Here is a 57,671-nt window from a genome sequence, read left to right on the forward strand (position 1 = left end):
TACTCTCAAGCGTCTTATCAAGGATAAGGAATTGCCGATGATGGAGGCGACTGCCTGAGCAAGCAGACAAGCTGAATCCGGTTTGACAGTCCACAGATTCGCGCGTTGTTTTTCCACAGAAAAAATTAGATGTTTTGACCCGATAAAACTTTGTTTTCCATAACTTTATTTAGTTACGTCGGGTCCACCACCAATCTCAGAAATTATTAGTTTTTGGCAGGTTTGAGAGTGGTCTAACCATTTCCTGTCTCACACTGACGCTCAAAGCGTTTGTCTTTAGCAGAAACATAAAGCGATCTCTGTTATTCAGATCACTTCATGCCTGCCGGGATTACACCCTCACTGTTTCTTCAAAAGAACCTGAGCGGCCTCCAGTAACTCACGCCCCAGTTCGGCCGCAGTTTGAGGAGAAAGTGAAAACTGCTCAAGCTTGTCTCCTGCAGGCAAGTGTTCGGGAGACGTTGCAGACTTGATCTGCAACACGATAGCACCATCCTGTACAACAACTGTACGATAGGCTGTTACACTCGAAATATCGAGGTTCCCGTCCTTTTTCAGCTTCCATTCTGACATTGTGTATCCTTTGATTTGCATTCCATCCGCTTAAAGCGCTTTGGCGTTCTGAATAAACCTATCAAGGAATTTCTGTTCATCCACGCCTTCAACGATTGTCATGGATTTCACTCCCGTTCGAAGTGGAGCTTGATCGCGTTTCCAAAGATGCACACGGCCGTAGTTAATCCCCGGAATGGGATCGACATCCATATATAATTCCTGAGATTTCGTAATAAGGGACGGGTCCACAACAATCGCCGCAGCCATCTCGTCCCAGAGCGGCATGGTTTTCATGTATTTTACAACATACTGCGCAACCGGACGCCGGGATTGAGCAATATTGGCAAGATGCTCTTTGGACAGGACCAGGTCAGATGAAATATTCCCAACAACTGTGATTTTGGCCCACGGAGCCGTTAGGGTGATATGCGCAGCTTCGGGATCAAACACCATGTTGAAATCATCTGTAAACGCGGCATTCCCATTAATTGCGGACATATTGGTATCCACAAGGCCGCCCATAAAAATCAATTGTCGGGCAAGTTTGGGAAACTCCGGGTCAAGCCTGATTGCAAGCGCCAGATTGGTCATTGCGCCTGCTTCAAATATCGTTACTTGATGGGGATGAGCGTGCACGGCCCGGATCATAAACTGGGCTGCTTGTTCATGGCTCGCTTGCAGAACAGGTTTGCCTTCAGGAAGCGGGGTCAAGACGGGTTCCTCTGCGAGTGCGTCCTTAATGGACCCACTACCACCCCAAGCCCTTTCCGCGGAAGAACACCATATTGCTCTTCATGCAGACGCATACGATCAACCGTATTCAGAAGCAGATATATCGCCCCATCAAAAACCGGAATATCCGTCCTTCCTGCCAGTTCCAGAAACCTGCGAAGATGTTCTGATTAGGCATTTTCCCATCCATCTCCTGTTGCCACAGTCAGACCCAGCAATTGAATTTTTTTGGACGCCAGAAGCGGGATGAGAGACTGGATGTCCGAGCCTCTTGGTCCGTTGTAATCGTTATCCGCAATAATGAGCTGGCGCTTCCCCTCTGCTGAGAGATCAGGCGCAGCATGAACCGTCGCACAAACGGAAAAACATGACACAGCCAAGACGGCACGCAGGATATGGTATGCTTTGCCGGACATCGCATCCTCCTATCAGAATACCATTGATGACGACCTGCCCAGATTACAGTCGCCTCACCCTGATAGCCTCATCATACGGATCAATAGAAAATGTCTGTGACCTGCTGGGAAACACTTCTCCAACAGGCCAGCTCTACTCAGGCCGCAGTACGAGCAGTAACACCCAGACGAAAGCCTTCTTTCTTCAGAATCTGAATGGAGGCTTCAGAATACTTGGCAACCAGCGGTGTCACATTACCCGGCGCACACCAGAAGCCCAGTGTTACGGCAATATTGGCTGGCTTAGGCAGGAACGATACGGACGGAGCCGGTGCTTTGAGAACAAGAGCATCGTTCTGAAACAGGGCCAGAAGCAGCGCGCGAGCCTTGTCGATATCGTCATTGTAATCAATCAGCAGACTCACCGATGCGAGCAGCCGCTCAGACTGGGAGCTGTTAATGACCACATTGTTCGAGAGCGTACCGTTCGGAACATACACAATGTCGTTCGTGGAATCCTGCAACACGGTTCGGAACATCTCGATTGAGACAACCGTTCCTGTATTGCCTGCAGCCGTGATGGAATCCCCGACCTTGAACGGACGGAACAGCAGGATCAGCACACCGCCCGCAAAATTCGCGAGACTGCCCTGAAGAGCCATGCCGACAGCAAGACCAGCCGCCCCCAGGACAGCGACGAAGGAGGTCGTGGCAATACCCACCATCGACGCAACGCTAATGAGCAGAAGGGCCTTCAGCAGCAAGCCGACAACACTCAGCAGAAAGCCGCGAAGCGTCGGCTCAATATTGCTGGCGGCCATCATGCGCCCCATGCCGCGGGTCACCATATTGATGATGGACCAGCCAACCAGTAGCACCACAATCGCCAGAACAAGCTGTCCAGCGTAACTCAGAAGTGTTGGTAGCCAGCCGTAAAACTGGCCCCACAACGTATTGACGTGATTTTCCATGAACCCCTCTGCTGTTCGTTAAGTTGGCACCATGATGCCGACAGATGAACCGCAGGGTAACGGGCTTGCAAGGTTGCCTTCAAGTCTGTCCCGGAAAACCTCTGACAGTCTCCGGGACTGACATGATTGTCAGAAAGACGCGGTCAGGCTCAGGTTGAAAGAACGCCCGAGCCCCAGCAACGGACCAAGATAGCCGGTCGCCTGATAGTCCCCGAGAGACATCCCCCCAAGCGGCAGGTAATATTTCTGATCCAGAACGTTATCGATACTGCCATCCAGCGTAAAATACCGCCAGTGATAGCTGCCCCCTAACCCGAGCAACGCATAACCGGGCGTCCGTGGTTCCTGACGCAGTCGATCCACGCTCTCCTTGGATTTGACGAGCGTGACATCCACATGCCCGCTCCAGTTCTGGAATGTTTCCCGCAGCGTTATCACGCCGTTCGTTGGCATCTGATGATAGAGCCCGGCGTGAGACACAAGATCCTGCCCGCGCACCCAGTTCAGATTGGCCTGAACCTCACCCTGACCATACACCGTGCTATTCCAAAGCCGGGCAAACATCGAACTGTTGATGCCGTAGCTCTGCGCATTGTGGTTGGCGAACTGAAGCATGGACCGCCCACTGGAAAGCGTCCCGATATTCACGACGTTTATGTAGTGATGCGTGTAGGTATAATAAGGCTGAACCTTGATTTCCCAGCCATGCCCATGCGGATCGTGCAGCGTAACTGTCGTACTGACCGTATTGGCAATTTCAGGCGTCAGATTGAGATTGCCAACATACCCATTCCCATCGCCGAACCAGCCGATCATTGTTGACGCCATGGCACCTCGCCCCCAGGCATACCGCTCATAAAGGTTGGGGGAACGGGTCTTGCGTGCATAACCACCCTCAATGGTCAGACTATCAAGCGCCTGCCACCGCCCCGTCGCCGTGACATCGAAATTGGTATCCGTTCGCCCCCGTGATGCCGCGTTGAAAGCCTTTGCAGCGGCAGCATCCGCCATACTCATCATGCTGGTCCAGGAATAAGGCGCTACCTTTCCCGTATTCATCATGACCAGATCGTTGCGCAGACCGAGTTCTGTGGAGAAACGAGACGTCCACTGGGCTTTCCATTCAATATAATGCCCCAGCCGGTCCCGATGGCCGTTATTCACATTATGGAAGGTGTCCGGCCCCATCATCATGCTGTTCAAAAGCGGCGGCCACCAGTCATTCAGGCCGTTATGATCGAATGAACTGCCAATTCCCAGCGTATGTCTCGGGCCAAGCGGGATCGTGGCCTTGATGGAATAACCCGCAGTCCGGGTGTCCGTATTCATCGGCATCCCGGTCGAGGCCGTATGCCCTCCTTTGTCGGAGAGCATGTTCATCGCGTGATCAACACGCTGCCAGAACCCGCGCGCTTCGAGCGTTCCCCAGTTGAAATCGCCCGTATATTTTCCGTTCACAAACGTGGACCGATTGTTGGTCATGTCCATGTACTGGTTCGGAAACCCTTCATACGGAATATCCTGCTGCCCGACCGTCAGGGCCAGCAAATGGTTTTCCTTGCGAACCCCCAGCGTGACAGCATGATTAAAACTCAGATAGTTCGTAGACAAAACACGTCGGCCGCCACCTCCAGCATGGTAGTCGCTCGCATGACTGTAAGATCCCGTGTACCGCAAACTGAGCCAGTCATTAGCAACTGTCACTGACCCGGAAGCGCCGGAACCACCGCCATTACTGCGGTATTCTCCCTTCGCATGACCGGTCACGAGGATCTTCGAGCTTTTTGAAAAGATTGGGTCCTTGCGATTGACCTCAATCGTCCCGCCCGTGCTGTCCCCGCCCTGACTGACCGACGTAATCCCCGCAATGGCCACAGCGGACGACACCATATCCGGATCAATATAAGACATGGCCGGGTTCATGTGATTGGGGCACGCGGCCTGCATGCGCATCCCATCCACAAATGTCGCCACCCTGTCATCGGCCATCCCGTTGAGCACCGGAAGCGCCGACACACCGCCCGCGGAATAGGCGCTAAACCCCAGACTGCGCTTGAACAGGCTTGTCACATCCGGGTCCGTTGTTGCGGTGTGCCGCACCCCATTGACGGTAATGAATTCTGTGGAAGGAGACTTCCGGGTCTGCGCGTTATCCGTATCGTCCGCAAAAGCCGGGTTCAGGGAAAAGACAAGCGCGCAGCCACACAGCAACAGTCCCGGACGTGACACACGCCGGACATTCGGAAAAAACATGATCCATAACCTTCGATGAAACACAGATAGCCGGCCATCTTTCCCCCAGGCCTGGAGAAAGATGCGGTCGACAGTGACGTGATTTCAGACGAAGTGCGGAGGCCCGGTGGCTGGTGGCAGATGCGTAACCCGCCCGACCGGAGGCGCACGAACAGCATGGCTCCGATAGCACCAGCGGGACCAGCGGATAAGCGTAAGCAGAACAAGAACCGTTGCCAGCAGAACAACGGCTGGAAGATGCAGCAACGGACATAGCGGGCAAGCTGCATCATGATGATGGTGATGCCCGGAATGATGCGCCATTCCCAACATCCCCGTATGCCCCATTGACATCATCATCACTTCTGAGGGAGCTGGAGGCGTATCCGGTCCGATGCTCAGTCCCGTCAGGCGCTCAAATGTGGCACGCGGAGTTTCATCGGGCATGGACTGGCTCTGAAGAGCAAGCTGTCCAAACAGCCCCAACAGAACGCAGATCACCAGCAGCCAACGACCTGTCGTGGCAGAGAAATCCCGACCGTTCCTGAGCTGCCCTGAAACCAGCGTCCGCAACCTTGTTCAAATCTTCTGACGCAGAAAAGATCACTCACTTTGCATTGTAAATACCCAGAGAGACATCAAAATCGCAAATAAACCCCCATCAGGTATAAAGTAATGACTCACCCTATACCCTATGGGGTATCCTGATTTTATTTTAAAAATGAAACAATTCCAAAATCTGTTTGCCTGCAAAAGCATGCGTTCCAGAGAACGTGCCTGACATTTTCATACAAAGCCGTCCAGATTTCGCCACATAAGGCGAGCAGCTTTCGATAAGATCGAGCTACGCCCGTTCAACGGACATCGTGAGAGTGCCATGCGATTTGTCAGTGCGATCAACAGATTCGGCTGGGGCCAGCGGGACAGTAAAGCCTCTGATATGCCTCTCCGGGAATGGCTTTCGCAGCAGCTCAATGAGCCTGATGCAGCCATTTTCTGGAACGTCGGATCATCCCCGGATGGCCTGATCGCCCTGCGGGAACAGCGCAAAACCAAAATGCAGGGTGATCCTCTGGTCAAGCCGATTTTTCAGGCAGAAGTCACAACCCAGCTCGACAATCTGCTTGTGACGGACCAGCCATTCCGAGAGCGGCTTGCCTGGTTCTGGTTCAATCACTTCACGGTCAGCCTGCGTCAGGGCGGCACAAGAGCGGTCATCGGCGCCTATATGCGTGAGGCCATTCGCCCGCATGTAACAGGACGCTTCTCGGACATGCTCCTGGCCGTGATGCGTCATCCGGCCATGCTGATGTATCTGGACAACACATCGTCCATCGGCCCCACCAGCCCGGCAGGACGAAAAAGCCATCACGGGCTAAACGAAAATCTGGCCCGTGAATGTCTGGAACTGCACACGGTCTCGCCAGCCTCTGGCTACACCCAAACAGACGTCACGTCCTTCGCAGCCGTCCTGACAGGCTGGAGCATCGACATGAAGGCCGAACAGCCCGGCTTTGTGTTTCGAGAAAAAGCTCATGAACCGGGCGAAAAAACCGTCATGGGTCAGACCTTCCCCGAAGGTGAAGACGGCGGCATACAGGCCCTGCACTTCCTCGGCACGCACCCTGCAACGTACCGCCACATCGCAACCCAGATGGTCGGGCATTTCATTTCTGACACACCTTCACCGCAGGATATCACCCATATTGCGTCTGTCCTTCGGGACAGTGATGGAGACCTGCGGGAAGCTTCTCTCGCCTTGGCAGACCTTCACGATACGAACCGCTCTGGCAGCAAGTTCCGCTCCCCCATGGACTATGCCACCGCCGTCATGCGAGCCCTGTCTTTAGGGGGCGAACCCAGCCAGCCAGACGATCCACATTCCCCCCCTCATCAGCTTTACGCAGCCTTCGCTTCACTGGGACAACCGTTATGGACGGCCCCGTTGCCAAACGGCTGGAGTGACACTGCGGCAGACTGGAGCGCACCTGCGGATATGCTGGCCCGCACGGACTGGGCATGGCGAATGGCAGCTCATGTGCGGGCCGGAGATCCGATGGAGATCGCCCATATCGCCCTCGGCCCGGCACTCCGACCCCAGACACAACTCGCCATGCATCATGCCGGCTCGCGTCAGGATGCGCTGGCCCTGCTCTTCTCTTCACCCGAATTCCAGAGGCGTTGACCCATGATGATCCATCGTCGCACTGCCCTGCTGGGTCTGGCTGCAAGCTGGACACTCGGGCGTTCCTCTCTCGCGTTTGCCGGTTCACCCGGCGGTCCGGATGATCCACGCTTTGTGGTCATTATCCTTCGCGGCGCACTGGATGGCCTGTCGGCTGTCACCCCATACGGAGATGCCGATCTCAGAACACATCGCCGGGATCTTGTTCTTCCTGAACCCGGACAGGAGGGCGGCCTCCTTGATCTGGGCGGCTTCTACGGGCTGCACCCCTCCCTTCAGACGCTTCACCGCCTTTATGGCGAAGGCCAGATGCTGCCTATTCATGCCGTGGCAGGCCACTACCGCAGCCGCTCCCACTTTGAAGCGCAGGATTATCTGGAAAGTGGCGCGGACGACCGTCTGAGCAGCGGCTGGCTGAACCGGGCTGTGTCCGTCCTTCAAGGGAAAACCAACAGACCGGATGGGTACGGGCTGGCCATGGGGCTGACAGTTCCCCTTCTGCTCCGCGGATCTGCCAAGGTCGGAAGCTATGCGCCCGCTGGAAGCCAGCACCCGGACGAAGATCTTTACAACCAGATCGTTGCCCTGAACGCATCCGATCCCATCACAGGCCCGGCTTTCCGAAACGGCCTGAAAGCCAGAGGCTTCTCGGACGCGGACATGACGGACATGAAGACACCAGCCGCCACAGGAAAACCTCACAAAATCGACGCTTTCACACAGCTTTCCACCGCCGCAGGGCAAATGCTGGCCACATCCCATGGTCCCCGGATCGCCGCACTGGAAATCGGAGGGTGGGACACCCATGCCGCTCAGCTTGGGCGACTGGGAAGCCCTCTCGCCCAGCTTGATCGCGGGATTGGAGCCTTGCGTGAAAGTCTGGGCGAAAGCTGGAAGCGCACGGTCGTCCTTGCCCTGACGGAGTTTGGCAGAACCGTCCGCATGAACGGCACCGGCGGAACGGACCACGGCACCGGCACTGTCACGTTCCTTGCCGGAGGTGCCGTTGCGGGAGGAAAAGTCGGCGGCACATGGCCCGGCCTTCGCCCCAGCCAGCTCTTTGAAAACCGGGATCTCGCCCCCACAACAGATCTGCGTGCCGTAGCCGCAGGTGTCCTGTGTGATCATCTTCATCTGCCACCACAGGCGCTTCCAACGGTCTTTCCCGGCCCAAAAACAAATCCACTCAAAGGCCTGATTGTTTCAGCCTGACAGGAAGGGGAATTTTTGGACGTCCAGCGGGACCGTTTTCAGGACGTACCCATCACAATTGAGCGATCATATGGCTGTATTTCTATGTCACGGTTGCCGTTGAACGCGACGGACGTTGAGGTCAGTGTACGACAACATTTCGTCGTGCCGGGCGACCCCGGCCGCAAGGGATGGCCGCTGCCCGAACCTGGAGAGAAGCCATGTCTGACGAAAACAGGGGGGTCGTTTATCTCGGCCCCAATCATGTTGAAGTCCAGCGGATCGACGACCCCAGAATGGAAACACCCGATGGCCGGAAGATTGACCACGGCGTCATTCTTAAAGTCGTCTCCACCAATATCTGCGGCTCCGACCAGCATATGGTCCGAGGCCGTACAACAGCGCCATCCGGGCTGGTTCTCGGCCATGAAATTACCGGCGAAGTCATCGAAACAGGTTCTGATGTCGAGATGGTCCGCAAGGGTGATCTGGTCTCCGTGCCCTTCAACGTCGCCTGTGGGCGCTGCCGATGCTGCCGCGAACAACATACGGGCGTGTGCCTGACAGTGAATGCCAGTCGCGCGGGCGGCGCCTATGGCTATGTGGATATGGGCGGCTGGATCGGCGGACAGGCCCGCTACGTCATGGTCCCTTATGCAGATTTCAATCTGCTGCGCTTCCCTGACAAAGCTCAGGCACTTGAGCGCATCAGAGACCTCACCATGCTGACCGATATTCTCCCCACCGGCTTTCATGGTGCCATCAATGCCAAGGTGGGTGTGGGCTCAACGGTCTATATCGCGGGCGCAGGACCCGTCGGGATGGCAGCAGCCGCATCGGCGCGCATCCTCGGGGCCGCCGTCGTCATGATCGGCGATTTCAATCCTGAACGCCTCGCCCATGCCAAGTCCGTCGGATTTGAACCCATAAACCTCCAGAACCACGATCGGCTCGGTGACCTCATCGAACAGGTCATCGGAACACCAGAGGTCGACAGCTTCATTGATGCCGTCGGTTTCGAAGCCAGGGGATATGACGGAAAGGAACAGCCAGCCGTCATTCTCAATCAGGCCATGGAAGTTACCCGCCCCGCCGGAGCCATCGGTATTCCCGGCCTGTATGTGACGGAAGATCCAGGCGCTCATGAAGCTGCGGCGCAGAAAGGCAACCTTACACTCCGGCTGGGTCAGGGCTGGGCCAAAAGCCAGTCGTTCCATACCGGCCAAACCCCCGTTCTGCGGTATAACCGCCAACTGATGCAGGCCATTCTGCATGGACGCCTGCCCATTGCTGATATCGTCAACGCAACCGTGATTTCACTCGAAGACGCGCCACGCGGCTACCACGACTTCGACAACGGCGCGCCACGCAAATTCGTTCTCGATCCTCACGGGATACTGAAAAACGCAGCCTGATGCCTGCTTTGTGTCATGATCCGCTTCCCTTCGGGTCATGACAACAAAAAACCCGGCTCTTCGACGGAGACCAATCCATGCCCAACGACACGCCTCTGCATTTCGTCACCCTGCTCGGAAGTCTCCGCAAGGCCTCTTTTAACGCGTCGGTTGCGCGGGCTTTGCCAGAACTTGCACCGGAAGGGGTTTCCATTACCCCGCTCGGATCAATCGGGGACTTTCCCCACTACAACGCAGATGTTCAGGACGCAGGCTTTCCGCCCCCCGTTCTGGCCATGGCGGAACAGATCCGGGCCGCAGACGGCGTCATCATCGTGACCCCGGAATATAATTACTCCATTCCCGGCGTCCTGAAGAATGCCGTCGACTGGCTCTCCCGCGTCTCGCCCCAACCTTTCAGCGGCAAACCTGTCGCCATCCAGACGGCGTCCCCCGGGATGATCGGGGGTGCCAGAGCGCAATACAACCTCCGACAGAATATGGTGTTTCTGGACGCCTTTGTTCTTAATCGTCCCGAAGTCATGATTGGCATGGTCGCAGGGAAAGTAGACCCCGAAACGCTGAAATTCATAGACGAACCCACCTGCAAGTTCATTGCCGGTCAGATCGTTGCGCTCGCCACTCTGGCTAAAAAACTCCAGTCCTAAGCCAAAGAAAAAAAGCCCCGCACCTGAAACCTGATGCGGGGCTTTTCAGACTTTACTCGATCAAATCAATCAGGCTGAAAGCTTGGACAGATCTTCCTGCACATAGCCAATGACCTTGGCATATTCGCGGGGAACGATGTGCCAGAACTGCTCCAGCGTGTGCTCCCAGCAATGCAGCAGGTCAGCAGCGTAAGTGCTGCCCGTTTCTTCCACATGCTGCTCGACAAGCGCCCGTAGCTCAACATCCCAGCGGCTGCCCGGCTGCACGCGGTTCCACATCACCGTGTCCGGATTGATACGGGATTCAAAGCGGTTCTTCGGATCAAGCACATAGGCCATACCGCCCGTGAAGCCTGCGCCAAAGTTGTCGCCCGTCTCGCCGAGGATCACGACCTTGCCACCGGTCATGTACTCGCAACCGTTCGAGCCACAGCCTTCAACAACGGCCGTCGCACCGGAGTTACGAACCGCGAAGCGCTCACCCGCCTGACCAGCCGCAAAGAGCTTGCCACTCGTTGCACCGTACAGAACGGTGTTGCCGATGATCGCGTTCTCTTCCGAACGCCATGTAGACGCCGGAGACTGACGCACAACGATCGTCGCACCCGATAGGCCCTTTCCGACGTAATCGTTGGAATCCCCTTCCACGATCATCTTCAGACCCTGCACCGCGAATGCGCCGAGGGACTGACCAGCCGACCCACGCAGCGACAGCGTAAGCTGGCCCTCCGGCAGTTCATGCATTCCGAACTGACGGGTAATCATACCGGAAATACGCGTCCCGATCGCACGATGCGTGTTCTGCACGTTGTAGTGCAGATGCAGCTTTTCACGACGTTCGAACAGAGGGATCGCATCGGCGACGATCTGCGCGTCCAGCGTTTCCGGAACCTCGTTACGGCCCTCACGGGTGCAGTAACGCGCATGCTCACCCGGATCGGCCTGCACGAGCAAGGAGTTCAGATCCAGATCATCCAGATAATCCGCACCGCGAGACACCTGGCGCAGCATATCCGTGCGGCCAATGACCTCCTCAAGGGAACGAACGCCCAGATCGGCAAGGATATGGCGAATGTCTTCAGCAATCAACGTGAAAAGGTTGATGACCTTCTCCGGGGAACCTTCGAACTTCGCACGCAGCTTTTCGTCCTGAACGCAGACGCCGACCGGACAAGTGTTGGAGTGACACTGACGCACCATGATGCAGCCCATGGCCACCAGCGCAGCCGTACCAATACCGAACTCTTCCGCACCCAGCATCGCCGCCATGACCACGTCACGGCCCGTCTTGATGCCGCCATCCGTCCGCAGCACCAAACGATGACGCAGACGGTTGAGCATCAGAACCTGATGCGCTTCGGACAGGCCCATTTCCCACGGCAGACCCGCGTAATGGATCGAAGACTGCGGGCTGGCACCCGTGCCACCGGAATGACCGGAGATCAGGATGGCATCAGCCTTCGCCTTCGCCACACCCGCTGCAATCGTGCCGATACCCGTCCGGGCTACCAGCTTCACGGTGACGGTTGCCGTCGGGTTGACCTGCTTCAGATCGTAGATGAGCTGGGCCAGATCCTCGATCGAATAGATGTCGTGATGCGGTGGCGGGGAGATCAGCGTCACACCTGGCGTCGCATGACGCAGGCGGCCGATCAGTTCCGTGACCTTGAAGCCTGGAAGCTGTCCGCCCTCGCCCGGCTTCGCGCCTTGAGCCATCTTGATTTCGATCTCGCGGCAGTCATTCAGATACTGCGCGGTCACACCGAAACGACCAGACGCCACCTGCTTGATCGCGGAAGACGCATTGTCCCCGTTCGGGCGCGGCTTGGAACGCTCGGCATCCTCGCCACCCTCACCAGAATCAGATTTCGCGCCAATCCGGTTCATGGCAATCGCCAGCGTCTCATGCGCTTCAGGGCTCAGAGCACCCAGCGAGATGCCCGGCGCGACAAGGCGACGACGGATCTGCGTGATGCTTTCAACTTCGTCCACCGGGATCGGTGCATGAGGCGCCTTGAAGTCCAGCAGGTCACGCAGCGCGACCGGCGGCATCTGGCGCACGGCATCCGCGTAACGGCGATACAGCGTGTAGCTGTTGGCCGAAACCGCACTTTGCAGCATGTGCACAAGCTGGCCGGAGAAGGCATGCGTCTCGCCCTGACGGCGCAGCTTGTAGCGCCCTCCGACCGGAAGCGCTTCAACCTTCTGATCCCACGCAGCCGCATGAGCCTTCAGGATGTTACGGGCGATACCCGGCAGACCAATGCCCGAAATACGCGACGGCATACCCGGGAAGAACTCAGCCACCAGCGCACGGGACAGACCAATGGCTTCGAAGTTGTAACCGCCACGATACGCCGAGATAATGGAAATCCCGAACTTGGACATGATCTTGAGCAGACCCTTGTCCACCGCCTTGCGGTAACGCTCCATCGCCTCACGCATCGTCATCTGCCCAAACAGGCCACGACGCAGACGGTCCGCGATGCTGTGCTGGGCCAGCGCCGGGTTCACCGTCGTCGCACCAACACCGATCGTCACGGCAATAGCGTGAACGTCAATAGCGCTGGACGTCCGCACGTTCAGGGACGTGAAGGTCCGTAGGGAATGACGCACCAGATGAACATGCGCAGCAGCCGTCGCAAGGATCATCGGCACGGCAACACGATCCGGCCCGGTGTTCTCATCCGTCAGGAACAGATGGGTGCAACCGCCCCTGACATGATCTTCCGCCTGAACCCGGATGGAGGCGATCGCCGCACGCAGACCTTCCTCGCCGTCCTCAACCGGGAAAGTACAGTCGATCGAGGCTGCGTTCTCACCGCAGACTTTCCGCAGTTCATCAAACTCACCCACCGTCAGAACCGGGCTGGGAAGCTGAAGCAGATCGCACTGTTCCGGGCGCTCATCGAGGATGTTCCCGAGATTACCCAGACGCGTGATCAGGCTCATCACCCGCGTTTCACGCAGGGAGTCGATCGGCGGGTTCGTAACCTGACTGAAACCCTGACGGAAATAGTGCGACAGACCGCGGTAGATCTTGGACAGAACCTGAAGCGGCGTGTCGTCACCCATGGAGCCAAGGGCTTCGGCAGCCGTCTCGACCATCGGGTGAAGGATGGTTTCCAGTTCTTCATGCGTCAGGCTGACTGCCATCTGCTGGCGACGCAGCACGTCCGCGGCCATACCGTCCGGCTCGACCACATCCCGCACGATCGGCTCGATATTGCGGATGCGCTTGACCCAGCTCTGGAAATCCTGACGGGAGGCCAGCATTTCAAGCAGTTCATCCGGCTGATAGAGGCGACCTTCCTTGAGGTCGAGCGCCAGCGTCTGCCCCGGACCAAGGCGCCCGCGACGCTGAATGCGCGCTTCCGGCACGCGGACCATACCCGCTTCTGAACCCACGATCAGCAGGTTGTCATTCGTGATGGAATACCGCAGCGGACGCAGACCCGCACGATCCAGCCCGGCGATGACCCAGCGACCATCCGTTGCACAGACCGCAGCCGGGCCGTCCCATGGCTCGATGACCGCATTGCAGTAGCGGAACATGGCGCGCGCTGCCGGCGAAATCGCGGAATTCGCACCGCTGGAGGCCGGAATGAGCATCATTTTGGCCATCGGAGCACTGCGGCCACCGAAGGTCATGAGCTCGAAGACGTTATCCAGCGCCGCTGTATCCGAACCCGCAGCCTGCACGACCGGCTTCAGATCCTCCATGTAAGGATCGAGTGCTGCGTGCGACAGGCGCGTTTCGTGCGACCGCATCCAGTTGGTGTTGCCGGAGATCGTGTTGATCTCACCGTTATGCGCCACCTTGCGGAACGGCTGGGCCAGCTTCCAGGTCGGGAACGTGTTGGTCGAATAACGCTGATGGTAGATCGCAAAACGCGAGACAAAACGCTCGTCCAGCAGATCCGGATAAAAGTCCGTCAGGTTCTCGGCCAGGAACATGCCCTTGTAGATGACGGAACGGCAGGACAGCGAACAGATATACAGATCCACCTGCTGGCGGGTCGCCTGCTTCTCAATGCGGCGACGCAGCACATACAGATCACGCTCGAACTCATCCTCCGAACGACCCAGCGTATTGCGGATCATGATCTGTTCGATCTCAGGGCGCGTCTGATTGGCCTTTTCGCCAATGCAGGCCGTATCGATCGGCACCTGACGCCAGCCATAGATCCCGTAGCCGAAGTTCAGAACCTCGGTTTCGATGATCTGACGACCAGCTTCCTGCGACGCCAGATCCGTCTTCGGCAGGAACACCATGCCAACGGCAATGCGGCCGTCGATCGTATCATCGCTGGAGCTGTTATGAATGGCCTCCGCGAAGAAATCCTGCGGGATTTCGACATGGATACCCGCACCATCGCCCGTCTTGCCATCAGCATCGACAGCGCCACGGTGCCAGATGTTCCCCAGAGCCTCGATACCAGCCTTCACGACCGCACGGGACGGCTTGCCATCCAGCGCCGCGACAAGGCCAACGCCGCAGGCATCGCGCTCCTGCGTTGGGTCATACAGCCCCTTCAGACGCTCGACGTTCTCAGCGTATTCGCGGATGAAATCGGTATTCTGTGTCATTCCGCGGCCTCCAGCGCCAGGGTCTTGGTCAGAGAAAGATGCATTGCGTCAGCCGCATCACGGCCGTCCTTGATGGCCCAGACAACGAGGCTGGCACCACGGACAATATCGCCACCAGCGAACACGCCCGGCAGGCTCGTCTGGAAACCACCCGGCGGAACCGTCAGCGTGCCCCAGCGCGTCACGGCAAGGTCAGGCTGCTGCCACTGACCCGGCAGGTCTTCCGGATCGAAGCCCAGCGCGCGGATCACAAGGTCGCCTTCAATAATGGAATGTTGGCCCGTGCCTTCGATGGAACGGCGACCCGTAGCATCCGGTGCGCCAAGACGCATTTTCAGCACCTTCACACCTTCAACCGTGCCTTCGCCCAGAAACTCTTCCGGTGCAGCAAGCCACTCGAAGTTCGCGCCTTCTTCCTCGGCGTTGTAAACTTCCTGACGGGAGCCCGGCATGTTCGCCCGGTCACGACGATAGACGCAGGTCACCTTCTCCGCGCCCTGCCGGATGGACGTGCGAACACAGTCCATGGCCGTATCACCCCCACCAATGACCACAACACGACGGCCCTTGGCATGAAGGCCAACATCTTCACCGGGATCTTCATCATATCCACGACGGTTTGACGCGGTCAGGAAGTCAATCGCATCCACAACGCCGTTCAGGTCAGCACCCGGCACGTCCACAGAGCGCGAACGATAGACGCCCGTTCCGAGGAACACCGCATTATGACGCGTCCGCAGATCATCCAGTGACGTCTCCCCCTCACCCGCACCGATCGGCGTGGAAAGATGGAAGATAATGCCCTGCTCTTCCAGCAGCTTGTGACGACGGGCCACGACATGCTTTTCAAGCTTGAAGCTGGGAATACCGTATGTCAGCAGGCCACCCACGCGGTCCTGACGCTCATAAACATGAACCTCATAGCCGCGCGCCCGCAGACGCTCTGCGCAGGCCAGACCAGCCGGCCCAGATCCCACGATGCCGACACTAAGACCCAGTTCACGATCCGGCAGACGCGGCTGCACCCACCCCTGCTCGAAGGCATTTTCCGTAATAAAGCGTTCGACAGCACCGATCGTGACGCTCTCGAACCCCTTCTGGATGACGCAATTGCCTTCGCACAGACGATCCTGCGGGCAGATACGGCCACAGATTTCCGGGAAAGTGTTGGTAGCCGAAGACATTTCATAGGCTTCCTGCAAACGGTCTTCCGCCGTCAGCTTCAGCCAGTCTGGAATGTTGTTGCCCAGCGGGCAATGCACGGAGCAGAACGGAATACCGCATTGAGAGCAGCGGGAGGCCTGCTCTTCAGCACGGCTCGTCGCAAACCCACGATAAATCTCTCCAAAATCCGCACGACGCTCAGCAGCATCGCGCTTCTCCGGAAGGATCTGTGGGTGATTGACGAACTGCAACATCCGTTCGGCCATGCGCCGTGTCTCCTAAACAAACCATATGTTCCGTGGAACACACGAAATCGGTGGAGTACCAGCTATTCCGTCACTTTACGTGATAACAGTCAGTGATACTTACCTATAAGCAAAAACCATGTTTGGATCGCCGCTTTCATTGCAGAAATCCCACATTATTTAGGTCCGATATGGACCAATCAGGATTTGAGCTGTCGATAGAGCTTGAAAACTCCCGTCTTCAGATACTCCGGCACCACCATCCGCATGGACACCGGATGGATATCCAGCGTCTGCAAATTGTCCGGCCCCGGATGCACCACATTATCAACAGACATCATTGCCACCTGATCCCGCGTCAGCAGATGGCCTGGCAGCTTCTCCAGCACAGAGGCTTCAAGACGGGCAAGCGCCGCCGGGATGGGTAACAGAAACCTGTGACGACCAGATGCCTCCAGAACAAACGCCATCATCTCCCGCATACTGAGAATGTCAGGGCCACCAGCCTCGACGATACGTCCCGCATGCTCCGGCTGCAGCAGACGCAGCAACGCTTCCGCAACGTCTTCGACAAAAACCGGCTGATAACGTGTGTGCTGAGCAAAAACCGGCAGAACAGGCGAGACTGCGGCGATCAGAGCAAACAGATTGAAGAAACTGTCCTCAGGGCCAAACACAACCGAAGGACGCAACAATCCAGCATCCGGAAACACACGCCTGACAACCCGCTCAGCCGCCCCTTTACTCCGGCCGTAAGCCCCCGGCGATGTGAGCGAAGCCCCGATTGCAGACATGTGAACATAACTCTTCACCCCCGCACGCTGCGCCCGGACCGCCGCCAGATGAGCGCCCTCCACATTGATCTTGTGAAGAACCTGCACATCCGGCGTCATGACCGAAACCAGATTAACCGCCGCATCCGCTCCATCAAACAGCCGGTCCAGTTGCTCCGCATCATTGACAGAGACTTTCAGGAACTCGACACGCCCCGTTCCTCTTGCTGCTCCAAGCCCCTGAATCGCCTCAGGATTTTGACTGCCGACCCGAACGACATGCCCTGTCGCCACCAGTTTCCTGACAAAACTGCGGCCAATAAAGCCACCGCCGCCAAGGACCGCCACCTTGCGTGGCGACGTCCAGGAAAAAAGTTTCTCCATTTTCTTCTTTTCTTTCATACAGACAGTTGACGCGTCCCTACAGTCGGGCTAAACGCCTCTTCACCAACCCGGGATGCCTCAGGAAACTGAAAAACCCGGTGCTTTCTGAGCCCAGATGGCGGAATTGGTAGACGCGCAGGTTTCAGGTACCTGTGTCCGAAAGGACGTGGAAGTTCGAGTCTTCTTCTGGGCACCACAGACGGTCAGGCTTCATAAGCCTCCCCTCTGAGCTTCTAAAAAAATTGGTGACAACAACATGAGCCAGCAGAACGCCATCCATCTTCATGACGGCGACCTGCCGGACGATTTTGATATTGGCCCTGTTGTCGCCATCGATACCGAGACCATGGGTCTCAATCCCCACAGAGATCGTCTCTGCCTCGTGCAGCTTTCCGCCGGTGACGGTGAAGCGCATCTTGTGCAGATCAAACCCGTTTCAATGGGTGGGCGCGGTTATGACTGCCCCAATCTCAAGGCTCTTCTGTCGGATGACTCCATCACCAAGCTGATGCACTTCGCACGCTTTGATGTGGCCGTTCTCCAGCACGCTCTGGACATCACCGTTTCTTCCGTCATTTGCACCAAGATTGCCGCGCGACTGGTCTATACCTTCACGGACCGCCATGGCCTGGCTTATCTCTGCCGCGATCTGCTGGGTGTCGAGATGAGCAAGCACCAGCAGAGCTCTGACTGGGGCGCAGACGTCCTCACGGAAGACCAGATGCGCTATGCTGCGTCTGACGTGCTCCATCTGCACGCTCTGTGGGAGAAACTGGAAGCCATGCTGATCCGTGAAAACCGCCGTGAACTGGCGCAGTCCTGCTTTGATTTTCTATCGGCCCGCGCCCGTCTGGACCTTCTGGGATATGAAGATCCCGATATTTTCGCGCACCGCGCCTAATCACAATCCGGCTTCGAAATCATGACCTGCCACGCTGTCTCGCCGCTTCCCTCAGCCCTGCACACTCTTGCAGCGGAACGTCAGGGCCTTGAGGCGCTGGAAGCGGCCTTTCAGTCCTCGCTCGGATCTGCCTTCACGCAGGCTGTGGACCGTATTCTGAACTGCGCTGGTCGTCTGATTGTCACGGGTATTGGCAAATCCGGGCATATAGGGCGCAAGATCCAAGCCACTCTGGCCTCCACCGGCACCCCCTCCCTTTTTGTGCATCCTGCCGAAGCCTCTCATGGAGATCTGGGCATGGTGGCACCGGGCGACCTGATTCTGGCCCTGTCAAATTCGGGCGAAACCACCGAGCTTGCCGCAATTCTAGCATACGCTGCCCATAAAAAGCTGGGCGTGATTGCGATAACCTCCGTCGAAACGTCCGCGCTCGCCCGTGCGTCAGAAATTGCCCTCGTGCTTCCGAAAGCCCAAGAAGCCTGCCCAATGGGACTGGCTCCAACGACGAGCACACTTCTCCAGCTTGCTCTGGGCGACGCGCTGGCCATTGCGCTCCTCGAAAAACGTGGCTTTACCGCCAATGATTTTCAGACCTTCCATCCCGGCGGCCGCCTAGGCGCCAGACTGCGACCAGTGTGGGAACTGATGCACACCGGCGACGCTTTGCCTCTCGGAAAGACCCGCCTCTCACTCCGGTCGGTTATTCTGGAGATGACACGCAAGGCTTTCGGGTGCATGGGTGTTACAGACGACGCAGGTGTCCTCTGCGGCCTCATCACGGATGCGGACCTCCGCCGTGCTCTACATCGTGATCTCGACGCGACAACAGCTGAAGAAGTGATGAACCGGTCACCGATCACGACCACCCCCGCGACTCTGGCACAGGACGTCCTACTTCTTATGAATGCACGCTCCAAACCCATCACAAGTCTTTTTGTCGTTGGCGATGATGGGCGACCACAGGGCATCATTCACCTGCATGATCTTTTGCGGGCGGGCCTGTCATGAACACGCCTCAGGACGACAAACGCCCCCGGCGTGATGATTTCGCCGAGAACCGCAGCGAGAGCCTTGCCAAACTCGATGCCCTCCGCCGCGCGGCTTTTGACCGGGTGCGTACAGCCCCAAATGCTGAGCAACTCGCTCGCAGGCGGTCCCTGCTGGGGTTCGCCAAATGGGCCCTTCCCGGCCTGGCACTGGTTCTGCTCAGTTCGATCGCGGCATGGCCTGAGATTTCCCATCTTGTGAATCAGAACCGTGCGGCCCTGAAAGAAATGGCCCGTCTGCGCGTCGAAAGCGGCAACATGGAAAATGCCGTTTATCGCGGTCTGGACGCACATAACCATCTCTACATGATCACGGCCCGCACTACGCATCAGCAGGGTCCGGACCGTGTGGATCTGGTGGACCCCGTGGCGGATATTGAGCTTTCAGGCAATTCCTGGGCTCATATCAAGGCCGATCGCGGCGTTTACATGCAGCACGAGCAGACCCTGAACCTTGATGATCACGTCGTCCTGTATCGCGATGACGGCACACTCATGAACGGTCCGTCCGCAGATATGGACCTGAAACAGGACGTGATTGCATCGCGTGACTGGGTGCATGCCGAAGGGCCATTTGGTACGCAGGATGCTCAGGGCTATTTCCTGGACCAGCATGCGGGTATCATGCAGTTTACAGGACCGGGTCTGACGGTCCGCAATGATGATAACGGTCCCCCTTCCCCGGCGGCCCGCCTCCGCCAGGAAGGAGCCAAGACAGAGAAATGATGAGCCGCATCAGCCGACTGCTTCCCATTGCAGGACTTCTTCTCGCGACTGCAGCCACTCCCGCCGCCTATGCGGACGGGTTGGACATGTCTCATGGCGAGGCTGTCAAACTGTTCTGGAAAAACGAAGAAATCTACGATCGCAACGCCCAGACCGTCACCCTGACAGGGGGTGCCCGCGCCGTCCGTGGTGATGTGACGGTCGATGCCGATACACTCATCGGATATCTCCGTAAAAAGACAGCGCCCGACGGCCAGCCAACACCGCCCCCGCCAGCAAATGGCCAGAGCGGCGAAGCCGACCCGATGGGCGGCTCGCTTGAGCTGTACCGCATCGAGGCACGCGGGAACGTCCATATCTATAACCAGACGGATCAGGGCTGGGGCGATCACGCCCTGTACGACATGGATCAGGCCGTCATGGTCATGACGGGCAAGCACCTGAAGCTTACGACGCCACAGGACGTTCTGACGGCACGGGACGTCATGGAATATCATTCCAAGACCCGCATGTCCGTCGGTCGCGGTGATGCAACCGTCACGACCAATGATGGCAAGCAGGTCAAGGCAGACGTTCTTGTCTCCTTCAGCGCACCGGATTCGCCTGCACCCGCTGGTCAGTCCCAACCCGCCAGCACAAATGGCAATCCGCTTGGTGGCGGATCGTCCAAGCTGGATCGTGCCTATGGCTGGGGCCACGTTGTCCTGCGCACCCAGACCCAGACCGCAACGGGTGATCGTGGCGTCTATGTTTTCGCGACGCAGATTGCCCGCCTGATCGGCCATGTTCACGTGACGCAGGGCCAGAACCAGAACAACGGCTCGCAGGCCATCGTGAACATGAAAACCGGGATTGCCACGATGCTGCCAGGATCGGACTCTCCTATTCAGGGACTTGTCGTTCCCAACGAAGCCAACAGCAGTCAGGCCCCAAAGTGACCGAGACACCTTCCACAGCTCCCGTGCTTCAGACCGGCCTTGTCGCCAGCGGTATTGGCAAGACTTACAAGAAGCGTGCCGTCGTCAAAAACGTCTCGCTTCAGGTTCAGCGTGGCGAAGCCGTGGGTCTGCTCGGGCCGAACGGCGCGGGCAAAACCACCAGCTTCTATATGATCGTGGGACTGGTTCAGCCTGACACGGGGTCCATCACGCTGGATGGTGCAGACATCACGCAGCTTCCGATGTATCGCCGTGCCCGCCTTGGCGTTGGCTACCTACCGCAGGAAGCCAGCATTTTCCGTGGGCTAAACGTCGAACAGAACATCATGGCGGCGCTGGAAGTGATCGAATCCGATCCTGAAAAGCGTGAAACCATGCTGAACGGCCTTCTGGCCGAGTTCGGCATCACGCATCTTCGCCGCTCGCCTTCGCTGGCACTGTCAGGCGGTGAACGTCGTCGTCTGGAAATTGCCCGCGCTCTGGCCAGCCAGCCGAACTATATTCTGCTTGATGAACCTCTCGCCGGTATTGATCCGATTGCGGTGGGCGAAATTCGCGATCTTGTGTCTCACCTCAAGGATCGTGGCATCGGCGTGCTGATTACGGACCATAACGTCCGCGAAACGCTTGAAGTCATTGACCGCGCCTACATCATGCATGGGGGTCAGGTTCTGATGGAAGGCACCCCGGAAGCCATCGTCGCAAACGAAGATGTGCGCCGGGTCTATCTTGGAGAGAACTTCTCGCTCTAATCTGACGGGATGCTCAGTCCCGGTCTGATACAGCGCCAGTCGCAGTCGCTCGTCATGACGCCACAGTTGCGTCAGGCGATTGCGATGCTGCAACTCGGCCATCAGGAACTGACGCAATCCCTCCAGCAGATTGCAGAACTCAACCCCCTGCTCGTTCTTGAGCCAACCGACACGGTCGCGCTGCCGGAACCCGGTGAAGCGCCCGATTACCATGACGACGACCCGGATCGTTTCACGTCAGGGGCGGAACAACCTGAAACCGCCGCCCCCGGCCCTTCCCTCCATGACGATCTAAGCAGCCAGATCCACCTGACCTTTCCTGAACACCGGGATCGTGCTGCGGCACTGTATCTTCTGGCCAGCCTCGACGATGCAGGGCGCCTTCCCGAGCCTGTTTCCGACATCGCACACGTTCTCGGCATGGAAACAGCCGCTCTTGAGTCTATCCGACGCATTCTGATGCGACTGGACCCTGCCGGCCTGTTCTGCCGCTCACTGGAAGAGTGTCTGGCTGTGCAATTGGAACGCTGTGGTCGGCTCGACCCCGCCATGAAAATCCTGCTAGCCAATCTGGACCTGCTAGCCCGGCGTGACTGGCGGCTTCTCCGACAGAAATGTCAGCTTGAGCAGGATGACCTTCTCGATATGCTGGCAGAAATTCAGACCCTCAATCCCCGTCCAGGTTTCGACCCGCGTCATCCCGTCACCCCGATCCAGCCCGATCTGACCGTCCGCAGGAACGGAGACGGTTTTCGCCTGACATTCAACCAACGCGCCCTGCCTCGTTGCCATGTGGACACGGATATTCAACGGCACATCGACAGCAACTCAGAGGCAGGACGGCAACTCCAGACCTATGCCAGTGAAGCAAGCGCCGTCATCCGGGCGCTGGAGATGCGTCGCCAGACCATTCTGAAAGTCGGAGCAGAAATCATCCGCCAGCAGGCCGCTTTCTTTGAAGACGGAATCTCTGCCCTCCGCCCTCTCACCATGCGTGAGCTCGCGACAACAACAGACGTGCACGAAAGCACGATCAGCCGTGTTGTAAACGGCAAGTACATGGATACGCCACGCGGCATCGTGCCACTTCGCATGTTCTTCTCAACAGCCCTTCAGGCCAGTGACGGCTCCGTTCAAAGCGCCAGCGCCATTCAGCACCGTTTGCGCGCTCTTATCGCTGCAGAAGGAGACGACATTTTATCAGACGATGCCCTGACAGCCCTGCTTCAAAAAGAGGGCTTTGCCATTCAGCGCCGCACCGTTGCGAAATACCGCGAAGGTCTGGGCATCGCAAAATCGAGCCAGAGACGTCGGTTGAAGAAAACGTCCTGATGGCTTCTTGCTTTATTGGCCGTTAGGGTCTGCTCCATGCTGCATCTCGCCATAAAAGCCCTGATCTCTGGAATGCTGATCGCCACCGCGTCCACGCTAGCCCGACGTTATCCAGGCTTTGGCGCACTTATCGCCTCTCTGCCACTCGTTTCGGTACTGGGGATGATCTGGCTGTGGAACGACAAACCCGACCCCGCGAACATGGCCGCCCATGCCGAGGCGACATTCTGGTATGTGATGCCATCATTACCCATGTTTTTGTTGATCCCGCTCCTGCTACGGCATGGATATGATTTCTGGATCTCCCTCACCCTCGGCTGCTGCCTGACGATTGCCTTGTATGCTGCAATGACGTGGATCGGACCACGCTTCGGACTGCATCTCTGACAACAGAAAAGTGCCGGCAGCTTAGCCCAGATGCCGCACGCTACGCTGTTTGCCGTAATCGCTGGGGCTTAATCCTGTGTTCTTTTTGAAAGCCTCAGCAAAGGCGCCAAGACTTTCATAGCCGACACTGAAAGCAACAGAGGTTACAGTCTCACCACGCACCAACCTCTCCTGAGCATTCAGGATACGAAGACGTTGCTTCCAGATTGAAAAAGGCATCTGCGTTTCGGCCGTGAAATGTCGCACAAATGAGCGGACAGACAGTCCCGCCAGAGCAGCCCAGTCTTTCTGGGCACGGCGATCAGCCGGATTTGCACAGAGTACCTCTGTCACCCGACCAAGCCGGGAGGACTGAGGAAAAGGCAGGGACGCGTTTCTTCGCGGCACAGACAGAAATTCGTCCCAGAAACTCTCCGCCAGACGCGCCACAGGCGGGGACCATTGAGACCCTTCAGCAGTTTGCGACAACCGCTCTGCCTGAGCCCCAAGAAGGCGGGAACATTCTGCAAGAAATGGCTCTTGCGGCAGATCAGCACACGCCCCAGGACAAACATAGAGACTCCACCCCGCTACTGCTCCATGAGAGCGAGCCTCATGGCAAAACCTGGGAGGCAACCAGAGAACCGATCCCGGACCAACCAGCCAGTAAGCCGCCGCGCCCCTGATGCCCACTACACCGCTTTCAATACCCAGGAGCTGTCCTTCGACATGCAAGTGACCCTCCGTTTCCCGTCGCGTATCCTGTTGCAGGTTTTTTCCAAAGAGCCACGGCGATGTGTCACTCATCCGGACAGACCCCAAGATTATTATTTGGCGCATATGAGTCGAAGTATGGCCTGAGACCGGAAGAACGCCAAAGACAACCCCGATATCGTGTCCTTACAAGTTTACGGAGGACATCCCCATGTCAGACTTCAATCCAGAACAGATCATCCGGAAAATTTTTGCAGCTTTCACCGACTTCTCGTCAGACCCGGCAGCACTGTCAGCTTTTATGACACCGGACTACCGCCAGTTTGTCGATGGTCGCGAGATGACACTCGACGAGTTTCAAAACCACGCTATGTCTTTAAGACGCCTTCTGAAAATGCTCGAAATCGACATCCAGCAAATTGTCTGCCAAGGCAATCAAGCCGCGACGGTGCATATTGCTCGAGCCACCCGCCTCTCAGGCAAGCAGAGCCAGATCAAAGTCATCGCTTTTTACCAGTTCAACAACGGCCGACTATGCCTTGTCGATGAACTGACGCATGTTCTGAACGGCCACGACGGCGATAAATCGCTCGGATCTGTGCGCTAATACTTTCCCAGTCGAATATTATTTTTAAAGTTTTTAAAAAACACGCTACAAAAAATTTTTATCATTCAATGGGTTATTTCCTATGTAAAAATAACCGCGGTCAAGGGGACGCCTCTCCATGCGGATGCAGAGGAGCAGCGTCCTGCCTCGCTCCGAACTTCTCGACCAGCCACCAGTAACCGTCCCTGAGATCAGAAATCCGATGACGCGTCAGGGCTTCCCGACAGGCAGGAAGCGCCGCTAGACCCGCAGTACCACCTTCAAACAGATCATGCTCTGCTTCGCAGGTCTCGTCACGATAGTAAAACCAAGCCTGCTGCGCTTTCTGGAGTTGGGTTTTCCGACTGCTTTTCAGCACCGTCAGGATTTGATCATAAACAACGTCCAGTTCCTTATCCGCCCGTTGTGCAGCCACCGTCAGGCAGTTGGTCTGATCCACCCCACTTCCGGCCTGTTTGCACGGAGCATTGGCGGCATTGTAGTGCTGGGCCAGCACAGGGGACGCAAGGGAAAAAGCCGCGATCAGAAGGCACATCTTCCAACCTGCCATCCTTATCCCCCTCGCCCGGAACGCCTTAATGCAGACCCGGCGCTTCCTGACCCGTCCGCGCCACATACTCCGAATACCCGCCGCCATACTGATGAATCCCCTCAGGCGTCAGTTCCAGCACGCGATTAGACAGAGCCGCCAAAAAGTGACGATCATGGGAAACGAACAACATCGTGCCATCATAATCCGCAAGGGCCGTAATCAGCATTTCCTTGGTGGCCATGTCCAGATGGTTGGTCGGTTCGTCGAGCACAAGGAAATTCGGCGGATCGAACAGCATCAGCGCCATCACCAGACGCGCCTTTTCGCCACCAGACAGAACCCGACAGCTCTTTTCCACTTCATCGCCCGAAAAACCAAAACCACCCGCCAGCGAGCGCAACGCTCCCTGATTGGCCTGTGGGAAGGCATATTCCAGCGTCTCAAAGATAGTCTTGTCGCCATCCAGAAGATCCATGGCATGCTGGGCGAAGTAACCAACCTTGACGTTGCTTCCGATCGTGACCGTTCCAGCATCCGGCTCAGTCGTCCCCGTCACCAGCTTCAACAACGTGGACTTGCCCGCACCGTTGACTCCCATGATGCAGCAGCGTTCCCGACGGCGGATCATCAGATCCAGCCCGTCATAAATCGTGCGGCTGCCATAGCGCTTGTCCACACTCTGAATATTGACCACCACATCTCCAGACCGTGGCGCAGGCGCGAATTCAAAACTCATGGCCTGACGACGCTTCGGCGGCTCGACACGGTCGATCTTGTCGAGCTTCTTCACCCGGCTCTGAACCTGTGCGGCATGAGACGCACGGGCCTTGAACCGTTCGATGAAGTTGATTTCCTTCGCCAGCATGGCCTGCTGACGTTCGAACTGAGCCTGCTGGTGCTTCTCGTTCAGGGCGCGCTGTTCTTCATAGAACTCATAGTCGCCGGAATAAGTTGTCAGGTTCCCGCCATCAATCTCGATCACCTTGTTGATGATGCGATTCATGAAGGCACGGTCATGGGACGTCATGAGCAGAGCACCGTCATAACCGGACAGGAACTGCTCGAGCCAAATCAGGCTTTCCAGATCAAGATGGTTGCTCGGCTCATCAAGCAGCATCACATCAGGCTTCATTAGAAGAATGCGGGCCAGAGCTACACGCATTTTCCAACCACCAGACAGGCGCCCAACATCGCCATCCATCATTTCCTGGCTAAAGCCAAGACCATGCAGAACCTCACGGGCCTTCCCGTCCAGCGCGTACCCGCCAAGATCCTCAAACCGGCTCTGCACTTCACCAAAGCGCTCGATGATGCTGTCCAGCTCATCCATGCGTTCCGGGTCCGCCATGGCCGCTTCCAGTTCAGCCAGCTCTGACGCAACTTCCGAAACGGCCCCCGCACCGTTCATGACTTCAGCCACGGCGCTATGGCCGGACATTTCACCCACATCCTGGCTGAAGAACCCAATGGTCACACCACGATCCGTCAGGACATTGCCTTCATCAGGCTCTTCCTGTTTCGTGATAAGACGAAACAGCGTGGACTTTCCCGCGCCGTTCGGCCCTACCAACCCCACCTTTTCGCCTTTCAGCAAAGCGGCCGAGGCCTCGATGAAGATGACGCGCTGGCCGTTATGCTTGCTGATGTTATCGAGACGAATCATGGGTCCTCGGAGGCACTGGGAGCTGGGAATAAATGGCTGTCGGGACTTACCCTTATCCCCGCATGGGCGGAACCCCTAGAAAAGCCCCTTCATCCCGATACACCTTACATTTATGGCGTCATAAGCCTCGGTGTCGGGTCATGCCTGCGTTATCCCAGATGGCACAGTCCGCTCTCCCTGACCCAGGACCTCCATGCAATGTGATCCCCTCAAAAAGCCAAGACATTGAACCAATCAGGGAATAGCGCTTTTAAAACATTATATGTGTGATATGTGCACTTAATATAACAACAAACCCATACCCTTCATGCTGACACCAGCGTGAAGGGGGCGATTTTTATCTTTAGCGCTCAATCCAGTTCCGTGAGGCAATCTGTGGCCAAATCTGACCCTATCGTCCAGCTTCCGGACGGCTTTTACCTGAACCGCACACCATTGCTGGCCTTTGGGCTGCTCTGTTGTCTGTTCTCTCTTTGGGGCTGTGCAATGAGCCTCAATGACGTGCTAATCGGGCAGTTCCGTAAAGCCTTCATGCTGTCGGATTTCCAGTCCGCCCTCGTGCAGTTTTCATTCTACATCAGCTATTTCGTGCTCGGCATTCCTGCGGGCATGATCATCAAGCGTTTCAGCTACAAATGGTCCATCCAGTTGGGGCTGTTCCTATACCTGATCGGCTGCTGCCTGTTCTTCCCCGCCGCTCACTTCGCGACATACCAGATCTTTTTCGTCGCTCTTTTTGTCGTCGCAGCCGGATTGGTCTTCATTGAGACTGCTGCCGATACCTATTGCACCCTGCTCGGCCCTCCGGGACGCGGAACGCATCGCCTGAACTTTGCCAGCGCGTTTCAGCCAATTGGCGCCATTCTCGGGTCCAGCATGGGCGCCTATCTGATTTTCAAGGATGGCGATCTGTCTCGTGAGCAGCTTTCCGCCATGCCAGCCGCTCAGGCCTGGCAGCATCAGCTTGGCATGATCCACGCCACTCTTGAGCCGTACATCTATATCCTTGGGGTGCTGCTGGTCGTCATGATCGCCATTGGCGTCACACGTTATCCGGCCTGCAAAGGACGTGATCAGCAGCGTAGCCACGAACTGGATACGACCGGGGCTCTCAAACGTCTGTTCGCTAACAAGCGCTTCGTCCTCGGTATCCTGACACAGTTTTTATATGTCGGCGCTCAGGTTGGGGTCTGGAGTTTCATCATCCGCCTCTCCATGCGTCTGGGGCACATTAACGAACGACAGGCCTCAGTGTACCTGATCGCCTCATTCTGTGCGTTCTTTATTGGCAAGCTGGTAGCCAACTTCTTCATGCGGCACGCCCGCCCGGCGCGGGTTCTGTTTGTCTACAGCCTGCTCTGCATCGTTGCGCTGGGCTATGCGGTGATGGTGCATGACTTCACGGCTGTGTACGCGGCCATCCTCGTCAGTGGACTGCTCGGCCCATGCTGGCCAACCATCTATGGCCTGACGGTCGATGAACTTGGTCATGACCGCGCATATGGCGGCTCCATTCTGGTGATGAGCATCAGCGGCGGCGGCATTCTTCCGCTTCTGCAAGGCTACATCTCAGACGCTACCGGCGGAAACATGCAGCTTGCATACATTGTTCCGATGGGATGCTTCGTCGTGATTGCAATGTTCGCGGCGTACTGCATGAAAAGCGGCGACGAAACGGCAGAACACGTCGTGTTCGACGCCACGCTCTGATCTACAAAAAAGGGCAAGCATCTGCTCGCCCTTCATAATCTGCGAGCCTGAAAAATTCAGTCCTTAATCAATGCGCCGTCATGACAGTCCTTGGGCGCATTGACTGGATTGCATCGAGCAACTGCCTGATTGACAAACTGCACCTTGTAATCATGCCACTCCGCAGGCTCGATAGCCGGATAATCGGTGCTGATGATCTGGGCACCGCTCTTGAAAGAGACCTCACGGCGGCTCAGATCATTCTGGCGTGCCTCAATCGTGTTGGCATCTGCTCGTGTTCGCACGAGATAACCCTGTCGCACCAGTTCCGGGATTTTCCGGGCAGCCTCAGCGTTATCAAAAGACGCGCCTTTCTGGCCAGCAAACCCTTCATTGACCTCCGTATAAGCCGCATCCGGATCACCCGGTCGGCCATTCGTGAACAAAACGCGCCCTTTCAGACCCGAGTGGTTCAACACATAACGGGCCGTATCCTGAGGACGATCCAGCACAAAGATGATCTTGCCGCGCGCAGACGCCAGTGTCGGCCAGCCTTTCGTTCGGATCGCCTCATTGACCGAAGAGGCCGTCCCCCGAACATCATCAGGAATCAGAAGATGATCACGACCAATAATATCCGTGATTTCCTTGTCCAGACGATCATAGGTTACAGGCGTAAATGTCTCAGGAACCGTAAAAGTCAGCTTGTCACTTTTAAACGGAATGTCCTGTTTTGTTTCAATATCAATAAAGATCGGGAAATGCTCAGGATGGTCATCTGACCACTTCCGAATGATCTGAAGACATTTGCTGAAGGGCTCGCAGTTCGAGTGCTGGTCAATGTCCACAATATGCATGACCTTGAAATCGGTACCTTGCATGGCGGCAGCAGACGCCGGATCAGTATCGGGAGTAATGCCGCTTTTACGTTCCCACTCTGGTCCCTTCGGATGACTGTACTGGCCGCCCTGAGTATCGGCATAAATATCGATTTCGAGTTGACGAACACCGCCATCAAGCTGTCGATCTAATGTTGTGTGCTTGTAATCCAGCGCTTCTGCGGCTTTCGGGGACACAGCCTGGAGCCATTTCAACGTAGCAGGCGAAATATCCGTCCGATAACTGTTGTGGGTTCCAATAATCTGAACCTGATTCAGGTGTAAATCATTCGGAAACCCCTCGGCAAAAGCAGTAGATGAAAGGCCAAGAAAAGAAAAAAACAGTCCGTACGCAAAGCGGTTCATGTGACGTCATCCATTTGTCAGAAGCGGCGCGATGACAGAGCACTCCAAGACGTATGACAACTGTAATATTTTGAACGTTTTATGATGATGACTTATTTGTTTCATTCCACAGTCATAAAAACATCCTTTGAAATGATCTGGAAGCGTCCGTAGTTCCACCCGTGCCTCCTTCCGGGAGGCGGCCCCAGGCCAAACGTGCCGTGTGATGGAATAACGATGCCTTCCTACAAAAGACGTTCTTTTTATCTGCTTTGTGCCTCCGCACTCGTTCCAACATTGGTCTGCAGCACCGGTCCGGCTCAAGCTCGCGTCCATCACGCCGGGAAAAATCAGATCAAACAGACGCCTGTTGCCCCTGCTCCAAAAGCTGCACCGAAAGTACCCCATGATCTGGAAGGCCATTCAGCCGAGAGCATGAGCATCCATGCCAGCCGCCGGGTATTGGGCGGTGGAATGATGGTACATCATATGGAAGCCAAAACCATCAGCGCCGTCACTCAGGAGTATATTTCCAAACAGGCCCCGACCGTTACGCCCGGTGTTCTGGCATCCAGCCTACCCGGCGTGCAGGCCACTAACGAAGGACCGTTGAGCACAACGGCAGAGACCATTCATATCCGCGGTCTGGATCAGACGCAGATCGGCATGGTGTATGAAGGCATTCCTCTCGCCGATCCATTCACCTATGGCGCTTATACGTCCGCCATGGTCGATAACGAGAACCTGGGATCTGTTTCGGTTAGCCAAGGATCATCAGATCTCACAGCGCCAGTTTATAACGCCGATGGCGCTCAGATGACACTGTCCCTGCGCCATCCCGCAGACAAAATGACAGCCTATGCGGAAGCCTCCGGCGGCACGCACAGCACAAACAAAGAGTTCGTCCGGTTCGACACGGGTGAAATCGGGCATAGTGGCGTTCGGGCTTTTGCATCCGGCTCTTATTCCAGCGCCAATCTCTGGCGCGGTCCGGGCCAGATGGATCGCTGGCATGTGGACGCCGCCATCGAAAAGCGCTGGGCTCCCAAAAGCAGTTCCGAACTGATTTTTGGATATAACAAAGCCAACCAGACCGAATGGCTCTACCCGACGCTGGCACAGTGGAAAACATACGGCACTGGCTACAACACGCACGCAACATATACGAAGGGCGACACGCTCTATTACAAGCTCAACACCAAGGCAACGAATGCCGTGGTAGGGGCGCTGAAAAACCATTTCGATTTCGGACATGGCCTGACGCTTGATGCAGAACCCTATGCCATCGAGACATTTGGTCCCAATAATTACGGCGTCAATATTCCGGCATCCAACGGCTATGTTGGCACCCAGCAGTATTCATCCCTGAACGGGTATGAAGGCCAGACAGGGAATGTTACGGCCATCAGTATTCACCCATGGGTCCAGACGTCCAGCGGCATCAATCTTGTGGGGGCATGGCATCGCGGCTTCAACACGCTGAAGCTCTCCTACTGGTATTCCTATGCGGTTCATACCGAATATCAGAACCATTATCCGGTCAACGCATCCGGTCAGTACACGGAAAATAACGGCTACCTGACGGCCTTCAACAACGTGTCTGTCAGTCAGTACAACATCAATGGCTTCCAGCAACTGAACGCCATCGGCCTGGAAGACCAGGTCAAACTCTTCCATGACCGCCTGACCATCGACGCAGGCCTGCGTGCCAACATGATCTCCCGCAGCTTCAGTCAGGATCTGCCAGGAGCCAATTTCAAGTCCGTGGAGAACATGTTTGTTCCCATCCCTCAGGTCCTGATCAGCTACCAGTTTGATCCGAAAAACCAGATTTACGTGAACGGCACGACCGGCTACCGCGCACCGTCTTCCTTCCAGGCACAGGTTCCGGTTTACAGCTTCACAAGCGCGAATGCTGTTTCACTTCCGCTGGCTAATTTTCAGCCGGAATACATGATCGGCGAGGAAATCGGGTACCGCCATTCGGGCGATATCATGCTGAACGTGGCGCTGTTCAATTACAACCTGACGCATCACCAGATCACCAGCGTCTCGTATCTCCCCAACTCCACCATCATGATCAGCCAGCCGATCGACGCGGGTGGCGAAAGTGCACAAGGCGTGCAGGCTGAAATTTCAACGCGTCCCTGGCACCATATCAGCGCCTATGCGTCCGGGCAGTTCATGCATACGCGTGTCGGCAACAACATCGCCTATCAGGGCGACTATCTCCGCACGAAGGGCAGGCAGGAAGTCGCATCCCCAAAATTCACCGGCGCTCTGGGCCTAACCTACGACGACGGTACTAATTTCGCGAACTTCAACCTGCGCTATACGGACTCCCAGTACGCAACGCTGATGAACGACCAATCCATTCCATCCTACATCACGTCCGATATTTCGCTGGGTCGCTACCTTCCGAAAATTGGTCGGGTCCGCCCGAAAGCCATGCTGAGCCTCATGAATGTCGGGGACAGTCACTATCTGGCACAGGTCAACGGCTTCTCTGGCAACGCCACAACAACACGCGGCGTCTATGGCAAAACACTCTCCGCGTCCCAGCCAACCTATAGCGTCGGCACAGGCTTCGCTGCAGTTGTCTCCGTCTCCGGGACGTTTGAATAACGCTTAGGTTGGGATCTGAATGGTCCCGGAGAAACAAAAAAAAGCGGTACAGCCCTCGTCGGCCGTACCGCTTTTTTATTGAGAGGCGCTGCTTTCTGTTCAGCGCAGGGCAGCAATCGCCGTAATTTCCACCCGCCATTCCGGATCAGCCAGCTTGGCTTCGACGGTAGCACGGGCAGGCTTGTGCCCCTTATCCAGCCACACATCCCAGGCCTTGTTCATGTTCCCGATCTCGTTGATGTCGGTCAGGAAGATCTGAACAGACAGGATACGCGTCTTGTCCGTACCCAGATCCGCCAGAAGCGCGTCGATCTGGCGCAGAATGTCAGCTGTCTGGCCTTCCGTATCCAGCGTAGCGTCATCCGCGACCTGCCCGGCCAGATAGGCCAGACCGTTATGGGTCACGACACCGGCCAGACGGTTTTCTTCAAGATGACGGGTAATGTCGGGATTGGTGCTCACGCCTGAACCTTACTGAAGAAGAGTAGGAATCATTTCATGTTCGAGGATCGCATCCATGGCGCTCTCCTCGTCATCTGCCACGGCCATGGGTGTGCCATCGGCAGCATGGATTGCCACCATCAGCTCACCGTCATGCATGACGGATCTCACATAGGCGAGCTGGGACATGCCCAGCGTGCGAAGCTGTGGTCCCGTGATCCGCCTCAGATCTGCCGGAAGCGCCTCTTCGTGCCCATCACTGTTTTCGAACGGATTGTTCAATTCCTGATCCTTACTGAAACCTGCGGGCTTCTCTGGCGCCAGTCAGGTTGAAACATACAAGCTGTCAAAAAACGGTTTATTCGTCGTCAAGATCGCGCACCGGTCGTGCCCGGCGTGGCTTGACCACCGGCGGGACGACTTCGTGCTGCACGGTCTGAGGCGTGCCTGCCGTCCGACGACCCTGCGTGATGGCTATCCGCTTTACGCGAACTTCCGGCTCGGGGCGCAGAAGATCGATATGCAGCAGGCCATTATCAAGCCACGCTCCACCAATCTCAATTCCTTCGGCCAGTACAAACGCCTTGTGGAACTGCCGTGCAGCAATCCCACGATGAAGGAACACACGGCCCTGACTGTCATCTGTCTGGCGACCACGGATCACAAGCTGGTTGTCTTCCTGCGTGATCTGAAGATCATCCATCACGAACCCCGCCACAGCCAGCGTGATCCGTAGGGCTGTCTGGCTCAGCTGTTCGATGTTGTAGGGCGGATAACCGTCGGACGTAGATTTGGACGCGCGCTCAAGCATCTGCTCAAGATGATCAAAACCAAGGAACATGGGTGACGTAAACAGACGACCGGACATAGGGCTTGAGCCTCCTCCATGAGCGAGACAATGGGCATCAGACCCTCCATGAGGCACCTGACATCAGCACAGGATATGGTGGAGCACCCCAAAGATGCAAGTTCTGCCTTGGGAAATGCCCCTCAGGACTGGCACAAAAGCCTCACCCTCGCTACATCGCAGAGCATGAGCGAATTCGATTTCCTGTCCGGCATCGATGCGGTGCCCCCGACCCCGATCCTGATTGCCCCGGCCCCCGTGCTGCGTCAGGTCGCCCGTGAAGTGCGCGCGGAAGACATGGCGTTCCTGCGTGAGCAGCTTCCAGGCATGTTTTCCGCCATGTATAAGGCCCCCGGCATCGGCCTCGCCGCGCCGCAGGTCGGCCTTGGCATGCGCTTTGCCCTCGTGGATGTCGCCGAAGAAGATGCGCCCCGCGAGCCGATGGTTCTGATCAATCCGGAAATCATCACGGATTCCGAACAGATGGCCGTCCGGGAAGAAGGCTGCCTCTCCCTGCCGAACCAGTATGCCGAAGTGATCCGCCCCGAATCGATCCGCGTCCGTTATCGTGATCTTGCTGGCGAGATCATCGAGCGGGATGCGGATGGTCTTCTGGCAACTTGCATCCAGCATGAAATGGATCATCTGGATGGCGTCCTGTTCGTGGATCATCTGTCCACGCTCAAGCGCAACATGATCATGCGCCGCCTCGCCAAAGAGCAGAAGCTGGGAAGGCGTTAATCACCGATGCGTCTGATCTTCATGGGTACGCCGGATTTCGCGGTCCCGGCCCTGCATGCCCTCATGGCCGCAGGACACGAGATCGTTGCGGTCTATACACAGCCTCCCCGCCCGGCAGGGCGCGGCAAAGCCGTGCGCCGCTCGCCTGTCCATGAAGCGGCGGAAGCTGCCGGAATAGACGTCCGCACGCCCGCCAGGGTCCGTAAGGACGTGGCAGAGCACGAAGCTTTTGCGGCACTCAATGCCGATGCTGCGGTCGTCGCGGCTTATGGGCTGATCCTGCCCAAGGCCATGCTCGATGCGCCCCGTCTCGGCTGCCTGAACATCCATGCCAGCCTCCTTCCCCGCTGGCGCGGTGCCTCGCCAATCCAGTCTTCCATCGTTGCAGGGGACAGCCAGAGCGGCGTCTCGATCATGCAGATGGATGAAGGTCTCGACACCGGCGCCGTGCTCCTCGAAGAAGCCACTCCCATCAGTGCGTCCGACACAGCCAGCACGCTACATGACCGTCTGGCGGAAATCGGTGGGCGACTGATCGTTCGCGCCTTGCAGGAACAGCCCGTTGCCGTGCCGCAGCCTGAAGAGGGCGTGACCTACGCGCATATGCTCAAGCGGGAAGATGGGCGGATCGACTGGTCGCGCAGTTGCGAAGAGATTGACCGTCAGATCCGTGGCCTGACCCCATGGCCCGGCGCATTCACGACGCTGGATAATGTGGTGCTCAAAATTGGTGCCGCAACACCCGTGCCTGAACAGTCCGGCTCCGACGCGGGGACGGCCATTGATGACGCTCTGACGATTGCCTGCGGCACCGGCACGCTCCGCATCGAGCGCATTCAGAAACCCGGACGCAGCATGATGAACGCTAGCGATTTCGTACGAGGACAAGCCGTCCCGAAGGGGACCCGTCTTGGCTGAAGACGACATCGCACGCTGGGCCCTGAAGATTGAATATGACGGCACAAATTACGTCGGCTGGCAGCGCCAGAAAGACGGCCTCTCTATCCAGACCCTGATTGAGGCAGCAGCCTCAAAACTGGTCGGCGGCCGTGCCGTCTCCAGTATTACAGCGGGGCGCACGGATGCAGGCGTCCACGCCTCCGGCATGGTGATCCATCTTGATTTCCCGGCGGATGCCCCGATCAATGGCCGTCAGATCCGCGATGGCATGGGGTATTACCTTAAGCCCCACCCTGTCGTTGTGCTTCAGGCCGCGCCCGTCAGTCTGGACTGGAGCGCCCGCTTCTCCGCGACGTGGCGGAGCTACCGCTTTACCATCCTCAACCGTCAGGCTCGTCCGGCCTTGCAGGAAAACCACGTCTGGCACGTCAAACGGTCTCTGGACGTAGATCTCATGCAGGAGGGCGCGAACTTCCTGCTCGGAACGCACGATTTCACATCCTTCCGGGCCATCGCCTGTCAGGCCAAAAGCGCAGTCCGTACTCTGGATGTCTTAAAAATCCACCGTGAGGGTGACCTCGTCCTTGTCGATACACAAGCCCGATCCTTCCTGCACCATCAGGTCCGGAACATGGTGGGTTCGCTTGTCATGGTGGGATCGCGTCAGTGGCCCACAGAAAAAATGCGGGACATTCTACAAGCGAAAAACCGCTGTGCCGCAGGACCGACATCCCCGCCAGACGGCTTATGCCTGACAGGCGTCGGCTACCCTGAAGATCCGTTCGCCTAAGACGTCAAACGCCCCCGAACAGATCAACCAGAGCATTGTAATGCGGTGGCAGTAGCCATAGCAGGCCGAACAGAACAACAGCGCTCAGTGTCTGCAAGACCGTCATGATGACAGCCTGCAAAGCCGTCATCATCAGACCAACGCGCGTAACATACCAGGTCAACCAAAGACTGTAGAGCTGCACGCCCGCTGCCACCCCGGCAATAGCAGCAGGGGATGACGCATTGCCCGGCATCACCATTCGCATGACACCTTCGGCCATGATCATCATCAGCAGAGGCAGCCAAGCACACCACAGCGAGGCCGTTGCATAGCGGGACCAGAGCCCCTTACGCCCGGCATAGGCCGCATAACGCTCGGATACCACAAGCTGAAGCAGCGTGCAGACCAACTGCACCAGCGCCTGTGTCAGCCGCAGCCCGCGTTGTTCTGCGGGCATAAAAAACGCCCCAAAAATTCCGATCAGCGCAATCGCTACAGTCGGCGCCAGCGCCGCCATAAGCGGCTGCATACCAGGCGCGAAACAGTTGATCCCGATCCCACGCCCTCGACCCAGAAGCCACACGCCAAGCGGAACATTCATCCCCCCTGCTGGAGGCATGCCAGTCGGGCGGTCTGGGGTCACAGGCCAAATCTTTCCATGAACGTCAGGTAAATACGGGTCAGGTCTTCAAGGGTCGAAACGTCAACATGCTCGTCCCGCTTGTGCATGGTCGCACCCACAAGACCGAACTCTGCAACAGCACAGTACTGAGAAATGAAACGGGCATCGGATGTTCCGCCACCCGTATCAAGCTTCGGGCGACGTCCCGTCACGTCCTGAACAGCCTGTTCCAGACAGTTCACAGCCGGTCCCGGCTGCGTCAGAAACGCCTCGCCGCTGATCGCGATCTTCACGTCGCTGTCCGGCGCATGACGGCTTACAACGTCCCGGATCCAGTCCGCCAGACCATCTCCCGTATGGCTGTCATTGAATCGAATGTTCAAGCGAGCCCGCGCATCAGCCGGAATAATATTCGTCGCCGGGTTCCCGACATCAACACTCGTAACCTGAAGCGACGATGGAGAAAACCACTCCGTCCCCTCATCGAGACAACGTCCGGTCAACTCCGTCAGAGCGGCAAGTACCCGATGAACAGGATTATCCGCCAGATGGGGGTAGGCCACATGTCCCTGCACCCCACGGACGGTAATTTCAGCATTCATACTTCCGCGACGGCCAATCTTGATGGTATCACCAAGAACGGAAGGATTGGTTGGCTCACCCAGCAGGCAGAAATCCGGCACTTCGCCCCGCGCCGCCAGCCATTCGATGACGGGCTTCGTGCCAAAATGCGCCGGACCTTCCTCATCCCCCGTAATAAGAAGAGAAATCGATCCCTTGAGCGGACGGCTTTCCAGAAAGCGTGCGATGGCTGCAACCGAGCAGGCCACGCCCCCCTTCATGTCCGCAATGCCACGCCCATAGAGGCGGCCATCATGGATTTCGGCAGAAAACGGATCATGCGCCCAACCCTCACCGGGGGGAACAACATCCGTATGTCCTGCGAAACAGAGAGACGGACTTCCCGTCCCGATCCGGGCATAAAAATTCGGGGTCGGCGCATCCTCTGGTCCAAAAGGAAGATGCATGACCTCAAACCCCATCCCTTCCAGAACCGATGCCAGAAGAGCCTGCGCTCCATCATCGGCAGGCGTAACGGACTGGCAACGGATCAGATCCTGCGCAAGAGCAACAGGATCACTTGGGAAAGATAGGGTCGGCATGAATCAGTCGCGCAGGAGTTCGTTGATAGATGTCTTGGAGCGCGTACGCTCGTCAACGCGCTTGACGATCACAGCACAGGCGAGAGACGGCTTACCCGGTTCCTTCGGCGGCAGCGTACCTGGAATGACAACGGAGTAGGCCGGAACGCGGCCCATGAAGATCTCACCCGTCGCACGATCCACAATCTTCGTGGACGCACCAATGAACACGCCCATGGAAAGAACAGAGCCCTTCTCCACGATCACGCCTTCAGCAACTTCCGAACGCGCACCGATGAAGCAGTCGTCTTCAATAATGACCGGAGCAGCCTGCAGCGGCTCCAGAACGCCACCAATGCCAGCGCCACCACTGATATGGCAGTTCTTGCCAATCTGCGCACAGGACCCGACGGTCGCCCAAGTGTCAATCATCGTGCCGCTGTCCACACGGGCGCCAACGTTCACGAAGCTTGGCATCAGAACAACGTTCGGGGCGATGAACGCCGAACGACGAACGATTGCCCCCGGAACGGCACGGAAACCGGCTTCCGCAAAACGGAACTGATCCCAGCCTTCGAACTTCAGAGGCACCTTGTCAAAAGCCGGCTGGCCACCGCAACCACCAACCATGACGCGGCTGTCATTCAGACGGAAAGACAGCAGAACAGCCTTCTTCAGCCATTCATGCACAACCCAGCCATCTTCGCTCGGCTCAGCCACACGCAGCGTACCGGCATCAAGACCTTTAAGCGCGGTTTCGATGACCTCGCGATCTTCTCCCTCTGTCTGTGCGTTCAGAGTGGTACGACGCTCCCAAAGAGCGTCAATGGCGGTGCGAAGCGTATCGTGAGGCATCAGAACCATCCGGAAAAGAAGCAGAAAACCGCCGGACCATGCGTTCCCCGGCTTTACCTGTCAACGGCTCTTTCCCCTTTCAGCCAGATCACCTCACCCATTAAGCTTCCGTTAACCTATTAAGCCTATGAAAAAACACCGGGACATCCTGCTCCAGAAACCGGCAAAGAACGTTTCTGATCCATTCAAAGCCGCTCCATGGAATGATTAACCCGTTGCGCCCTAAGCTGCAGGGCTGATTTTGCCTCATCACCAGCCTGGAGCCTCCATGGCACACCCTGATACCGGACTGCGTCTTCCCGATCCCCTCACGCGGCAGGAGTCTACATTCACGCCGCTGCATGTAATCCGGAAGGCCCTGACGGCAATGCGTCAGGCCATTCTACCAAGTCTGGGCATCGCTGCTGCCCTCACAGTCCTTCAGGAGGAGTTGCAGGCTGATACTCTTCTCTTCAGCTCCTTTATGCCACCAACAGACGACAGTATTCTTCATAAGTCAGCCCCATTCCCGCAGGGTTTGCAGGAGTGTTTGCAGGAAAATACTTTCGTCCCAAGCCTGGCTGCCGTCCGGTTTTCAGCGGATGCGAAGTATGCGGTTCTGATTTGCGAAGCCATTCGCAGCCAGTCTCCGCTCGGCTTGATCTGCTGGAAAAAGACACTCTGGTCTCAAGAAGACATTGAACTTCTCCAGACTGTCATGTCTCTCATCGCCGCCACACAGGAGCATGACGCTCTCCATCGGCGCGTCCTGGAAGAGTGCCATTACGACCTCGCTTCCAATCTTCTGAATTGGGACGGCCTGAAAGATGAAATGAAAAGGCGTACTCCCCGCCTGGATCGGGAATGTCTACCCGCGACACTGATGGTCGCATACGTTCCCGGCCTGACAGACATTACCCAAAATATCGGCTTTCAGGCTGGAGAAGAGGCACTGATCCAATGCATCGCGCTGCTACGCAAAGCCGTCCGTCCGACTGACGCCATCGCGCGTCTCAGCGGGAATACCTTCGCACTCTGGATGGACGGTGGGGATCGTTTTGCCATGGCCGAACGCGCAGAACGCATGACAGCACACGGGATTCCCTTACTGATAGACCCGCCGATGCATTTGCCTTTATATATTGGCCTGATCAGCCGGGAACCAAACGATCAAGACTCTTCGCCGGAACTCCTGCTTGAACGAGCCACCCAAGCCCTTCATGACGCGCTGGATGAGCAAAAAAAATGGCGCTTCTCTTACGAAGCGCCATAATCCGGTTCAGGCTTTGATGAGGGTTCCCGGCCCGGCCCGTGTAAAAAGTTCCAGCAGGCAGGTATGGGGCACACGACCATCCAGAATGACAGCCGCTTTGGCACCACTCTGAACAGCATCCAGACAAGTCTCAACCTTCGGGATCATGCCTCCCGAAATTGTACCATCCTTGATAAGGTTGCGCGCTTCTTCAGCACTCAGTTCCTCGATCAGCTTGCCATTGCGATCCAGAACACCCGGAACATCCGTCAGCATCAGCAGACGTGAAGCATGCACGGCACCAGCAATCGCACCCGCTGCTGTATCAGCATTGATGTTGTACGTCTCACCGTTCTCGCCCGCACCAACCGGAGCAATCACAGGGATCAGCCCGGACCCCAGAAGAGCGTAAAGGACGCGCGGATCAATCTTCTCAGGTTGACCAACAAACCCAAGATCAATGACGCTTTCGATCTGGCTGTCAGGATCACGACGCGTGCGGGTCAGCTTGCGCGCTTTAATCAGGCTTCCATCCTTGCCTGAAATCCCCACAGCCATAGCGCCAGCCTGGTTGATCAGTTCAGCCACCTGCTTGTTCACGCTGCCGGCCAGAACCATTTCAATGACGTCCACCATCGCAGCATCTGTCACGCGAAGGCCATCAATGAACTGGGAACGGATCTGCAAACGATCCAGCATGGAACTGATCTGCGGGCCACCGCCATGCACAACAATCGGGTTAATCCCGACCAGCTTGAGCAGGGCGATATCGTAGCCAAACGCGCTGGCCAGCTTTCCCTCACCCATCGCATGGCCACCATACTTCACGACAATGGTGTCACCGGCATAACGCCGCAGATAGGGAAGAGCACTGGCAAGGATAGCCGCCTGCTGCTGGGCGTCATCCATGTTCACGGCTGGCGGGATTTCCGGCAGCTTTTCACTGTGGGTCTTTTTGCTCACGGCCGGACTTATCCTTCCACTGAGGTCTTGGCAGGATCTGCGAAACGGGCGATTTCCGCACGCAGATCTTCGATACCTTCGCCGGTCTGGCTGCTGGTGCACACAATGCGCGGATAAGCCGCAGCGTGCTTGAGCGCCAGGGCCTCCACATCCGCTATCTTGGCTTTCAGAGCATTAGGCCGTACCTGGTCGCACTTGGTCAGAACAATCTGAAAAACGACCGCGGCCCGGTCCAGAAGCTCCATGACATCTTTATCAGAAGCCTTGAGTTCGATCCGTGCATCAAGAAGCAGAATGACGCGAGCCAGCGTCGTCCGTCCACGAAGATAGGCGAACATCATGTTCTGCCAATCTTCCTTGACGGATTTTTCAGCTTTCGCAAATCCGTAGCCCGGCATGTCCACAAGGGAAATACGGTCTGACAGATTAAAGAAGTTGAGCTGCTTGGTACGACCGGGCTCGGAAGATGCGCGGGCGAGTGCCTTGCGCCCTGTCAGAGCATTGATGATGCTGGACTTACCAACATTCGATCGCCCCGCAAACGCGACTTCTGGCCGCCCAACCGGAGGCAACTGCTCGATCTTCTGCGATCCGAAGAAAAACTCACACTCTCCGGCAAAAAGAAGACGCCCGTCTTCAATCTGCTCAGGAGTAGGAGGGCCTGCGACCTCTTTCATGATGTCTCAGCGTCCGTTCTTGGTAACAGGAACCGGCAACTTGGCACGGCTCTGGATAAAGGTCTGCTGCGCGAAGGTCAGCAGGTTGTTCCAGGTGTAATAGACCAGAAGACTGGCCGGGAACCCGGACATCACGAACACATAAACCAGCGGCATGAACTGCATGATGCGCGCCTGCGCCGGATCCATGCTCACCATCGTCTGGCGCTGAAGCAGCCAGAACGTGACACCCAAAGCGGCTCCCCAAACACTGATGTGCAAAAAGGAAAAGTAAACCGTCGGATCAAAAGGGATCAGACCGAACAGATTGAAGATGTTCGTCGGGTCCGGGACGGACAGATCACGGATCCAGCCGAAGAAGGGTGCATGACGCTCGTCAATACTGATGTTCAGCATTTTATAGAGGCAGAAGAAGATCGGAGCCTGGATCAGAACCGGCAGACAGCCACTGGCCGGGTTCACGCCCTCTTCGCGATACAGGGCCATAACCTTCTGGTTCATCACCATCGGGTCGTCCTTGTTCTTCTCGCGAATCTCCTTGATCTTCGGAGCCAGAAGACGCATCCGCGCAGAAGACGTGGCAGCCTTGGACGCCAGCGGGAACAGTACGATCTTGACGATCAGCGTCAGCGCCATCAGCGCCAGTCCGAAGTTCCCCAGATGCAGATACAGCCAGTGCAGCAGATACAGGATCGGGCGCGTCAGGAAGCTGAACCAGCCAAAATCAATGGCCTTATCGAAATCCGTGATATGTAAATCGCGGCTGTAGGCCTGAAGCAGGCTTGGAACCTTTGCTCCGGCGAAGAGGTGGCTCGCCTGTGTGATCGTGCTATTCGGCATGACCTGCTGAGGAGCCTGCGGAGCAAAACCAATCTGGTACGATCCCGGGTTGCCCGGAACATACGCAAAACTGGCTGTCACGGCAGCGGTGGCTTCTGGAGCAACAGCCGTTAGCCAGTACTTGTCGCTGATGCCACCCCAGCCGCCGGTACCAGCCTTGGCCCAGAACGTATGGTCCGGATGCTCGGCACCCTTACGGACATTCTTGTAGGTCTCGTCATTCAGACGACCATCCATGACAGCGATCGGGCCTTCATGGGCGGTCCAGAATCCTTCTGCAGCCTGATAATCACGCTGAACGCGCTGAAACGGAACAAGAGCGACCGGCTGCGCAGAATGGTTTTCCACGGACTGGACGACCGAGAACATGTAATGCTCATCAATCGAGATCTGGATCGTGAAGATCAACCCTTCACCATTATCCCACTTCAGCGTTACCGGATGACCTGGTGACAGGGCCTCGTCTGCACTGCCCCAGACCGTATTCAGATCAGGAACCTTCGCATTCGAGCCTGGAGCGTTGTTCCAGCCAATGACAAAGAAATTTGGATGCTCGCTGCCAGGCTTGTCCAGCAGACGAACCAGCGGACTGTCCTTCGCGAGTGTGGCGCGATACTTCGTCAGCACCGCATCATCCAGAAGCGCACCCTTGAGGTTCAGGGAGCCCTGTACGTCTTCGCTCGTGATTGCGATACGTCGCGCCGTTACCGTCTGTTCGGGAGCAGCCTCTGAAGGCGCCGCCTGAGCCGGAGTTGACGGGGACTGTGTTGCAGCAGTCTGCGTGACAGCAGGATGATTGTCCTGATGGGGTTTCGGCATGAAATAGTCGAAACCGATCAGGATGAGGGCCGAGAGGATAGTGGCCGCAATGATGCGCTTGATTTCCATCGGGCGGATGCCGGTCTTTCGTCTCTACGGAGGAATGCTGAGCCTCAAGTGGCCGAAAACCGCGATCAAAACAATAGCTAGCGGTATTTTTTAATGCTGATGGCGTTCAGGAGGAAGGTCACAGCCCCCTTTTGACCAGGGATGACAGCGCAAGAGTCTTCTGAGTGCCAGCCATCCTCCACGCAAGGGACCATGCGATTTAATCACCATGATGGCGTAAGTGCTACACCCCGGCTCAAACCGGCAATTTCGTCCCAGATAAGGGCTAACAAAAAGTTTGTAGGAATCAATCAGTGCAAGCAGGAAGAGGGTGACAGGCTTACTAAAAAAGCCAGTCATTTTTCCGCACTCTTACGTAGGGCTTTCCGGAGATCTTCCTGAAGCAGAGAAAAATCGCGTCGGCGCGTGCCGTCTCGACCGATCAGGACAAAGTCTCCTGTTGGAAGACCGTCCTCACGCGCCACAAGACGCAACGCCTCTCTGAGGCGGCGTTTTGTGCGGTTTCGGATGACCGAATTCCCGACCTTTTTCGTGACCGTAAACCCGACACGACTTTCAGGCTGGGTATCATCCTGCAGAATCTGCACAACCATTCCCGGAGTGGCGACTTTACGCCCTTTGCCGGCAACACGCAGAAACTGCGGCCGCTTTTTCAGGCGGCCAACTGTAAAGTTCGCGCTCAGGCGGAAAGCTTCGAGCGACCCTTGGTGCGGCGGTTTGCCAGCACGCGACGGCCACCGACTGTAGCAGAACGTGCACGGAAACCGTGACGACGCTTACGAACCAGCTTGGAGGGTTGATACGTGCGCTTCATGACATCGATCCTTTAAAACCATGCAGACGCCCCTCTGGACATCCGCGTCGATCGGGCGCACGAAACGCCCGGTGAATGAGACCCGGGCTTGTACTCACCGGGTCCATGCGTGTCAATGCCAGAGCGCCAGGAAGCTGAGGATATGAGCCAAAAACCGACTCCAACACCGTCTCAGACGGTCGAATCCAGCGCATTCCGCCACGATTTGCGAAATGCCCTGTCCCCTGCCCTGCTCTGCGCCGACATTCTGTCATCCCACACAGACGATTCTGTACGCCAGAACGCAGAGACGATCATTCAGTCCCTGGAAAAAGCTCTCAGTCTTCTGAAGACGTCGGCTTCTTCTCGATAAGCTCGATCTTGTACCCATCCGGGTCCTGCACGAAGGCAATAATGATCGTTCCGAACTTCAACGGCCCTGCCTCGCGCGTTACAGTGCCACCACCCGAGCGGACAGTCTCAACCAACGCCGCCACATCGGGCACGCCAATCGCAAAGTGCCCGAACCCTGTACCGACTTCATAGTCGGCGTCCTGATCCCAGTTATAGGTCAGTTCGATTTCGGCCTGTCCGTGCTCGTTATCCGCGAATCCGATAAAGACCAGCGTATAACGCCCTTCGCGAACCTCTTTGCGACGCAGTTCCTTCATTCCCAGAAGGCTGTAGAACGCCAGACTGCGATCAATGTCCCGGATGCGGACCATCGTGTGCAGGAATGTGCTCATTTTTCTTCCTTAAGATCTTCGGTCGTCAGCCCATAAAGAAACAGCCCGTACCGGTCAGCCAAAGCCACGCAGCGATCCGGGTCTGTCAGAAGGGTTACACCAGGCTGAAACGCCACCCCACGCAATCCGTTCCGGGCAGCATTTTCAAGAGTTTCCGGGCCAATCGTGGGCATATCCGCCCTCAGATCCTGCCCACTCTTGGGCATCTTGATAAGAACACCCCCGCTGCCAGCCTGCATTAACTTGCCGCAACGACCCAGCATGGCATCCGTACCTTCAAGGGCTTCAACAGCAAGCACCAGGCCGCTCTGCACCACACACCCTTGCCCGATGTCCAGCGCTGCCATCGCACGCAGAACCTGTACACCTCGCGCGATATCCTGACGGGCCTGTTCATCAGGAAGAACACGTCCAAGCGTTCCGCTCCGGCCCGTGGCATGATCCAGAAATTCATGCGCTCCGCGGACAATGAAGCCTTCTTCCCCCAGAACCCGGACAACCGCGCCCAGCAGACCATCATCACCCAGGAAAATGGCTCGTCCTAGACGAGCAAGAATTCGAGCGCCCTCTGCATCAGGTCGAAGGTCGCGCCACGCGGGACGCCTTACAGGACCGATCAGAACCAGTTCACGACAACCATGCTTTTTAAGCGCAGCCAGGGTCTCGCCAACTGCTGCAAGACGAATGATCTCATGCGGGTAAGGGGCCAAAAGGGCTGTATCTGCAAAATCCCGGAAGCCGACGACGAAAACCGACTTTCCTTTTTCCAGAGCAGCCGCAGCCACCTGTGCAGGCAAGGGGCCTGCCCCGGCCAGAATACCGACGCACCCTCCCCCTGGCATACTCAGGCTCCTTCGGTTTCGGACAGCCCCTCATTCCGGGCTACGCGCGTTAGTCCACGGCGGCTCGGCGCTTCCATAAAATCAAGCATTTCTGCAATGCGCTGCAAATGCCCATATTCACGACGAACTTCTGCGATCCGGGCTTCCAGAACAACATCCGTGCTCCCGTGACGGGGATACAACGTCCGGAATGCCCGACGCATGGCCTGCATCTCATCCGGCCCAACACCGGATCGCTTCAACCCGATCCAGTTCAAACCAACAAGACGGGCGCGGTTGCCGAGAACGCTGCCATAGGGGATGACATCCATCTCGACCCCACAGACCCCACCAACAACCGCGCCACGACCGATGCGAACGAACTGATGAAGCGCAGCTGACCCCATGACCTTGGCGTCATCAGCAATTTCAACATGCCCCCCCATGACGACATTGTTCACGATGATCACGCGATCACCCAGAACACAGTCATGAGCCACATGGGCATTGGCCATGATCAGACAGAATGCACCGATCTTGGTCAGAGCATGTCCCTGTGCCGTTCCACGATGAATCGTCACGTTCTCACGAATGACCGTGTTTGCCCCAATCTCACAAAGCGTTGGCTCGCCGGCATATTTGAGATCCTGCGGCGCCATCCCGATCGTGACGAAAGGATAAACCTCCACTCCTTCGCGAAGGGTGGTATGACCATCGACGATAACCGAAGCATGCAGGTGCACACCGTCGCCAAGCGTCACATGAGGTCCAACCATACACCACGGACCAATACGGACGTTATCTCCAATCCGCGCACGCTCATCGACAAGAGCGGTCGCATGGATCTCGGCACTCTCGGATCGTTTTCCTGCAATCTGCATCAGTTCAGCCCATGATCATGGCACTGAAGGTTGCCTCTGCAACGGCAACGCCGTCAACACGGGCAATACCCTTGAACTTCCAGACATTCGCCCTGGAACGCTCCTTGACCACCTCAATGCGAAGCTGATCACCTGGCCCCACAGGACGGCGGAACTTAGCCCCCTCAATGGTCATGAAATACACCAGCTTGCCTTCAAAAGCCTTGCCCAGCGTCAAAACAACCAGTGTTGCTGCCGTTTGGGCCATGGCTTCGATGATCAAAACACCTGGCATCACCGGATGAGAGGGAAAATGTCCCTGAAAGAAAGGCTCATTCACCGTGACATTCTTGATGCCAACAGCAGATTCACCTGCCTTGATTTCCTGCATCTTGTCGATCAGGAGGAAAGGATAGCGATGAGGGATCGCCTGCATGATCTGCAGAATGTCGATGCTCTCAGGAACCTGATGTGTTCCTGATGCCCCTTCTGCCGGGGTCGTCTTTTCAGCCGGAGCGTCCACTCGATCCATCTTCTTCACCATAACCCTTTCGGGGGAAATCTTGTCAGTTTTCTGCTCTCCGAGCAGTACGATGGGCCTCCCTTAGCAAAACTGGCCAAGGGATACCATCCATCACCCGTTCAGGTCAGTCGGAGCTCTTCTTGGAGAGCTTCCGCAACGTCGCCACGTTCCGGAAAAACTCACGGAACGGCATGGCCGGACTGCCGATGACATCCGCCCCTGCATCAACATCGGACATAACGCCGCATTGCGCGCCGACGCGGGCCTTATCCCCGATCTTGATATGACCGATCAGGCCCGCCTGGGCAGCAATCGTCACAAAATCACCAAGCTCGGTGGAACCGGAAATACCAGCCTGTGAAACCACGATGCAGCATCGACCCAACTGAGCATTGTGACCAATCTGCACCAGATTATCGATCCGCGTCCCTGCTCCAATAACCGTATCCCGCATGGACCCTCGGTCAATGGTGGAGTTGGCACCGATTTCGACATCGTCTCCGATCACGACCAACCCAAGCTGAGGAACAGTTTCGAAGCCCCCCGGACCGACAGCGAAGCCAAAACCGTCCTGCCCAATACGGGCACCTGGATACAACGTCACCCGATGACCGACACGCGCATGCGTCAGACTGACATGACTGCCAATCCGGCAGCGCTCGCCAACCTCAACGCTTCGTCCAATCATGGCGTGCGCCCCGATCAGACTTCCACTGCCAATCTTCGCGCCATCTTCAATAACGGCAAACGGCCCGATCTCAACATTATCGCCGATCTCAGCCTTCTCACTTACGTAGGCCGAAGGATGCCGAACACCGCTCGAAGACGGGGCTGGATGAAACGCTGCTGCAATTCGCGCCCAGGCAAGATAAGGCGTCTTGCAGACCAAACCAGCGGTCCGGGCTGGCAGCTTGTCAGCAAAAGCCGGAGCAAGAATAACTGCACCAGCCTTCGTGTTTTCCAGTAACGGCAAATAACGCCGGTTATCCAGAAAACTGACATCTTCAGGCCCTGCAACATGCAGAGGAGCGACACCACGAAACAATGCGGTCTCATTCTGGCCTTCTGCAGCGGGACGCACATCACTTCCAGACACTTCCGCCAGACGGGCGAGCCCAAAAGGCCCGGCCCTCAGGAAAAAGCGCTCGTCGCCCGGACGGGTCTCGGTAGACATCGTATCACCCACAGGCTCGAACCTCAGTGATGCTGACGGAGAACGGACTCAGGCTGTGCCGGTGCTGCAGCAGCCGGAGCCTGCTCAGGCCCTTGCGGACTACGCTGCTCGTCAGCCGTGGTGGGCATCTTGCCAGACTTTGCAAGCTGCTCCGGATCAACGCCCTCACCCGGAATAAAGACATGCGGCAGCGTTTTATTCAGCTGGTTCGCAACTTCTTCCGTGATGTCCTGCTCGCCAACATGCAACACAACCTGTTCTGCATGCAGAACAAGATTCATGTTATGCGCACCAGCAACAGCCGCAATGATGCCATTGCCCTGCTCAAGCTCGCGCTCGATCTGGTGGAAAGCAACCTGGGCGGCTTCCTGAATGATGCGAGCCTGATTGCCGAAATCGCGCTGATCCTTGGCGCGACGCTCCTGCAAGTGACGCTCCCGAAGCTGGATCTGATCCGCCGTCAGGGTACGGGCCTCGGACTGCAGCTTCTGCTGCTCTCCACGCCAGGCCCCTTCTTCGCGCTGCACGGCCTGAGCCAGCTTGTCACGACGTGTACCCAGAACCTGCTGGATTTCCTGTGCCGCAGAGGACATCTGCATGACAGCCTGAACATTAATCACACCGATAATCGCTGCTGGCGGCGGAGCAGCCTTGGCAACTGTAGGCGGATTCGGAATCGGCGGCAGAGGGAGAACCGGCGGCGCCTGCTGCGTATTCGGAGCCCCCTGATCTTCTTCAGCCGGGGCTTCTGCTGCAACTGGTACGCTGCGACGAGGCGCTGGCCGCGCAACCGGAGCAGAAGCCTCCGGATGAGCAGCCTTCGGAACAAACCAGCCACCATTATTGGCAGACTGAGCGTGAGCGGAAGGAGCAACGGCAAGGATCGTCGCCGCCAGAAGCGCACCGGCTGAAACCGGGCGCATCAGGGAATGAAGGGTCATGACCACCTCTGGAGAAGGGGATAAAATTGCGTGAGTCTTGAAATCAGGCACGCAGTCTTAGAACTGCTGCCCGAAGCCAAAGCGCAGCGGGTAAAGGCGATCGCCCTTTTCCTTACGCAGCGGAATAGCACCGTCAATGTTCACGAGACCGAACGGGCTCTTCCAGGAAATACCAAGACCCGTAGAAACACGAGGCGTCAGGGTGTCACCCGTGATCGGGGTGTACGGGTAGTCTGACTGATTGCGACGGGAGTAATCCGTGTACTTGTTCTTCACACGGACACTGGCCAAGCTGCCGGCATCCAGGAAGTAACGCCCTGCAATACCCAGATCGTCTCCCATCGGAAGTGGGAAGTTGACCTGTGCAGAAGCCGTATACATGAAGCGGCCACCCAACAGATCTTCCTGTCCCTGAGACGGAAGATAATTACATTTACCAGCGCTTGTAAGGCCATTGCAGATATGGCCAGAGCGAGGTCCGACACCACCCTGCAGGAAGCCTCGCAGGTTTTCACCACCAAGATAGAAGTTATCAATGATATTCCGGCGCCCACTGGAACTCCAGTCGCCCATATATCCAACGCCACCCTTGAACTGCACGGTCCAGTCATGATTGCCCATGATCCGATCCAGCGGGATGTAGTAAGCACCATCCGCCTTGACACGATAGTACTTGGCGTCGCCGCCCAAACCAGCAAAATCACCACCAACCTTCATCATGTATCCTTCATGAGGATTCATGCGACGATCACGACGATCGTAGGTCAAAGAGGTGCTCAACTGGGAAAGAACCGACCATCCGGCAGATTGCTGCACGTAAATGGAAGGAGCCCACTGCATCAGATCAGGGTCTTTAGCAATGGCGGCAGCATCATAGAAGTTACCAACCTGACGATCGACCAGTGTGTAGCTGAAAGACTGCGAAAGATAGCGGTTATACGCATATCCAAGACGCAGGCTCATACCATACTGGGACTCTTTATAGCTCTGATATGTCTGGTAATTGTTCTGGATGAAGTAGAAGTCAGCACCAGCAACAAGGTTACGGTTCAGGAAGTACGGGTCCGTAATGGAGATGTCAGCCTGCTTCTCGTAATAGGCAACCGTTCCGGAAATACCGGCGTCGATACCCGTTCCCAGCATGTTATGCTGCTTGATCGAGGCATTACCCAGCACACCGACGTCCGTTGAGTAACCGCCACCCAGCGAGAACTCACCTGTCGGCTTTTCAACAACGTTCGCTGCAACGTTGACGCGATCAGGCGCAGAACCCTGCGTCTGATCAACTGAGACCGTGCTGAAATATCCAAGATCCTGCAGAGCTAGTTTGGAATATTTCTTGTCAAACGGGGTGTACGGGTCCCCCTCAGCCATCGGCAGATTACGGCGGATCACGTTATCACGCGTGATGGTATTGCCGTTGATGTCGATGCGCTCGACATACACATGCGGGCCTTCAGTCACGTCGAAGAGCAAATCCACAATCCGTTTCTCAGGATTACGGGCAATTTCAGAACGCACCATGGCGAAGGGATGCCCCTGCGCCTGCAGCCATTCCTGCATGTCTGTCGTGTTGTGCTGGATCGCAGTGCCATCATAAATCTGATGCTTGAACAACTGGATCTTGGGTCGCACCATTTCAGGCGTCACATGACGCACGTTGGAGCGAACGTCCATCTTGCCGATACGATACTGATCGCCTTCATGGATGGTGAACGTCACATAGAAAGACTTGTGATCAGGAGAAAGCTCTCCCGTCGCGTCCACCATGTGGAAATCAACATATCCATTATGCAGATAGAAGCGGCGCAGCAACTCGGCATCGTACTTGATGCGTTCAGGATTATATTCATCCGAAGAGGAGAAGAACCGGTACCAGGCATTTTCCTTGGAGGAAATCACCTGTGCCAGACGAGCTTCACTGAACGCATGGTTGCCCACAAACACAATTTTGTGGATCAGCGTCTGCTGGGCCTCATTGATTTTGAAGACCACATCCACACGGTTGTGTGACAGCTTGATGATCTGTGGCGTAACCGTCGCACCGAAGCGCGCTTTTCCAGCATACTGGTTCAGGATCTTCTGACGGTCGGCAGCTGTGGTCTGGGACGAGAAGACAGCGCGGGGACGAAGGCTGATTTCCTTGCGGAGATCTTCGTCCTTCAGCGCATGATTACCCTCAAAGACAATCCGGTTGACGATAGGATTCTCAACCAGATTGACCAGAAGCGTGTTGCCATCACGATGAAGCGTAACGTCCTTGAACAGGCCGGTCGCATAAAGCGACTTCAGAGACCGGTCGAGATCATCCTGGTTAAAAGAATCCCCCGGCTGGGCGACCATGTAAGACAGGACCGTGCTGGTTTCGATACGCGTGTTGCCAGAGACCGTAATGGCCTGGATCACGTTGTTGCCTGAGGCTGCACCGGATGTCTGGTGCTGACGTACAGAGCGGGCCTCCGCCACGCCGAGGGCGGTCGGGAGAAGACATGCAGATGCAAGCAGCATCAGACGCATGTTCGGGGACCGGGAACCTCTTGACCGTGATCCTGACAAACCGGTTTTCCTTGTAAACAGATTTTTCGCATGCGCGTGAGACGATACGCCATTGGCGGAGGTATCCGAAAATCCCCCCACCATGCAAGATCTCCCTTCACTCACGAAGAGTTACGGGTCGTATCCCAACCTAGCTTCCCGTGTGAAACATCCAGTGGAACAACCCGATATTTGTCAGGTCATTCACCGTGGAAAAGAGGAAAAGTGCGCCGATAAGTGCCATTCCGACCTGCATACTGACCTCTTGTACCCGTCGTGAAACAGGCCGTCCCTTGATAGCCTCAACCGCGTAAAAGATCAGTCTTCCACCATCCAGAACAGGGATTGGAAACAGGTTGATAAGGCCCAGATTGATAGACAGGAGCGCCATAAACGACACGATGCTCGCCATGCCGTAGCTGGCAACCTGACCAGACATCTGTGCGATTCGAATCGTTCCACCAAGTTCTTTCGGACTGCGCTGCCCGGAAAGGATCTGCCACACACCCTGCAACGTGCGTACAGACATCGTCCATGTTTCCTGCACGCCCATCACAGCCGCCTTAACCGGTGAAACAGGATGCCCAGGAGAAGCAGCAAAACCCACGCCCAGCACGCCAGTGGCATGGGAGCCACCTTTCACGGCACCGATCGTGACCGGCAACGTCAGATCTGTCCCATTACGACGAATTCCGAGAGTTGTCGTATCGTTTGGATGAGACGCGACAGTCCCCATCACATCTTCCGGACCAGCAATGGAAAGCGAGCCGATACGCGTGATCACATCACCCGTTTTCACACCGGCCTTTTCCGCAGCACTACCCGCAACAACCTGAGAAATATCATTCCGAAGTTCAGGCTTTCCAACCGTTGCGAACAAAAGCGTGAAGGCAACGATCGCAAACAGAAAATTAAAAACCGGCCCCATGACAATCACCAGAGCCCGTGAGCCCACAGGTTTATCATGGAATGTCCGCCCCGGAATCCAGGCTGCTTTCTGCTCGTCTGTCGCGTCGTCCGGACCTTCAAACCCATGCGGCTTGACGTACCCTCCAAGCGGAATAGCGCTCAAACGCCATTCCGTTCCAGACTTGTCATACCAACGCCGCAGAGCTGGCCCGAAACCGATAGAAAACGTCTCGACCTTCACACCCCGCCACCGTGCAGCGAGGTAGTGTCCCAACTCGTGAATGAAAACCAGAATGCCCAGGATCAGAACATAGGCAATAATGGTGCGCAGAAGATCATGCATGCAGGGCGTTCTCGCTCACTGTATTCCGCAGACGACCGCTCTCCCGAAGGATATGCTCCTCGGCAAGCGCACGCCCGCGAGCGTCCCATTCCAGAACTTCGTCCAGCGTCGTCAACTCAGGGTTTTCGGTCATGGCTTGAAGGGCGCTGTCGATCGTCTCACCAATACCAAGAAATCCGATCCGACGGTTCAAAAAAGCATCAACGGCAATTTCATTCGCCGCTGAGAAAACAGCCGGAGCCGCCCCTCCTGCCCGCAGAACCTGACGTGCCAGCCGGAGTGGAACAAACCGAACTTCATCCGGGGCTTCGAAATCAAGACGTCCGAACGCGGCCAGATCCAACCTCTGACACGGCGTTTCCATACGCTGCGGCCACGCAAGAGTGTGCGCGATGGGAATACGCATATCGGCGGAGCCCATCTGGGCCACCAGACTGCCATCCCGGAACTGTACCAGCCCATGCACCACAGACTGCGGGTGCACCAGCACATCAATCCGGTCTTCCGTCAGGCCAAACAGGCGGGCAGCCTCAATGACTTCAAGGCCCTTGTTCGCCATTGACGCAGAATCAATCGTGATCTTGGCACCCATTGTCCAGGTCGGGTGCTTCAGCGCCTTCTCCGGGGGCGCAGCACGCATGTCTTCAAGGGAAGACTGACGGAACGGGCCACCAGAAGCCGTCAGAACGATTTTCTCGACGGTGCTCATGTCACATCCACCGAGCGCCTGAGCAATCGCATTATGTTCGGAATCGACTGGCAGCAGCGTCGCTCCAGCCTCACCGACAGCGCGAAGCATGACATCCCCAGCGCAGACAAGTGCCTCCTTGTTCGCCAGTGCAATCGCATGACCGTTGCGGGCAGCAGCAAGGGTGGGCTCAAGTCCGGCGGCACCGGTAATCGCGGCCATGGTCCAGTCCGCTTCCATGGCGCCTGCTTCAATAACCGCCTGACGGCCAGCAGCCGTCCGGATGCCGCTTCCAGCAAGCCGGGACTTCAACTCCTCATGCAGACCTTCATCATGAATGACGGCAATCTCAGCGCGCAGTTCGCGGGCCTGCTCCGCCAGAAGCGCAACATTGCGACCACCAACCAGCGCACGAACCTCGATATCTCCAGCCATGCGCTTCAGCAGATCAACCGTTGACGTGCCGATACTGCCCGTACTGCCAAGAACACTGATCCGGCGAGGCTTGGCCACAGAACCGTCAGTCATGAGAAGAACTCCCCTGAGGAATGGTATGATGTGCAGACCCGCCAACCAGATCCGCAGGAGTGACAGACCAGAACACCTGTCCAAAGGCTGCCAGAGACAAGAGAGCGGCTAACGGAGCCGCAGCGAGAAGGCCGTCAAACCGGTCCAGCAAACCGCCATGACCTGGAATGAGTACCCCGGAATCCTTAACGCCAAGACGACGCTTGGCCGCACTTTCGATCAAATCGCCGCTTTGGGAGAAAACACCCAGAACAGCGCCCCAAACCAGACCGCCACCAACAAATCCCAGACCAGACAGCCAAGCCACAGCGCCGCCCGCCAGAGAAGCTCCCACGAGCCCCCCGATTGCCCCTGAACGTGTTTTTCCCGGTGAGATGGAAGGGGCCAGCTTGGGGCCACCAAAAATACGACCCGACAGATATGCGAAACTATCACTGGCGATCACAACGCACAGCACGAACAGAACGCTCTCGAAACCGGCTGGAAGGTGCCGCAGCCAAAGCAACGAAAGCCCCCCCAGAATAGACACAATGACCGGGATGCAGGCAGGCACACCAAACACAAGGCTTGGCCAGACCATCCAGAACGCACCACTCCATTCTCCTCGCAGGGCAGCAACACCTGAAACAAGCGGCCAGCACAGAAGAAGTATTCCTCGCCATGTCGGCAATGGCTGACGGATCAGGGTTTCCCCTTCCCACACCAACCCGAACATCGCGAGCAAAATGAGCGCATTGTAAATCATGCCGCCCTGCCAGAGGCAGGCCCCGGCGACGGCAACCAGAACAACGGCAGAAGAAAGGCGCAGCTTCAGATCAGACCAGCGTGAGGAACCACTCATACCGGTCGACCACCAAAACGCCGCTGACGGCCAGCAAAATAAGACAGAGCCTGAACAAACTCAGCTTCACCAAAATCCGGCCATAGCACATCCATGAAAACCAGTTCGGCGTAAGCGCTCTGCCAAAGCAGAAAATTGGACAGCCGACATTCCCCGCTCGTCCGGATCACCAGATCAGGATCTGGCATATCTGACGTCTGGAGAGCACCAGCCAATCGCTCTTCCGTAATATCGGAAGAGGCCAACTCTCCGTTTGCGACCTGCTCGGCAAGACGTCTGGCAGCCTGTGCAATATCCGCGCGACCGCCATAGGAAAGCGCCAAAGTGAGCGTCAGTGTTTTGTTATTGATGGTTTTGGCTTCAGCCCGCCGCAGTTCTTCCCGCAAGGCTCCTTCAAAACGCTCAGGCTCACCAATGACCCTGAGACGCACGCCCTGTTCGTGAAGCTCGTTGAGCTTGTGACGCAGGTAAAAACGCAGAAGAGATGTCAGATCACCAACCTCTTCCGCAGACCGACGCCAGTTCTCTGAAGAAAATGCGTACAGCGTCAGATAACGCACACCTTGACGGATCGCGGATTTGACGCAGTCCTGCACGGACTCCGCCCCTTTCCGGTGCCCGGCCACGACGGGAAGACTGCGCGAACGCGCCCACCGGCCATTACCATCCATGATCATGGCGACATGCACGGGAACGGCTCTCCTCTCTCCATGAGAAGACAAAGGAGCGGCCACACTGGGTTTAGGTACGGATCCGATCGTCAAGAGAAAGGTCAGACCTGCTTGATCTCGCGCTCTTTATCCGCGAGCGTGTCATCAACTTTCTTGACGTACTGATCCGTCAGCTTCTGAATGGAATCAGACCAGGTCTTCAGATCGTCCTGGCTGATTTCACCCTTCTTTTCGAGCGCCTTCGCCTGCTCCATCCCATCACGGCGCACGCCGCGAATGGCAATTTTGCCGTTTTCCGCATAGCGGTTCGCGGCGCGAGCCAGTTCATTACGGCGCTCTTCCGTCAGCACAGGAATGGGTACGCGAATGGTCTGTCCATCCGCAGACGGATTAAGGCCAAGACCGCTATCACGGATCGCGCGCTCAACGGCACCCACAACCGTGCGATCCCAGACGGAAACCGTCAGCATCCGTGCTTCAGGGACGGCGATGGAGCCAACCTGAGACAGCGGGACTTCCGAGCCATATGCCTCAACACGCACCGGCTCCAGCAGGTTCGGGCTCGCACGCCCCGAACGCAGGCCGGAGAGGTCACGACGCAGACTCTCGATCGCACCGTCCATACGGCGCGTGAGGTCATCCATCAGGTCTTTCAGGTCAGCAGGCATAAGCTGTTCCTTTGCAAAATCGACGTAAGGTTCAGGAGACTATCCTGAAATGTTCGTTGAAAATGAGGCTTTCAGCCAGCCTCAATGACCCGCGTAAAGCGGCCTTCACCACGCACAACGGTGGCAAATGCGCCCGGAGCATGCATGTTAAAGACCACAATCGGCAATTTATTTTCACGGGCAAGGCTGATGGCCGCCGCATCCATGACATTCAACTGCCGGGCCAGCACGTCCATGTAGGTCAGCTGATCATAACGCACGGCATCCGGATTGCGACGCGGATCATCGGAATAAATTCCGTCCACCTGCGTTCCCTTGAACAGCGCGTCACATTCCATTTCGTTGGCGCGGAGAGCAGCAGCCGTATCGGTCGTGAAGAACGGATTGCCCGTTCCCGCAGCGAAAATGACGACCCGCCCCTTTTCCATGTGACGGACCGCACGGCGACGGATGTAAGGCTCGGCAATCGCCGCCATCTGAATCGCCGTCATGACGCGCGTTTCAAGACCCTGACGCTCAAGACCATTCTGAAGCATCAGTGCATTGATGACTGTCGCCAGCATACCGGCATAATCACCCTGCGCACGGTCCATACCGCGCGCTGCTGCGGACAGGCCGCGGAAAATGTTACCACCACCGACAACCAGACACACCTGCACGCCGGATGCCACAACAGCAGCAATGTCGGCAGCAACCATATCCACCATTTCCGGGTCCACTCCACCGGAGCCCTTGCCCATCAGTGCCTCACCGGACACCTTGAGCAGGACGCGCTTGTAGGAGGGGCTTTCTTCTCGTTTATCGGTCATCGTGCCCGTCTCTTGCTGGATTGTGGTGACTTTGCGCCTGTTCATACAGACGCATACGGCTGGGAACAAGCGATGTCAGAAGAGAGACGTCACAAGACGCCTCACGCCCTCAAACACACAGACCTGTTTTTACTCTTCCAGACCGATCGCTCTCAGGCGGGCCTTTTCTTCATCCCACCCTGCACGCTCTTTCACGTTCAGGAAAAGATGACAGGTCCGCTCCAGAAGACCCTGGAGCTCCTGACGCGCGCGCGCGCCGATCGACTTGATCTTGTGACCGCCTTCTCCGATCAGAATGGCCTTATGGCC

The 57,671-nt window shown here is 56.8% G+C and carries 57 protein-coding genes and 1 tRNA gene (1 of these 58 running past the window's edge); 19 read left to right on the plus strand and 39 right to left on the minus strand.

The features are described 5' to 3' along the window. Positions 1-339 precede the first annotated feature (339 nt). The 6 genes from GJA01_RS00005 to GJA01_RS00025 form a co-directional block, all read right to left on the minus strand. Positions 340-573: a hypothetical protein gene (locus GJA01_RS00005; protein ID WP_062503685.1), complete on the minus strand. Its 234-nt coding sequence runs from the start codon at positions 571-573 to the stop codon at positions 340-342. 30 nt (positions 574-603) lie between these two features. Next, positions 604-1,266 carry a nucleoside hydrolase gene (locus GJA01_RS15460; RefSeq protein WP_253783261.1) on the minus strand — a complete coding sequence of 221 codons (663 nt, stop codon included), beginning with the start codon at positions 1,264-1,266 and terminating at the stop codon, positions 604-606. Positions 1,267-1,457: 191 nt separating this feature from the next. Beyond that, entirely contained in the window at positions 1,458-1,703 is a 246-nt protein-coding gene (locus GJA01_RS15465; RefSeq protein WP_253783259.1) for a hypothetical protein, read from the minus strand. 137 nt (positions 1,704-1,840) lie between these two features. Continuing rightward, complete coding sequence (locus tag GJA01_RS00015) at positions 1,841-2,653, minus strand: mechanosensitive ion channel family protein (RefSeq protein WP_010501344.1); 813 nt, start codon at positions 2,651-2,653, stop codon at positions 1,841-1,843. A gap of 129 nt (positions 2,654-2,782) precedes the next feature. Next, positions 2,783-4,906 (minus strand): TonB-dependent receptor, encoded by a 2,124-nt coding sequence (locus GJA01_RS00020; RefSeq protein ID WP_062503683.1) that lies wholly within the window; start codon positions 4,904-4,906, stop codon positions 2,783-2,785. Positions 4,907-4,990: 84 nt separating this feature from the next. Next, positions 4,991-5,458, minus strand: coding sequence for a DUF2946 family protein (locus GJA01_RS00025; protein WP_253783257.1), 468 nt, complete (start codon positions 5,456-5,458; stop codon positions 4,991-4,993). Positions 5,459-5,762: 304 nt separating this feature from the next. Here GJA01_RS00025 and GJA01_RS00030 point away from each other — a divergent pair, with 304 nt between their 5' ends. The 4 genes from GJA01_RS00030 (at position 5,763) to GJA01_RS00045 (ending at position 10,323) form a co-directional block, all read left to right on the plus strand. Then, the gene (locus GJA01_RS00030; protein WP_082785256.1) at positions 5,763-7,070 is read left to right on the plus strand and encodes a DUF1800 domain-containing protein; all 1,308 of its coding nucleotides are present in this window, start codon (positions 5,763-5,765) and stop codon (positions 7,068-7,070) included. Positions 7,071-7,073: 3 nt separating this feature from the next. Beyond that, the gene (locus GJA01_RS00035) at positions 7,074-8,282 is read left to right on the plus strand and encodes a DUF1501 domain-containing protein (protein ID WP_062503681.1); all 1,209 of its coding nucleotides are present in this window, start codon (positions 7,074-7,076) and stop codon (positions 8,280-8,282) included. A gap of 200 nt (positions 8,283-8,482) precedes the next feature. Then, a complete protein-coding gene (gene fdhA, locus GJA01_RS00040) occupies positions 8,483-9,676 on the plus strand; it encodes a formaldehyde dehydrogenase, glutathione-independent (RefSeq protein ID WP_062503692.1) in 1,194 nt (397 codons plus the stop codon). A gap of 77 nt (positions 9,677-9,753) precedes the next feature. Beyond that, complete coding sequence (locus GJA01_RS00045; RefSeq protein WP_062503679.1) at positions 9,754-10,323, plus strand: NADPH-dependent FMN reductase; 570 nt, start codon at positions 9,754-9,756, stop codon at positions 10,321-10,323. A gap of 69 nt (positions 10,324-10,392) precedes the next feature. Here the strand turns inward: GJA01_RS00045 and gltB are convergent, their stop codons facing one another. From gltB to GJA01_RS00060, 3 genes are all read right to left on the minus strand, one after another. Then, entirely contained in the window at positions 10,393-14,913 is a 4,521-nt protein-coding gene (gene gltB / locus GJA01_RS00050; protein WP_062503677.1) for a glutamate synthase large subunit, read from the minus strand. Beyond that, positions 14,910-16,343, minus strand: a complete 1,434-nt coding sequence (locus tag GJA01_RS00055) for an NAD(P)-dependent oxidoreductase (protein ID WP_062503675.1) — start codon at positions 16,341-16,343, stop codon at positions 14,910-14,912. The genes gltB and GJA01_RS00055 overlap by 4 nt, the downstream gene beginning before the upstream one ends. A 179-nt stretch (positions 16,344-16,522) precedes the next feature. Next, positions 16,523-17,479: a complex I NDUFA9 subunit family protein gene (locus tag GJA01_RS00060; protein WP_253783255.1), complete on the minus strand. Its 957-nt coding sequence runs from the start codon at positions 17,477-17,479 to the stop codon at positions 16,523-16,525. Positions 17,480-17,588: 109 nt separating this feature from the next. Between GJA01_RS00060 and GJA01_RS00065 the strand changes: the two genes are divergently transcribed. From GJA01_RS00065 to GJA01_RS00100, 8 genes are all read left to right on the plus strand, one after another. Further along, positions 17,589-17,675, plus strand: a tRNA-Leu gene (locus GJA01_RS00065). Between the two features lie 60 nt (positions 17,676-17,735). Next, positions 17,736-18,380, plus strand: a complete 645-nt coding sequence (locus GJA01_RS00070; RefSeq protein WP_062503672.1) for a ribonuclease D — start codon at positions 17,736-17,738, stop codon at positions 18,378-18,380. A gap of 21 nt (positions 18,381-18,401) precedes the next feature. Further along, positions 18,402-19,388, plus strand: a complete 987-nt coding sequence (locus GJA01_RS00075) for a KpsF/GutQ family sugar-phosphate isomerase (protein ID WP_062503670.1) — start codon at positions 18,402-18,404, stop codon at positions 19,386-19,388. Further along, positions 19,385-20,152 carry an LPS export ABC transporter periplasmic protein LptC gene (lptC, locus tag GJA01_RS00080; RefSeq protein WP_062503667.1) on the plus strand — a complete coding sequence of 256 codons (768 nt, stop codon included), beginning with the start codon at positions 19,385-19,387 and terminating at the stop codon, positions 20,150-20,152. Before GJA01_RS00075 ends, lptC begins: the two co-directional genes overlap by 4 nt. After that, the gene (locus GJA01_RS00085) at positions 20,149-21,090 is read left to right on the plus strand and encodes an LptA/OstA family protein (protein WP_062503665.1); all 942 of its coding nucleotides are present in this window, start codon (positions 20,149-20,151) and stop codon (positions 21,088-21,090) included. The genes lptC and GJA01_RS00085 overlap by 4 nt, the downstream gene beginning before the upstream one ends. After that, positions 21,087-21,842 carry an LPS export ABC transporter ATP-binding protein gene (gene lptB / locus GJA01_RS00090; RefSeq protein WP_061929239.1) on the plus strand — a complete coding sequence of 252 codons (756 nt, stop codon included), beginning with the start codon at positions 21,087-21,089 and terminating at the stop codon, positions 21,840-21,842. The genes GJA01_RS00085 and lptB overlap by 4 nt, the downstream gene beginning before the upstream one ends. Before the next feature lie 9 nt (positions 21,843-21,851). After that, positions 21,852-23,174 (plus strand): RNA polymerase factor sigma-54, encoded by a 1,323-nt coding sequence (rpoN, locus tag GJA01_RS00095; protein ID WP_082785255.1) that lies wholly within the window; start codon positions 21,852-21,854, stop codon positions 23,172-23,174. Between the two features lie 36 nt (positions 23,175-23,210). After that, entirely contained in the window at positions 23,211-23,561 is a 351-nt protein-coding gene (locus GJA01_RS00100; protein ID WP_062503663.1) for a DUF3147 family protein, read from the plus strand. 21 nt (positions 23,562-23,582) lie between these two features. On the opposite strand, the gene GJA01_RS00105 is transcribed toward GJA01_RS00100, so the two are convergent. Continuing rightward, complete coding sequence (locus tag GJA01_RS00105; protein WP_061929236.1) at positions 23,583-24,347, minus strand: AraC family transcriptional regulator; 765 nt, start codon at positions 24,345-24,347, stop codon at positions 23,583-23,585. A 118-nt stretch (positions 24,348-24,465) separates the two neighbouring features. Between GJA01_RS00105 and GJA01_RS00110 the strand changes: the two genes are divergently transcribed. Next, complete coding sequence (locus GJA01_RS00110; protein WP_062503661.1) at positions 24,466-24,861, plus strand: nuclear transport factor 2 family protein; 396 nt, start codon at positions 24,466-24,468, stop codon at positions 24,859-24,861. Positions 24,862-24,961: 100 nt separating this feature from the next. On the opposite strand, the gene GJA01_RS00115 is transcribed toward GJA01_RS00110, so the two are convergent. Then, positions 24,962-25,411 carry a lysozyme inhibitor LprI family protein gene (locus GJA01_RS00115; protein ID WP_062503660.1) on the minus strand — a complete coding sequence of 150 codons (450 nt, stop codon included), beginning with the start codon at positions 25,409-25,411 and terminating at the stop codon, positions 24,962-24,964. A 25-nt stretch (positions 25,412-25,436) separates the two neighbouring features. Beyond that, on the minus strand, positions 25,437-27,056 hold the full coding sequence (locus GJA01_RS00120) for an ABC-F family ATP-binding cassette domain-containing protein (RefSeq protein WP_062503658.1): 1,620 nt from the start codon (positions 27,054-27,056) through the stop codon (positions 25,437-25,439). 375 nt (positions 27,057-27,431) lie between these two features. Here GJA01_RS00120 and fucP point away from each other — a divergent pair, with 375 nt between their 5' ends. Then, positions 27,432-28,766, plus strand: coding sequence for an L-fucose:H+ symporter permease (gene fucP, locus GJA01_RS00125; protein WP_010501308.1), 1,335 nt, complete (start codon positions 27,432-27,434; stop codon positions 28,764-28,766). Positions 28,767-28,822: 56 nt separating this feature from the next. On the opposite strand, the gene GJA01_RS00130 is transcribed toward fucP, so the two are convergent. After that, the gene (locus GJA01_RS00130) at positions 28,823-29,989 is read right to left on the minus strand and encodes a phosphatidylinositol-specific phospholipase C1-like protein (protein ID WP_062503656.1); all 1,167 of its coding nucleotides are present in this window, start codon (positions 29,987-29,989) and stop codon (positions 28,823-28,825) included. Between the two features lie 216 nt (positions 29,990-30,205). On the opposite strand from GJA01_RS00130, the gene GJA01_RS00135 reads away from it, so the two are divergent. After that, entirely contained in the window at positions 30,206-32,593 is a 2,388-nt protein-coding gene (locus GJA01_RS00135) for a TonB-dependent receptor (protein WP_062503655.1), read from the plus strand. Between the two features lie 99 nt (positions 32,594-32,692). On the opposite strand, the gene GJA01_RS00140 is transcribed toward GJA01_RS00135, so the two are convergent. The 3 genes from GJA01_RS00140 to GJA01_RS00150 all read right to left on the minus strand — a co-directional run bounded on the left by GJA01_RS00140 (position 32,693) and on the right by GJA01_RS00150 (position 33,902). Next, positions 32,693-33,055: a RidA family protein gene (locus GJA01_RS00140; RefSeq protein WP_010501302.1), complete on the minus strand. Its 363-nt coding sequence runs from the start codon at positions 33,053-33,055 to the stop codon at positions 32,693-32,695. Positions 33,056-33,064: 9 nt separating this feature from the next. Next, on the minus strand, positions 33,065-33,316 hold the full coding sequence (locus tag GJA01_RS00145) for a DUF1150 family protein (protein WP_010501299.1): 252 nt from the start codon (positions 33,314-33,316) through the stop codon (positions 33,065-33,067). A gap of 76 nt (positions 33,317-33,392) precedes the next feature. Continuing rightward, positions 33,393-33,902 carry an Hsp20 family protein gene (locus GJA01_RS00150; protein ID WP_007282449.1) on the minus strand — a complete coding sequence of 170 codons (510 nt, stop codon included), beginning with the start codon at positions 33,900-33,902 and terminating at the stop codon, positions 33,393-33,395. Between the two features lie 165 nt (positions 33,903-34,067). Here GJA01_RS00150 and def point away from each other — a divergent pair, with 165 nt between their 5' ends. Genes def through truA form a run of 3 tightly spaced genes read left to right on the plus strand, consistent with a single transcriptional unit; the run spans position 34,068 to position 36,312 of the window. Then, positions 34,068-34,622, plus strand: a complete 555-nt coding sequence (def, locus tag GJA01_RS00155; protein WP_169925621.1) for a peptide deformylase — start codon at positions 34,068-34,070, stop codon at positions 34,620-34,622. A 6-nt stretch (positions 34,623-34,628) separates the two neighbouring features. Continuing rightward, positions 34,629-35,540 (plus strand): methionyl-tRNA formyltransferase, encoded by a 912-nt coding sequence (fmt, locus tag GJA01_RS00160; RefSeq protein WP_062503650.1) that lies wholly within the window; start codon positions 34,629-34,631, stop codon positions 35,538-35,540. Continuing rightward, complete coding sequence (gene truA / locus GJA01_RS00165; protein WP_062503648.1) at positions 35,533-36,312, plus strand: tRNA pseudouridine(38-40) synthase TruA; 780 nt, start codon at positions 35,533-35,535, stop codon at positions 36,310-36,312. The genes fmt and truA overlap by 8 nt, the downstream gene beginning before the upstream one ends. Positions 36,313-36,316: 4 nt before the next feature. Here the strand turns inward: truA and GJA01_RS00170 are convergent, their stop codons facing one another. Genes GJA01_RS00170 through dapD form a run of 3 tightly spaced genes read right to left on the minus strand, consistent with a single transcriptional unit; the run spans position 36,317 to position 38,913 of the window. Beyond that, complete coding sequence (locus tag GJA01_RS00170) at positions 36,317-36,937, minus strand: hypothetical protein (protein ID WP_062503646.1); 621 nt, start codon at positions 36,935-36,937, stop codon at positions 36,317-36,319. Further along, a complete protein-coding gene (dapE, locus tag GJA01_RS00175) occupies positions 36,934-38,079 on the minus strand; it encodes a succinyl-diaminopimelate desuccinylase (RefSeq protein WP_062503644.1) in 1,146 nt (381 codons plus the stop codon). The genes GJA01_RS00170 and dapE overlap by 4 nt, the downstream gene beginning before the upstream one ends. A gap of 3 nt (positions 38,080-38,082) precedes the next feature. Next, positions 38,083-38,913: a 2,3,4,5-tetrahydropyridine-2,6-dicarboxylate N-succinyltransferase gene (gene dapD / locus GJA01_RS00180; RefSeq protein WP_062503642.1), complete on the minus strand. Its 831-nt coding sequence runs from the start codon at positions 38,911-38,913 to the stop codon at positions 38,083-38,085. A 268-nt stretch (positions 38,914-39,181) separates the two neighbouring features. On the opposite strand from dapD, the gene GJA01_RS00185 reads away from it, so the two are divergent. Then, positions 39,182-40,165 (plus strand): GGDEF domain-containing protein, encoded by a 984-nt coding sequence (locus tag GJA01_RS00185; protein WP_062503640.1) that lies wholly within the window; start codon positions 39,182-39,184, stop codon positions 40,163-40,165. Positions 40,166-40,171: 6 nt separating this feature from the next. On the opposite strand, the gene argB is transcribed toward GJA01_RS00185, so the two are convergent. The 20 genes from argB to era all read right to left on the minus strand — a co-directional run. Next, positions 40,172-41,053 carry an acetylglutamate kinase gene (argB, locus tag GJA01_RS00190; RefSeq protein WP_194257535.1) on the minus strand — a complete coding sequence of 294 codons (882 nt, stop codon included), beginning with the start codon at positions 41,051-41,053 and terminating at the stop codon, positions 40,172-40,174. Between the two features lie 62 nt (positions 41,054-41,115). Continuing rightward, on the minus strand, positions 41,116-41,784 hold the full coding sequence (gene yihA, locus GJA01_RS00195) for a ribosome biogenesis GTP-binding protein YihA/YsxC (RefSeq protein WP_062503639.1): 669 nt from the start codon (positions 41,782-41,784) through the stop codon (positions 41,116-41,118). 6 nt (positions 41,785-41,790) lie between these two features. Then, positions 41,791-43,512 (minus strand): membrane protein insertase YidC, encoded by a 1,722-nt coding sequence (gene yidC, locus GJA01_RS00200; RefSeq protein ID WP_062503637.1) that lies wholly within the window; start codon positions 43,510-43,512, stop codon positions 41,791-41,793. Positions 43,513-43,602: 90 nt separating this feature from the next. Next, the gene (gene yidD, locus GJA01_RS00205) at positions 43,603-43,851 is read right to left on the minus strand and encodes a membrane protein insertion efficiency factor YidD (protein ID WP_082785254.1); all 249 of its coding nucleotides are present in this window, start codon (positions 43,849-43,851) and stop codon (positions 43,603-43,605) included. Further along, entirely contained in the window at positions 43,848-44,195 is a 348-nt protein-coding gene (rnpA, locus tag GJA01_RS00210; RefSeq protein ID WP_062503634.1) for a ribonuclease P protein component, read from the minus strand. Before rnpA ends, yidD begins: the two co-directional genes overlap by 4 nt. Continuing rightward, positions 44,192-44,326, minus strand: a complete 135-nt coding sequence (gene rpmH, locus GJA01_RS00215) for a 50S ribosomal protein L34 (protein WP_010501271.1) — start codon at positions 44,324-44,326, stop codon at positions 44,192-44,194. Before rpmH ends, rnpA begins: the two co-directional genes overlap by 4 nt. A gap of 317 nt (positions 44,327-44,643) precedes the next feature. After that, complete coding sequence (gloA, locus tag GJA01_RS00225) at positions 44,644-45,051, minus strand: lactoylglutathione lyase (RefSeq protein WP_010501270.1); 408 nt, start codon at positions 45,049-45,051, stop codon at positions 44,644-44,646. Beyond that, complete coding sequence (locus GJA01_RS00230) at positions 45,048-45,893, minus strand: LpxI family protein (protein ID WP_034881130.1); 846 nt, start codon at positions 45,891-45,893, stop codon at positions 45,048-45,050. Before GJA01_RS00230 ends, gloA begins: the two co-directional genes overlap by 4 nt. 2 nt (positions 45,894-45,895) lie before the next feature. After that, positions 45,896-46,753, minus strand: a complete 858-nt coding sequence (lpxA, locus tag GJA01_RS00235) for an acyl-ACP--UDP-N-acetylglucosamine O-acyltransferase (RefSeq protein ID WP_010501268.1) — start codon at positions 46,751-46,753, stop codon at positions 45,896-45,898. Between the two features lie 4 nt (positions 46,754-46,757). Next, positions 46,758-47,276, minus strand: a complete 519-nt coding sequence (gene fabZ / locus GJA01_RS00240; RefSeq protein ID WP_007282468.1) for a 3-hydroxyacyl-ACP dehydratase FabZ — start codon at positions 47,274-47,276, stop codon at positions 46,758-46,760. Positions 47,277-47,379: 103 nt separating this feature from the next. Then, positions 47,380-48,429, minus strand: coding sequence for a UDP-3-O-(3-hydroxymyristoyl)glucosamine N-acyltransferase (lpxD, locus tag GJA01_RS00245; protein ID WP_062503632.1), 1,050 nt, complete (start codon positions 48,427-48,429; stop codon positions 47,380-47,382). A gap of 23 nt (positions 48,430-48,452) precedes the next feature. Continuing rightward, complete coding sequence (locus tag GJA01_RS00250) at positions 48,453-49,370, minus strand: OmpH family outer membrane protein (protein WP_010501265.1); 918 nt, start codon at positions 49,368-49,370, stop codon at positions 48,453-48,455. 57 nt (positions 49,371-49,427) lie between these two features. Continuing rightward, complete coding sequence (gene bamA, locus GJA01_RS00255; protein ID WP_062503629.1) at positions 49,428-51,887, minus strand: outer membrane protein assembly factor BamA; 2,460 nt, start codon at positions 51,885-51,887, stop codon at positions 49,428-49,430. A gap of 169 nt (positions 51,888-52,056) precedes the next feature. After that, positions 52,057-53,157, minus strand: coding sequence for an RIP metalloprotease RseP (gene rseP / locus GJA01_RS00260; RefSeq protein ID WP_061929200.1), 1,101 nt, complete (start codon positions 53,155-53,157; stop codon positions 52,057-52,059). Further along, complete coding sequence (gene dxr, locus GJA01_RS00265; RefSeq protein ID WP_062503627.1) at positions 53,150-54,373, minus strand: 1-deoxy-D-xylulose-5-phosphate reductoisomerase; 1,224 nt, start codon at positions 54,371-54,373, stop codon at positions 53,150-53,152. Before dxr ends, rseP begins: the two co-directional genes overlap by 8 nt. Beyond that, on the minus strand, positions 54,366-55,214 hold the full coding sequence (locus GJA01_RS00270; protein ID WP_062503624.1) for a phosphatidate cytidylyltransferase: 849 nt from the start codon (positions 55,212-55,214) through the stop codon (positions 54,366-54,368). The genes dxr and GJA01_RS00270 overlap by 8 nt, the downstream gene beginning before the upstream one ends. Continuing rightward, the gene (gene uppS, locus GJA01_RS00275) at positions 55,211-55,903 is read right to left on the minus strand and encodes a polyprenyl diphosphate synthase (protein WP_099282245.1); all 693 of its coding nucleotides are present in this window, start codon (positions 55,901-55,903) and stop codon (positions 55,211-55,213) included. The genes GJA01_RS00270 and uppS overlap by 4 nt, the downstream gene beginning before the upstream one ends. Positions 55,904-55,986: 83 nt before the next feature. Next, on the minus strand, positions 55,987-56,553 hold the full coding sequence (frr, locus tag GJA01_RS00280) for a ribosome recycling factor (protein ID WP_010501252.1): 567 nt from the start codon (positions 56,551-56,553) through the stop codon (positions 55,987-55,989). Positions 56,554-56,624: 71 nt separating this feature from the next. After that, on the minus strand, positions 56,625-57,362 hold the full coding sequence (gene pyrH / locus GJA01_RS00285) for a UMP kinase (protein WP_010501250.1): 738 nt from the start codon (positions 57,360-57,362) through the stop codon (positions 56,625-56,627). A gap of 129 nt (positions 57,363-57,491) precedes the next feature. Further along, a protein-coding gene (gene era / locus GJA01_RS00290; RefSeq protein ID WP_062503622.1) for a GTPase Era crosses the window boundary here: on the minus strand, positions 57,492-57,671 show its end. Its footprint extends 708 nt past the window's final position; the window shows 180 of its 888 coding nt (coding positions 709-888); its start codon lies off the right edge, out of view; it ends in the stop codon at positions 57,492-57,494.

The sequence above is a fragment of the Gluconobacter japonicus genome (assembly GCF_002723975.1).
GTDB lineage: Bacteria > Pseudomonadota > Alphaproteobacteria > Acetobacterales > Acetobacteraceae > Gluconobacter > Gluconobacter japonicus.

Bases quoted from the DNA above. Each gene is read 5' to 3' on its own strand.
- fmt (WP_062503650.1), top strand. From the start codon at position 34,629: ATGCGTCTGATCTTCATGGGTACGCCGGATTTCGCGGTCCCGGCCCTG.
- GJA01_RS00005 (WP_062503685.1), bottom strand. From the start codon at position 573: ATGTCAGAATGGAAGCTGAAAAAGGACGGGAACCTCGATATTTCGAGT.
- frr (WP_010501252.1), bottom strand. From the start codon at position 56,553: ATGCCTGCTGACCTGAAAGACCTGATGGATGACCTCACGCGCCGTATG.
- GJA01_RS00085 (WP_062503665.1), top strand. From the start codon at position 20,149: ATGATGAGCCGCATCAGCCGACTGCTTCCCATTGCAGGACTTCTTCTC.
- lptC (WP_062503667.1), top strand. From the start codon at position 19,385: ATGAACACGCCTCAGGACGACAAACGCCCCCGGCGTGATGATTTCGCC.
- GJA01_RS00130 (WP_062503656.1), bottom strand. From the start codon at position 29,989: ATGAACCGCTTTGCGTACGGACTGTTTTTTTCTTTTCTTGGCCTTTCA.
- GJA01_RS00030 (WP_082785256.1), top strand. From the start codon at position 5,763: ATGCGATTTGTCAGTGCGATCAACAGATTCGGCTGGGGCCAGCGGGAC.
- GJA01_RS00150 (WP_007282449.1), bottom strand. From the start codon at position 33,902: ATGTCCGGTCGTCTGTTTACGTCACCCATGTTCCTTGGTTTTGATCAT.
- rpoN (WP_082785255.1), top strand. From the start codon at position 21,852: ATGCTCAGTCCCGGTCTGATACAGCGCCAGTCGCAGTCGCTCGTCATG.
- yidC (WP_062503637.1), bottom strand. From the start codon at position 43,512: ATGGAAATCAAGCGCATCATTGCGGCCACTATCCTCTCGGCCCTCATC.
- GJA01_RS00075 (WP_062503670.1), top strand. From the start codon at position 18,402: ATGACCTGCCACGCTGTCTCGCCGCTTCCCTCAGCCCTGCACACTCTT.
- GJA01_RS00185 (WP_062503640.1), top strand. From the start codon at position 39,182: ATGGCACACCCTGATACCGGACTGCGTCTTCCCGATCCCCTCACGCGG.
- dapD (WP_062503642.1), bottom strand. From the start codon at position 38,913: ATGCCTCACGATACGCTTCGCACCGCCATTGACGCTCTTTGGGAGCGT.
- fdhA (WP_062503692.1), top strand. From the start codon at position 8,483: ATGTCTGACGAAAACAGGGGGGTCGTTTATCTCGGCCCCAATCATGTT.
- GJA01_RS00035 (WP_062503681.1), top strand. From the start codon at position 7,074: ATGATGATCCATCGTCGCACTGCCCTGCTGGGTCTGGCTGCAAGCTGG.
- bamA (WP_062503629.1), bottom strand. From the start codon at position 51,887: ATGCGTCTGATGCTGCTTGCATCTGCATGTCTTCTCCCGACCGCCCTC.
- GJA01_RS00100 (WP_062503663.1), top strand. From the start codon at position 23,211: ATGCTGCATCTCGCCATAAAAGCCCTGATCTCTGGAATGCTGATCGCC.
- GJA01_RS00230 (WP_034881130.1), bottom strand. From the start codon at position 45,893: ATGCCAGGGGGAGGGTGCGTCGGTATTCTGGCCGGGGCAGGCCCCTTG.
- pyrH (WP_010501250.1), bottom strand. From the start codon at position 57,362: ATGACCGATAAACGAGAAGAAAGCCCCTCCTACAAGCGCGTCCTGCTC.
- lpxD (WP_062503632.1), bottom strand. From the start codon at position 48,429: ATGTCTACCGAGACCCGTCCGGGCGACGAGCGCTTTTTCCTGAGGGCC.
- GJA01_RS00270 (WP_062503624.1), bottom strand. From the start codon at position 55,214: ATGAGTGGTTCCTCACGCTGGTCTGATCTGAAGCTGCGCCTTTCTTCT.
- gltB (WP_062503677.1), bottom strand. From the start codon at position 14,913: ATGACACAGAATACCGATTTCATCCGCGAATACGCTGAGAACGTCGAG.
- rpmH (WP_010501271.1), bottom strand. From the start codon at position 44,326: ATGAAGCGCACGTATCAACCCTCCAAGCTGGTTCGTAAGCGTCGTCAC.
- GJA01_RS00070 (WP_062503672.1), top strand. From the start codon at position 17,736: ATGAGCCAGCAGAACGCCATCCATCTTCATGACGGCGACCTGCCGGAC.
- yidD (WP_082785254.1), bottom strand. From the start codon at position 43,851: ATGACTGGCTTTTTTAGTAAGCCTGTCACCCTCTTCCTGCTTGCACTG.
- GJA01_RS00110 (WP_062503661.1), top strand. From the start codon at position 24,466: ATGTCAGACTTCAATCCAGAACAGATCATCCGGAAAATTTTTGCAGCT.
- GJA01_RS00055 (WP_062503675.1), bottom strand. From the start codon at position 16,343: ATGGCCGAACGGATGTTGCAGTTCGTCAATCACCCACAGATCCTTCCG.
- dapE (WP_062503644.1), bottom strand. From the start codon at position 38,079: ATGCCGACCCTATCTTTCCCAAGTGATCCTGTTGCTCTTGCGCAGGAT.
- fabZ (WP_007282468.1), bottom strand. From the start codon at position 47,276: ATGGTGAAGAAGATGGATCGAGTGGACGCTCCGGCTGAAAAGACGACC.
- GJA01_RS00015 (WP_010501344.1), bottom strand. From the start codon at position 2,653: ATGGAAAATCACGTCAATACGTTGTGGGGCCAGTTTTACGGCTGGCTA.
- lpxA (WP_010501268.1), bottom strand. From the start codon at position 46,753: ATGCAGATTGCAGGAAAACGATCCGAGAGTGCCGAGATCCATGCGACC.
- GJA01_RS00115 (WP_062503660.1), bottom strand. From the start codon at position 25,411: ATGGCAGGTTGGAAGATGTGCCTTCTGATCGCGGCTTTTTCCCTTGCG.
- def (WP_169925621.1), top strand. From the start codon at position 34,068: ATGAGCGAATTCGATTTCCTGTCCGGCATCGATGCGGTGCCCCCGACC.
- GJA01_RS00105 (WP_061929236.1), bottom strand. From the start codon at position 24,347: ATGAGTGACACATCGCCGTGGCTCTTTGGAAAAAACCTGCAACAGGAT.
- GJA01_RS00045 (WP_062503679.1), top strand. From the start codon at position 9,754: ATGCCCAACGACACGCCTCTGCATTTCGTCACCCTGCTCGGAAGTCTC.
- GJA01_RS00120 (WP_062503658.1), bottom strand. From the start codon at position 27,056: ATGATTCGTCTCGATAACATCAGCAAGCATAACGGCCAGCGCGTCATC.
- GJA01_RS00250 (WP_010501265.1), bottom strand. From the start codon at position 49,370: ATGACCCTTCATTCCCTGATGCGCCCGGTTTCAGCCGGTGCGCTTCTG.
- yihA (WP_062503639.1), bottom strand. From the start codon at position 41,784: ATGAAAGAGGTCGCAGGCCCTCCTACTCCTGAGCAGATTGAAGACGGG.
- GJA01_RS15465 (WP_253783259.1), bottom strand. From the start codon at position 1,703: ATGTCCGGCAAAGCATACCATATCCTGCGTGCCGTCTTGGCTGTGTCA.
- GJA01_RS00020 (WP_062503683.1), bottom strand. From the start codon at position 4,906: ATGTTTTTTCCGAATGTCCGGCGTGTGTCACGTCCGGGACTGTTGCTG.
- GJA01_RS00060 (WP_253783255.1), bottom strand. From the start codon at position 17,479: ATGGAGAAACTTTTTTCCTGGACGTCGCCACGCAAGGTGGCGGTCCTT.
- GJA01_RS00135 (WP_062503655.1), top strand. From the start codon at position 30,206: ATGCCTTCCTACAAAAGACGTTCTTTTTATCTGCTTTGTGCCTCCGCA.
- argB (WP_194257535.1), bottom strand. From the start codon at position 41,053: ATGGATGACGCCCAGCAGCAGGCGGCTATCCTTGCCAGTGCTCTTCCC.
- dxr (WP_062503627.1), bottom strand. From the start codon at position 54,373: ATGACTGACGGTTCTGTGGCCAAGCCTCGCCGGATCAGTGTTCTTGGC.
- gloA (WP_010501270.1), bottom strand. From the start codon at position 45,051: ATGAGCACATTCCTGCACACGATGGTCCGCATCCGGGACATTGATCGC.
- rseP (WP_061929200.1), bottom strand. From the start codon at position 53,157: ATGCATGATCTTCTGCGCACCATTATTGCCTATGTTCTGATCCTGGGC.